Origin of the sequence: Micromonospora sp. NPDC049102 (assembly GCF_043197485.1) — a bacterium.
In the GTDB taxonomy this organism is placed as follows: Bacteria; Actinomycetota; Actinomycetes; order Mycobacteriales; family Micromonosporaceae; genus Micromonospora.
In genome coordinates this window covers 113,606-171,276 of the sequence record NZ_JBICTE010000011.1, presented here as the reverse complement: position 1 = coordinate 171,276, position 57,671 = coordinate 113,606, and the positions used below count along the sequence as shown (strand labels likewise).

Annotated in this window: 43 protein-coding genes (2 of these 43 running past the window's edge); 31 read left to right on the top strand and 12 right to left on the bottom strand. The window is 71.1% G+C overall.

Translation table 11 applies throughout. The features are described from left to right. Positions 1–2,472, top strand: the 3' portion of a protein-coding gene (gene dnaE, locus ACGFH9_RS14375) for a DNA polymerase III subunit alpha (RefSeq protein WP_393218674.1). The gene continues 1,059 nt to the left of window position 1, outside the view; the window shows 2,472 of its 3,531 coding nt (coding positions 1,060–3,531); its start codon lies beyond the left edge, outside the window; the stop codon is at positions 2,470–2,472. Between the two features lie 44 nt (positions 2,473–2,516). On the opposite strand, the gene abc-f is transcribed toward dnaE, so the two are convergent. Further along, positions 2,517–4,154: a ribosomal protection-like ABC-F family protein gene (abc-f, locus tag ACGFH9_RS14370; RefSeq protein ID WP_393218671.1), complete on the bottom strand. Its 1,638-nt coding sequence runs from the start codon at positions 4,152–4,154 to the stop codon at positions 2,517–2,519. Positions 4,155–4,777: 623 nt separating this feature from the next. Between abc-f and ACGFH9_RS14365 the strand changes: the two genes are divergently transcribed. The 3 genes from ACGFH9_RS14365 to ACGFH9_RS14355 all read left to right on the top strand — a co-directional run bounded on the left by ACGFH9_RS14365 (position 4,778) and on the right by ACGFH9_RS14355 (position 10,124). Continuing rightward, positions 4,778–6,595 carry a DUF1800 domain-containing protein gene (locus ACGFH9_RS14365; RefSeq protein ID WP_393218668.1) on the top strand — a complete coding sequence of 606 codons (1,818 nt, stop codon included), beginning with the start codon at positions 4,778–4,780 and terminating at the stop codon, positions 6,593–6,595. Then, positions 6,592–7,968 carry a DUF1501 domain-containing protein gene (locus ACGFH9_RS14360; protein ID WP_393218665.1) on the top strand — a complete coding sequence of 459 codons (1,377 nt, stop codon included), beginning with the start codon at positions 6,592–6,594 and terminating at the stop codon, positions 7,966–7,968. Before ACGFH9_RS14365 ends, ACGFH9_RS14360 begins: the two co-directional genes overlap by 4 nt. A 101-nt stretch (positions 7,969–8,069) precedes the next feature. Next, positions 8,070–10,124: a PQQ-dependent sugar dehydrogenase gene (locus ACGFH9_RS14355; protein WP_393218662.1), complete on the top strand. Its 2,055-nt coding sequence runs from the start codon at positions 8,070–8,072 to the stop codon at positions 10,122–10,124. A gap of 67 nt (positions 10,125–10,191) precedes the next feature. Here ACGFH9_RS14355 and ACGFH9_RS14350 read toward each other — a convergent pair whose 3' ends face one another. Then, positions 10,192–10,887, bottom strand: coding sequence for a response regulator (locus ACGFH9_RS14350; protein WP_393218660.1), 696 nt, complete (start codon positions 10,885–10,887; stop codon positions 10,192–10,194). Continuing rightward, positions 10,884–12,467, bottom strand: coding sequence for an ATP-binding protein (locus ACGFH9_RS14345; protein WP_393218658.1), 1,584 nt, complete (start codon positions 12,465–12,467; stop codon positions 10,884–10,886). Before ACGFH9_RS14345 ends, ACGFH9_RS14350 begins: the two co-directional genes overlap by 4 nt. Before the next feature lie 83 nt (positions 12,468–12,550). Here ACGFH9_RS14345 and ACGFH9_RS14340 point away from each other — a divergent pair, with 83 nt between their 5' ends. The 3 genes from ACGFH9_RS14340 to ACGFH9_RS14330 all read left to right on the top strand — a co-directional run bounded on the left by ACGFH9_RS14340 (position 12,551) and on the right by ACGFH9_RS14330 (position 18,063). Continuing rightward, positions 12,551–13,927: a cation:dicarboxylate symporter family transporter gene (locus ACGFH9_RS14340; RefSeq protein ID WP_393218656.1), complete on the top strand. Its 1,377-nt coding sequence runs from the start codon at positions 12,551–12,553 to the stop codon at positions 13,925–13,927. Between the two features lie 287 nt (positions 13,928–14,214). Beyond that, entirely contained in the window at positions 14,215–16,365 is a 2,151-nt protein-coding gene (locus ACGFH9_RS14335) for a protein kinase (protein WP_393218653.1), read from the top strand. A gap of 279 nt (positions 16,366–16,644) precedes the next feature. Continuing rightward, a complete protein-coding gene (locus ACGFH9_RS14330) occupies positions 16,645–18,063 on the top strand; it encodes an FAD-dependent oxidoreductase (RefSeq protein ID WP_393218651.1) in 1,419 nt (472 codons plus the stop codon). 337 nt (positions 18,064–18,400) lie between these two features. On the opposite strand, the gene ACGFH9_RS14325 is transcribed toward ACGFH9_RS14330, so the two are convergent. Then, on the bottom strand, positions 18,401–21,529 hold the full coding sequence (locus ACGFH9_RS14325) for a COR domain-containing protein (RefSeq protein ID WP_393218648.1): 3,129 nt from the start codon (positions 21,527–21,529) through the stop codon (positions 18,401–18,403). 171 nt (positions 21,530–21,700) lie between these two features. On the opposite strand from ACGFH9_RS14325, the gene ACGFH9_RS14320 reads away from it, so the two are divergent. Further along, complete coding sequence (locus ACGFH9_RS14320) at positions 21,701–22,738, top strand: aminotransferase class V-fold PLP-dependent enzyme (protein ID WP_393218645.1); 1,038 nt, start codon at positions 21,701–21,703, stop codon at positions 22,736–22,738. Between the two features lie 6 nt (positions 22,739–22,744). On the opposite strand, the gene ACGFH9_RS14315 is transcribed toward ACGFH9_RS14320, so the two are convergent. Further along, positions 22,745–23,917 carry an acyl-CoA dehydrogenase family protein gene (locus tag ACGFH9_RS14315; protein ID WP_393218643.1) on the bottom strand — a complete coding sequence of 391 codons (1,173 nt, stop codon included), beginning with the start codon at positions 23,915–23,917 and terminating at the stop codon, positions 22,745–22,747. Positions 23,918–24,016: 99 nt separating this feature from the next. Between ACGFH9_RS14315 and ACGFH9_RS14310 the strand changes: the two genes are divergently transcribed. The 3 genes from ACGFH9_RS14310 (at position 24,017) to ACGFH9_RS14300 (ending at position 27,373) form a co-directional block, all read left to right on the top strand. Then, positions 24,017–24,682, top strand: a complete 666-nt coding sequence (locus ACGFH9_RS14310; RefSeq protein WP_393218640.1) for a TetR/AcrR family transcriptional regulator — start codon at positions 24,017–24,019, stop codon at positions 24,680–24,682. Between the two features lie 100 nt (positions 24,683–24,782). Beyond that, complete coding sequence (locus ACGFH9_RS14305; protein WP_393218637.1) at positions 24,783–26,237, top strand: aldehyde dehydrogenase family protein; 1,455 nt, start codon at positions 24,783–24,785, stop codon at positions 26,235–26,237. Next, positions 26,234–27,373, top strand: a complete 1,140-nt coding sequence (locus ACGFH9_RS14300; protein WP_393218634.1) for an alcohol dehydrogenase catalytic domain-containing protein — start codon at positions 26,234–26,236, stop codon at positions 27,371–27,373. The genes ACGFH9_RS14305 and ACGFH9_RS14300 overlap by 4 nt, the downstream gene beginning before the upstream one ends. Positions 27,374–27,521: 148 nt before the next feature. Here ACGFH9_RS14300 and ACGFH9_RS14295 read toward each other — a convergent pair whose 3' ends face one another. Beyond that, the gene (locus tag ACGFH9_RS14295; RefSeq protein ID WP_355247134.1) at positions 27,522–28,379 is read right to left on the bottom strand and encodes an SPFH domain-containing protein; all 858 of its coding nucleotides are present in this window, start codon (positions 28,377–28,379) and stop codon (positions 27,522–27,524) included. Between the two features lie 151 nt (positions 28,380–28,530). On the opposite strand from ACGFH9_RS14295, the gene ACGFH9_RS14290 reads away from it, so the two are divergent. From ACGFH9_RS14290 to ACGFH9_RS14280, 3 genes are all read left to right on the top strand, one after another. Continuing rightward, positions 28,531–29,184, top strand: a complete 654-nt coding sequence (locus ACGFH9_RS14290) for a transcriptional regulator (RefSeq protein WP_393218631.1) — start codon at positions 28,531–28,533, stop codon at positions 29,182–29,184. Positions 29,185–29,305: 121 nt separating this feature from the next. Further along, positions 29,306–30,874 (top strand): MFS transporter, encoded by a 1,569-nt coding sequence (locus tag ACGFH9_RS14285; RefSeq protein ID WP_393218628.1) that lies wholly within the window; start codon positions 29,306–29,308, stop codon positions 30,872–30,874. A gap of 11 nt (positions 30,875–30,885) precedes the next feature. Next, positions 30,886–31,494, top strand: a complete 609-nt coding sequence (locus tag ACGFH9_RS14280) for a TetR/AcrR family transcriptional regulator (protein ID WP_355247144.1) — start codon at positions 30,886–30,888, stop codon at positions 31,492–31,494. A gap of 15 nt (positions 31,495–31,509) precedes the next feature. Here ACGFH9_RS14280 and ACGFH9_RS14275 read toward each other — a convergent pair whose 3' ends face one another. Next, positions 31,510–33,429: a helix-turn-helix domain-containing protein gene (locus ACGFH9_RS14275; protein WP_393218625.1), complete on the bottom strand. Its 1,920-nt coding sequence runs from the start codon at positions 33,427–33,429 to the stop codon at positions 31,510–31,512. Positions 33,430–33,443: 14 nt separating this feature from the next. Further along, the gene (locus tag ACGFH9_RS14270) at positions 33,444–34,226 is read right to left on the bottom strand and encodes a 3-hydroxybutyrate dehydrogenase (protein ID WP_355625977.1); all 783 of its coding nucleotides are present in this window, start codon (positions 34,224–34,226) and stop codon (positions 33,444–33,446) included. Positions 34,227–34,538: 312 nt separating this feature from the next. Between ACGFH9_RS14270 and ruvC the strand changes: the two genes are divergently transcribed. The 8 genes from ruvC to ACGFH9_RS14230 all read left to right on the top strand — a co-directional run bounded on the left by ruvC (position 34,539) and on the right by ACGFH9_RS14230 (position 43,995). Then, a complete protein-coding gene (ruvC, locus tag ACGFH9_RS14265) occupies positions 34,539–35,066 on the top strand; it encodes a crossover junction endodeoxyribonuclease RuvC (RefSeq protein WP_393218623.1) in 528 nt (175 codons plus the stop codon). Next, positions 35,063–35,665 (top strand): Holliday junction branch migration protein RuvA, encoded by a 603-nt coding sequence (ruvA, locus tag ACGFH9_RS14260; RefSeq protein ID WP_393218620.1) that lies wholly within the window; start codon positions 35,063–35,065, stop codon positions 35,663–35,665. Before ruvC ends, ruvA begins: the two co-directional genes overlap by 4 nt. Further along, the gene (gene ruvB, locus ACGFH9_RS14255; RefSeq protein ID WP_393218617.1) at positions 35,662–36,729 is read left to right on the top strand and encodes a Holliday junction branch migration DNA helicase RuvB; all 1,068 of its coding nucleotides are present in this window, start codon (positions 35,662–35,664) and stop codon (positions 36,727–36,729) included. Before ruvA ends, ruvB begins: the two co-directional genes overlap by 4 nt. Positions 36,730–36,867: 138 nt before the next feature. Next, positions 36,868–37,206 (top strand): preprotein translocase subunit YajC, encoded by a 339-nt coding sequence (yajC, locus tag ACGFH9_RS14250; RefSeq protein ID WP_393218614.1) that lies wholly within the window; start codon positions 36,868–36,870, stop codon positions 37,204–37,206. Positions 37,207–37,484: 278 nt separating this feature from the next. Next, on the top strand, positions 37,485–39,365 hold the full coding sequence (gene secD, locus ACGFH9_RS14245; RefSeq protein ID WP_393218612.1) for a protein translocase subunit SecD: 1,881 nt from the start codon (positions 37,485–37,487) through the stop codon (positions 39,363–39,365). Between the two features lies 1 nt (position 39,366). Further along, the gene (gene secF / locus ACGFH9_RS14240; protein ID WP_393218609.1) at positions 39,367–40,557 is read left to right on the top strand and encodes a protein translocase subunit SecF; all 1,191 of its coding nucleotides are present in this window, start codon (positions 39,367–39,369) and stop codon (positions 40,555–40,557) included. A 102-nt stretch (positions 40,558–40,659) separates the two neighbouring features. Then, entirely contained in the window at positions 40,660–41,226 is a 567-nt protein-coding gene (locus tag ACGFH9_RS14235; RefSeq protein WP_393218607.1) for an adenine phosphoribosyltransferase, read from the top strand. 243 nt (positions 41,227–41,469) lie between these two features. Next, positions 41,470–43,995 carry a RelA/SpoT family protein gene (locus ACGFH9_RS14230; RefSeq protein ID WP_393218604.1) on the top strand — a complete coding sequence of 842 codons (2,526 nt, stop codon included), beginning with the start codon at positions 41,470–41,472 and terminating at the stop codon, positions 43,993–43,995. Positions 43,996–44,061: 66 nt separating this feature from the next. Here the strand turns inward: ACGFH9_RS14230 and ACGFH9_RS14225 are convergent, their stop codons facing one another. After that, entirely contained in the window at positions 44,062–44,901 is an 840-nt protein-coding gene (locus tag ACGFH9_RS14225) for a peptidylprolyl isomerase (protein WP_393218602.1), read from the bottom strand. A 58-nt stretch (positions 44,902–44,959) separates the two neighbouring features. Further along, the gene (locus ACGFH9_RS14220; protein WP_393218599.1) at positions 44,960–45,832 is read right to left on the bottom strand and encodes a peptidylprolyl isomerase; all 873 of its coding nucleotides are present in this window, start codon (positions 45,830–45,832) and stop codon (positions 44,960–44,962) included. A gap of 266 nt (positions 45,833–46,098) precedes the next feature. Here ACGFH9_RS14220 and ACGFH9_RS14215 point away from each other — a divergent pair, with 266 nt between their 5' ends. The 5 genes from ACGFH9_RS14215 (at position 46,099) to ACGFH9_RS14195 (ending at position 51,342) form a co-directional block, all read left to right on the top strand. Then, on the top strand, positions 46,099–46,809 hold the full coding sequence (locus tag ACGFH9_RS14215) for an MBL fold metallo-hydrolase (RefSeq protein WP_393218598.1): 711 nt from the start codon (positions 46,099–46,101) through the stop codon (positions 46,807–46,809). 71 nt (positions 46,810–46,880) lie between these two features. Then, positions 46,881–48,209 (top strand): histidine--tRNA ligase, encoded by a 1,329-nt coding sequence (gene hisS, locus ACGFH9_RS14210; RefSeq protein WP_393218596.1) that lies wholly within the window; start codon positions 46,881–46,883, stop codon positions 48,207–48,209. Between the two features lie 70 nt (positions 48,210–48,279). Then, positions 48,280–49,221 carry an acyl-ACP desaturase gene (locus ACGFH9_RS14205; RefSeq protein ID WP_393218594.1) on the top strand — a complete coding sequence of 314 codons (942 nt, stop codon included), beginning with the start codon at positions 48,280–48,282 and terminating at the stop codon, positions 49,219–49,221. 248 nt (positions 49,222–49,469) lie between these two features. Further along, positions 49,470–49,946 (top strand): winged helix-turn-helix transcriptional regulator, encoded by a 477-nt coding sequence (locus tag ACGFH9_RS14200; RefSeq protein WP_393218591.1) that lies wholly within the window; start codon positions 49,470–49,472, stop codon positions 49,944–49,946. 352 nt (positions 49,947–50,298) lie between these two features. Then, positions 50,299–51,342: a S1 family peptidase gene (locus ACGFH9_RS14195; protein WP_393218588.1), complete on the top strand. Its 1,044-nt coding sequence runs from the start codon at positions 50,299–50,301 to the stop codon at positions 51,340–51,342. Between the two features lie 74 nt (positions 51,343–51,416). On the opposite strand, the gene ACGFH9_RS14190 is transcribed toward ACGFH9_RS14195, so the two are convergent. Beyond that, the gene (locus ACGFH9_RS14190) at positions 51,417–52,133 is read right to left on the bottom strand and encodes a DUF998 domain-containing protein (RefSeq protein ID WP_393218585.1); all 717 of its coding nucleotides are present in this window, start codon (positions 52,131–52,133) and stop codon (positions 51,417–51,419) included. Between the two features lie 156 nt (positions 52,134–52,289). Between ACGFH9_RS14190 and aspS the strand changes: the two genes are divergently transcribed. The 4 genes from aspS (at position 52,290) to ACGFH9_RS14170 (ending at position 57,181) form a co-directional block, all read left to right on the top strand. Then, positions 52,290–54,104, top strand: a complete 1,815-nt coding sequence (gene aspS, locus ACGFH9_RS14185) for an aspartate--tRNA ligase (protein ID WP_393218583.1) — start codon at positions 52,290–52,292, stop codon at positions 54,102–54,104. Between the two features lie 112 nt (positions 54,105–54,216). Then, positions 54,217–55,026, top strand: coding sequence for an SDR family oxidoreductase (locus ACGFH9_RS14180; protein WP_393218580.1), 810 nt, complete (start codon positions 54,217–54,219; stop codon positions 55,024–55,026). 78 nt (positions 55,027–55,104) lie between these two features. Further along, positions 55,105–55,710 (top strand): ArsR/SmtB family transcription factor, encoded by a 606-nt coding sequence (locus ACGFH9_RS14175; protein ID WP_393218578.1) that lies wholly within the window; start codon positions 55,105–55,107, stop codon positions 55,708–55,710. Positions 55,711–55,765: 55 nt separating this feature from the next. Beyond that, positions 55,766–57,181 (top strand): MFS transporter, encoded by a 1,416-nt coding sequence (locus tag ACGFH9_RS14170; RefSeq protein ID WP_393218576.1) that lies wholly within the window; start codon positions 55,766–55,768, stop codon positions 57,179–57,181. Here ACGFH9_RS14170 and ACGFH9_RS14165 read toward each other — a convergent pair. Next, positions 57,178–57,671 carry the 3' portion of a GNAT family N-acetyltransferase gene (locus ACGFH9_RS14165; protein ID WP_393218573.1) on the bottom strand. Its footprint extends 256 nt past the window's final position, so 494 of the gene's 750 nt are visible here — the last part of the coding sequence; its start codon lies off the right edge, out of view — the gene reads right to left on this strand; its stop codon occupies positions 57,178–57,180. The two genes, ACGFH9_RS14170 and ACGFH9_RS14165, sit on opposite strands and share 4 nt — an antisense overlap.

Sequence of the window (57,671 nt, the reverse complement as noted above, 5' to 3'; positions counted from 1 at the left end):
TCGTACTTCCTCGTGGTCGCCGACTTCATCCAGTGGGCGAAGAAGCAGGGCATCGCGGTGGGTCCGGGTCGTGGCTCGGCCGCCGGCTCGCTGGTGGCGTACGCGCTGGGCATCACCGACCTGGACCCGATCCAGCACGGCCTGATCTTCGAGCGGTTCCTCAACCCCGAGCGTGTCTCGATGCCGGATGTCGACATCGACTTCGACGAGCGTCGGCGCGGTGAGGTGATCAAGTACGTCACCGACAAGTGGGGTGAGGACAAGGTCGCCCAGATCGCGACCTTCGGCACGATCAAGGCGAAGGCCGCGATCAAGGACTCGGCCCGGGTGCTGGGTTTCCCGTACGCGGTCGGCGACCGGATCACCAAGGCGATGCCACCGGCCGTGATGGGCAAGGACATCCCGCTGACCGGCATCTTCGACCCGAAGCACCCCCGCTATGCCGAGGCCGGCGAGATCCGGGGCCTGTACGACTCGGACCCGGACGTGCGCAAGGTGATCGACACGGCCAAGGGCATCGAGGGGCTGATCCGCCAGACCGGTGTGCACGCCGCCGGCGTCATCATGTCCGCCGAGCCGATCATCGAGCACATCCCGTTGACGCGCCGTGACGCCGACGGGGCGATCATCACGCAGTTCGACTACCCGACCTGCGAGTCGCTCGGGCTGCTGAAGATGGACTTCCTCGGCCTGCGCAACCTGACGATCATCGACGACGCGGTCAAGAACATCGAGCTGAACCACGGTCTCAAACTCGACCTGCTGGGCCTGCCGCTGGACGACAAGGCCGCGTACGAGCTGCTGGCCCGCGGTGACACGCTGGGCGTGTTCCAGCTCGACGGCGGGCCGATGCGGTCGCTGCTGCGGCTGATGAAGCCGGACAACTTCGAGGACATCTCGGCCGTCCTGGCGCTGTACCGGCCCGGCCCGATGGGTGTCGACTCGCACACCAACTACGCGCTGCGCAAGAACGGCCTCCAGGAGATCACGCCGATCCACCCGGAGCTGGAGGAGCCGCTGCGGGAGATCCTGGCACCGACGCACGGCTTGATCGTCTACCAGGAGCAGGTGCAGCGCGCCGCGCAGATCCTCGCCGGCTACACGCTCGGTCAGGCGGACCTGCTGCGCCGGGCGATGGGTAAGAAGAAGAAGGAGATCCTCGACAAGGAGTTCATCCCGTTCCGGGACGGCTGCCGCGAGCGCGGCTACTCCGACGAGGCGATCCAGGCCGTGTGGGACGTGCTGGTGCCGTTCGCCGGGTACGCCTTCAACAAGGCGCACTCCGCCGCGTACGGCCTGGTGTCCTACTGGACGGCGTACCTCAAGGCGCACTACCCGGCCGAGTACATGGCCGGACTGCTCACGTCCGTGGGTGACGACAAGGACAAGATGGCGCTGTACCTGTCCGAGTGTCGCCGGATGCGCATCCAGGTGCTGCCGCCGGACGTGAACACCTCGGCCGGGCCGTTCACCCCGGTCGGCAAGGACATCCGCTTCGGTCTGGCGGCGGTGCGCAACGTCGGCGCGAACGTGGTCGCCTCGATCATGCGGTGCCGCGACGAGAAGGGCGAGTACGCCGACTTCTACGACTTCCTGTCCAAGGTGGATGCGGTGGTCTGCAACAAGAAGACGATCGAATCGCTGATCAAGGCGGGCGCGTTCGACTCCCTCGACCATCCGCGCAAGGGCCTGCTCACGGTGCACGCCGACGCGATCGACGCGTACGCCGACGTCAAGCGCAAGGAGGCCGTCGGCCAGTACGACCTGTTCGGCGCCGGCTTCGGCGACGCGGACACCGGCAGCACGACGGTGATGCCGATCATCGGCGACAGCGAGTGGGAGAAGCGCGACAAGCTGGCCTTCGAGCGCGAGATGCTCGGGTTGTACGTCTCCGACCACCCGCTGTTCGGCCTGGAACACATCCTGGGCGCGGCGGCCGACACCACCATCGCCTCCCTCGCCGAGGACGGCGCGGTGCCCGACGGGGCGGTCGTCACCCTCGCGGGAATCCTGTCCGGGGTCCAGCGGCGGGTCACCAAGCAGGGACGGGCCTGGGCCTCGGCCACCCTGGAGGACCTGGCCGGCGGCGTGGAGACGCTGTTCTTCCCCAACACCTACGAGGTGATCGGCCAGTACATCGCCGAGGACGCCATCGTGGTGGTCAAGGGCCGGGTGGACCGCCGCGACGACACGCCCCGCATCATGGCGATGGACATGTCCATGCCGGACGTCAGCACCAGCGCCACCAACAAGCCGGTCACCCTCACCATCCCGGTGCACCGCTGCACGCCGCCACTTGTGGAACGCCTCAAGGAAACCCTGGTCCTGCACCCCGGCGACACCGAGGTGCACGTCAAGCTCCTCAACGGCGGGCGTACCACCACCCTGCGGCTGGGTCCGTTCCGGGTGGCGGCGACCACCGCGCTGATGGGTGACCTGAAGAGCGTGCTCGGCCCGGCCAACGTGAGCTGAGCTGGCTCCGGTCCGGCCGGCATGAGCCGGCCGGACCGTTGGATTCAGACCTGGTCGGGGGCGGCGATCTCGCGGAGCCGGCCGTCGGCCAGCCGCAGCCAGCGCTGCACGCCGATCTCGGCGAGGAACCGCTCGTCGTGGCTGACCACGACAAAGGCGCCCTGGTACGCGCTCAGCGCGCTCTCCAACTGGGCGACGCTGACCAGGTCCAGGTTGTTCGTCGGCTCGTCGAGCAGCAGCAGTTGCGGTGCTGGTTCCGCGCAGAGCACACACGCCAGGGTGGCGCGCAGCCGCTCACCGCCGGAGAGCACCCCGACGGGCAGGTTGACCCGGGCGCCCCGGAACAGGAAGCGGGCCAGCAGGTTCATCCGCCTGGCGTCCGGCAGGCTCGGCGCGTACGCGGCGAAGTTCTCCGCCACCGTCCGGTCGAGGTCCAACAGGTCCAGGCGCTGCGACAGGTACGCGATCCGCCCGTCGGCCCGCTTGATCTCACCGCCGGCCGGTTCGAGGTCGCCGTCGACGAGCCGCAGCAGGGTCGACTTGCCGACGCCGTTCGCCCCGGTGAGCGCGATCCGCTCCGGGCCCCGGATCACCAGGTCGGCGCCGTCGCCACCGAACAGATCCCGGTCGTCGAAGCGGGCCCGCAGCCCCGTACCGGAGAAGACCGTCCGTCCGGCCGGGACGGTGGTGTCGGACAGGTCGACGGTGATCGTGTCCTCGTCGCGGACCGCGCGACCGGCCTCGTCGAGTCGGGCCTTGGCCGAGCCGAGCCGGGCGGAGTGGGTCTCCTGCGACTTGCCCGCCGACTCCTGTGCGCTGCGCCTGAGCCCTCCGGCGACGATCCGGGCCAGACCGGCGTTCTTCAGGTTCTTGGCGGCATTGCTGGCCCGCCGGTCGGCCCGCTCACGGGCCTGCTGCATCTCCCGCTTCTCCCGCTTGACCTCCTGCTCGGCGTTGCGCAGGTTGCTCTCGGCCACCTCCCGCGCCGCCTGCACCGCCTCGGTGTACGCGGTGAAGGTGCCCCCATACCAGTTGATCTCGCCGCGTTCCAGCTCGGCGATGCGGTCCATCCGGTCCAGCAGCTCCCGGTCATGGCTGACCAGCAACAGGCAACCGCTGAAGTCGGTGAGCACGTCGTAGAGCTTGTGCCGAGCCGCCACGTCCAGGTTGTTGGTGGGCTCGTCGAGCAGCAGCACGTCCGGGCGGCGGAGTAGCCGCGCAGCCAGGCCGAGGGAGATCACCTGACCGCCGCTGAGTGTGTGCAGCGGCCGGTCGAGCGACAGGCCACCGAGGCCGAGCCGGTCCAGCTCGGACCGGGTGCGCTCCTCGACGTCCCAGTCGTCGCCGATCGTGGCGAAGTGTGCCTCGCTGGCGTCGCCGGCCTCGATGGCGTGCAGCGCCGCGATCCGTTCGGCGATGCCGAGCACCTGTGCCACGGCCAGGTCACCGGCCAGCGGAAGGGTCTGCGGCAGGTATCCGAGCAGCCCGTCGACGGTGATGCTGCCGCCGGTGGGCCGTAGCTCCCCGGCGATCAACCGCAGCAGCGTGCTCTTGCCGGCCCCGTTGGGTGCGACCAGGCCGGTGCGACCGCCGGAGACGGTGAAGGACAGCTCCGAGAAGACCGGGGTGTCGTCCGGCCAGGAGAAGGACAGGTTCGAGCAGACGACGAAGGCGTCAGACATTGCGAGTGACCTCAGAGGGTGGGCTGGGCGTGCGTGAGCCGCCCGACGACGAACGGGACCGGTGGAACGACGACATGGCCACGCCGGCCGCGCTCAGGCACGCCGAACCGATGGCCGAACACCTCCGGTCTCACCCGGAGATGTCGTCGTCACCCGCCATGTCTGGTCTCCCTGGTCGTACCTCTCATCCAACCGGGCCAGTCTAACAACGAATCTGCGGCCCGCCAGCGGGTTCCCGGGTGGCCGCACGCTGCCCCGCGGAACGGCCGGCCAAGTTGAGGAGAGCGTTAAGTTTGTCAGCTCGCGTACCACCGTCGGTGGCCTTCGGTGTGCCGCCCCACCGGTGGTCGTGGGCGGGGTGGTACACCGACGGTGGCCTGCGCCCGAGGGCCGTTCGTCTCCTCGATGCCCGGGCCGTTCCCGGGCCTCCACAGCCCGGCGGGATCACCCTGGGCACGCCGATGGCCGGTGCGAAATCAAGAGGACGTCCAGTGGCCATCCATTGGCCGTTGTCACAGTGCTCGCCGCAGGTGAGGCACGACAATCCACATCGTTGTCGGCCATCCGGAAAAGGCGGATCATCAGCGACCTTTCCCACGGTTTGAGCAGCTCCGGAAGGTTTCATGACCCCCCAACATCGCCCCGAACATCGATCTGCGACGCCGCGCCTCGGTCGCCGGTCCTTCGCCTCCCTCGTCGGCTTCGCCTCGGTCGCGGCCGGCGGCGCGGTCGTCGCCTCCAATTCGGACCGACTACCGTTCTTCGGTGCGGACGGTCCGCCGCCGAGCGACGTGGGGCCACGGACCGAGGCGGTCAGCCTCAACACCTCCGCCAACACGTCCGTCGAACAGAGCTACATGGACGCCAAGTCGGCGACCGAGCTGCGCAAGGCCGCGGAGGCGAGCGCCTCGGACGTCATCCTGTCCCGGCCCTCCGCCGCCGCCGCGCAGGCGAAGGCGTCGGTGCCGGAGGGCTTCCCCAACGATCCGATCCTGCACCTCGCGAACCGGGCCACGTTCGGCGCGACGCCCGCGCTGCTCGCCCGGATCAAGTCCATGGGCATCGACGCCTGGATCGACCAGCAGTTGAAGCCGGACTCGATCCCGTACACGACTGCCGAGGTGAAGATCAAGGAACTGCCCGGGATTCACCTCACCCTGGCGCAGGCCTCCGCCACGATCCACACGAACAAGGTGATGGACAGCCTCGCCGACGAGTACCTGTGGGCGACGACGGCGCGCATGATCTGGTCCGACCGGCAGTTGTTCGAGCGGGTCGTCGACTTCTGCACGGACCGGATCAACGTCCCCATGCACTTCGACTTCGGGTCGGTGAGCGCGCCGTACTTCGGGCGGGACGTCATCCGCAAGCACGCGTTCGGCAAGTACGCCGACATGCTCGTCGCCGCGGTGCAGCACGCCGGCCTGGTCATCTACCTCAACCAGTCCCAGTCGCAGAAGGCCCGGCCCAACGAGAACCTGGCTCGGGAACTCCTCGAACTGCACACCGTCGGGGCCGGCGGTGGCTACACGGAGGAGGACGTCCGCCAGGCAGCTCTGCTGCAGACGGGCCTGGGGGTCATCGGTGGAAAGGTGGTCACGGACGCCGGGCACTACACCTTCGCCTTCCGCCCCAACAACCACTACACCGGGCCCATCAAGATCATGGGCTTCAGCCACCCGAACGCATCGGCGGACAAGGGTCTGGAGGTGATCAAGGCGTACGTGAACCACGTCGTGCGCCTGCCGGCCGCTGCCAAGAGCTTCGCCCGCGAACTGGCCACGAAGTTCGTCTCGGACAAGCCGTCGGACGCCCTGGTCGACAAGCTGGCCAAGGTCTACCTGGACAACGACACCGCGATCGTCCCCGTCGTCCGGGCGATGTTCAGCTCGGTGGAGTTCTGGGCCTCACCGTTCGCGAAGATGCACCGACCGAGCGAGTACCTCGTCTCGATCTACCGGAAGCTGGGGGTGCAGCCGCAGACGGCTCCCGGCTACAAACCGCCGAGCGCCCCCGCGCGGACGCCGTTCGCCGACGGCCTGCGGGGGATGGGCACCGTGCTGAACAACATGGGTCAGGTGCCCGTGCACCGCGGCACGGCGGACGGCTGGTCCGATGTCGCCACCGCCTACCTCGGCATCTCGTGGATGTCCACGGCGTGGACCGAGATCGACTTCGTGTTGCGCGGGGGCCGCCCGGCACTGCGTTTCCCCTCCGCGGCCAACCTGTTGCCGAGCCCGCAGCCCGCTACCGCCGGCGCCTGCGTCGACGCCCTGGCGCAACGACTGGTCGCCCAGAAGCCGACGAGCGCGCAGCGCGCCCTCCTGTTGTCCATTGCCGAGGTCGGTGCCGACAGTCCGGCCAGCGCCACGGCATTCCAGGGTGCGCTCGTCGACATCGCCAAAGCCCTGCTCGCCTCGCCGCAGAGTCTCCTTCGATGATGGGAAGCAACGTGTACCCCAACGGCCGTGGGCAGGCGAAGCTGCCCGACCCCGCAGAGGCGGCGCTGCGTGCCGCGTACGAGGCCACCGCCTCGAACAACGCCGCGATCCGCGACGACTTCCTCCGACTGTCGGATGTGGAGGAAGCTCAGCAGGAGGGTCGTGGCGTGACCCGACGCGCGGTCGTCGGCGGTGCCGTCGGGGCGGCAGCCGCCCTGGCGACCGTCGAGTTCGCGGTCACGAAGGCGGCGTACGCCGCGGCGCCGACGGGATCAGGCAAGACGCTGATCAACATCTTCCTCGTCGGAGCGTGCGACGGGTTGGGGCTTCTCGCGCCGGGCGACGACGCGATACTCAAGGCCGTCCGACCCAACCTGCTGCTGGACCGTACCGCCATCCCCCTCGAACGGGGGTTCGTGCTCAACAGCGCGTTCACTCCGCTGAAGCCGCTGATCGACGCCGGTCGGGTGGCCTTCGTTCCGGCCGTGTCGGACAACAAGCTGCCACGCAGCCACTTCCAGAGCATCGACATCTGCAGTCTGGGTGGGCTGCCCTCGGAGACGAAGGGCACCGGTTGGCTGGACCGTCTGCTGGACAACCTCGGGCCGACCACCGCGTTCCAGGCCGTCAACATCGGGGCGCAGACGTCCCGGACGCTCGTCGGCAACCACGTCCCGCTCTCGATCGCCAGTCTCAAGGCCCTCGGAGTACGAGGTGACGCGCGCTACCACGAGCGGACGTTGAAGGCCATCGAAGGGCTCTTCCACGGGCTCGCCCACCCGGCCGGTGACGTGATCGCCAACGGGATGCAGGCCATTCGGACCGCCGAGAAGCTGACCTCGACCGCGTACAAGCCGGCCAACGGAGCGGTGTACACCGGTGCGGTCGGCACGGGGTTGCAGTCCGTCGCCCAGCTACTGCGGGGTGACGTCCCGGTGGAGGTGATCAACATGACCTTCGGCGGGTACGACACCCACGCCGCCGAGGGCGTCAACTCCGGGGGTCACCTGTACAACCTGCTCTCCGACCTCGCCAAGGGGCTGGCCGCCTTCTTCGCCGACCTGGGTACGAAGGCACAGAACACCACCGTCATCGTCACGACCGAGTTCGGTCGCCGGGTCGCGCAGAACAACGACGGGACCGATCACGGACACGGTGGCGTCGCGATCGTGGTTTCCGGTCGCAAGCTCGCCGGCAAGGTCATTGGCGGGTGGAAGGGGCTGAAGGAACTCGACAACGGCGACGTGCCGGCGACGAACAACATGTTCGGGCTCTACGGCAAGGTCGCCCAGGGCGTCTTCGGCCTCACGGACTCGGCGGTCAAGAAGATCTTCCCCAACAACCCGGCGGTCTCCTTCTCCATCTTCGGCTGACCGCCACTTTCGTCGTGCTGCCCGCGGTCGAGTCGGCCGTGGGCGGCACGACGGCATCGGACCGCACCGGTCGATGCCTCTCGACAGAAGAACGGATACGAATGCCCACTCGGATCAACCCGCGTCGCCTGGTGGCGGCAATGGTCACGGCGGCGCTGCTCGCCGTGGCCTTCGCCGTACCGGCAGCGGCGGCCGGCCCGTCGACAGTGGTCGGCGTGGCCAGTGGCCGTTGCCTGGACGTGGTCGGCAACCTCAAGACCGCCGGCACCGGCATCAACATCTACGACTGCAAGGGCTCGGCGAACCAGGCGTGGACGCTCACCTCGACCGGTGAGCTGCGGGTCTACGACGAGACGATGTGCCTGGACGTCGTCGCCCAGGACACGTCCTCGCCGGCCACGGTGCAGATCTACGGCTGCACCGGCGGCGCGAACCAGCGGTGGCGGATCAACACCGACGGGACCATCGTCGGTACCCAGTCCGGTCTGTGCCTGGATGCCGCCGGTACGGCCAACAGCGCGCTCGTCAGCCTGTTGACCTGCACGGGGCAGGCCAACCAACGGTGGACGACGGCGCTGGGCAGCACGGACACCCAGCCTCCCAGCACGCCGGGCAGTCCGCGGGTGAGCGGCCTGACCTGCAACTCGGTGACGTTCGCCTGGAACGCGTCGACGGACAACGTCGCCGTGGCCTTCTACGACGTCTACCACGACGGTCAGTTGATCAAGTCGGTGAGCGGCTCGACGCTGTCGACCAGCCTGACGGTGGTCGGCGGGGCGACCTGGGGCCTGTACGTCAACGCCCGGGACGCCGCCGGCAACGTGTCGCAGGCCAGCTCCACCGTCTCGATCACCCCACCGCCCTGCCAGGCGGACACCCAGGCGCCCACCGCGCCGCAGCAGCTCACCGGTGTCGCCTCGGGTACGACGGTGACGCTGAGCTGGGTCGCGTCGACGGACAACGTCGGGGTCGCCGCGTACGACGTGTACCGCGGTGGCGTCAAGGTGGGCACGGTCGCCGGTACGCCGCCGGCCACCACCTTCATCGACAGTGGACTCGCGGCGGCCACGGCGTACCAGTACTACGTGGTGGCCCGGGACGCGCAGGCCAACGTCTCGTCGCGCAGCGGCACGGCGACGGTGACCACCGGCGCCGCGTGCGCCAACCCGGTGTGCACCGTCCGACAGGTGACCACCGACACCGACATCCCGTGGGGGTTGGTGACGTTGCCGGACGGCAGCGTCCTCTACAGCCGCCGTGACGCGCAGGACATCGTGCAGCTCAACCCCACGACCGGCGTCAAGACGTCGGTGGGCACGGTGCCGAACGTGCAGAGCACCGATGGTGAGGGTGGTCTGCTGGGTCTGGCGATCTCGTCGAGCTTCGCCAGTGACCGCTGGCTCTACATCATGCACACCTCGCCCAGTGACAACCGGATCGTGCGGATCAAGCTGGAGAACGGTCGGTTGACCACGTCCAGCGAGCAGATCCTGGTCAGCGGGATTCGGCGCAACAAGTTCCACAACGGTGGCCGGCTGCGGTTCGGTCCGGACGGCAAGTTGTACGCCAGCACGGGTGATGCGCAGAACGGCACGTACGCGCAGGACCGCACCGCCCTGGAGGGCAAGGTTCTGCGGTTGAACCCGGACGGAACCGTGCCGTCGGACAACCCGTTCGGCAACTACGTGTGGAGCTACGGTCACCGCAACCCGCAGGGGCTCGCGTTCGACTCGCAGGGCCGCCTGTGGGAGCAGGAGTTCGGCAACTCCATCATGGACGAGACGAACCTGATCACCAAGGGTGGGAACTACGGGTGGCCGGCGTGTGAGGGCACCAGCGGCACCTGCGGCACGGCGGGCTATATCGCGCCAGTGCGCACGTATCCGACGGCCGAGGGTTCCTGCTCGGGCATCGCGGTCGTGCGGGACGCCCTGTACGTCGCCTGCGCTCGTGGTACGCGCCTGTACCGGGGTGTGATCAGTGGTAGCGCTCTGACGAACGTGCAGACCTACTTCAGTGGCACCTACGGCCGGCTGCGCACGGTCGAGCCGGCGCCCGACGGCGGGCTGTGGTTGACGACCACGACCACCGGTGACAAGGACAGCATCCCGAACAACAGCAACGAAAAAATCCTGCACGTCACCCTCGGCAACTGATCCGTTGTGCCCCCGCCGACCCGTCGGCGGGGGCACACGGGCATCCGCCGACGCCACCCCGGCCCGCTCAGCGGGGGCGGTACTCGACCTCGGGGCGGCCGGGGGTGCCGTAGCGGGGGGTGCGGACGGCCCGGTCGATCGTCACCAGGTACTCCAGGTAGCGACGGGCGGTCACCCGGGAGATCCCGGTCGCCGCGCTCACCTCGGTCGCCGACAACCCCGCCTCCGGGCCGGCGCCGCCGGCCAGCGCCGCCCGTACCCGGGTGAGGGTCTGGGCGTCGAGCCCCTTGGGCAGGCTGTGCCCGGCGGTGCCCCGCAGGGTGGCGAACATCCGGTCCACGTCGTGCTGGGCGGCCACCTCGCCGTCGGCGAGCGCCTGGGCGCGGTAGTCCGCGTAGCGTTCCAGCTTGTCGCGGAAGGTCGCGAACGTGAACGGTTTGAGCAGGTAGTGGGTCACCCCGAGGGACACCGCGGTGCGCACCACCGCGAGGTCCCGCGCGGAGGTCACCGCGAGCACGTCGACGCTGCTGCCGGCCGCGCGCAGCGCCCGACAGACGTCCAGGCCGTGCAGGTCGGGGAGCCGAAAATCCAGGAGTACGAGGTCCACGTCGCCGCCGTCGTTGGCGCGCAGGGCCGCCATCGCCGCCCGTGCGGTGTGTGCCACCCCGACCACCGCGAACCCGGGGACCCGCCCGGTGTTCGCGGCGTGCGCCTCGGCCAGCAGCGGCTCGTCCTCGACGACCAGTACCCGGATGTCGGTCATCGCGTGCCGCCGAGCGGTAGTCGGACCGTGAACAGGCTGCCGCCGTCGTCCGAGCGGGTCACCTCGGCGCTGCCGCCGTGGCGGCGCACGACCTGCCCGATCAGCGCCAGACCGAGGCCCCGCCCGGTGCTCTTGGTGGACCAGCCACGTCGGAACGCGTCCGCCACCCGGTCCTTCGCCAGTCCCGGGCCGCTGTCGGCGACCCGGACCACCAACTCGTCGTCGACAGCGCCGACGAAGACCCGCACGGTACGCGGCGGGGGCGTACCGGCGACCGCCTCCAGGGCGTTGTCGACGAGGTTGCCGACGACGGTGAGCAGGTCGTTCGTCGGCAGCGGGCTGTCGTCGAGGCGGCAGTCCGGCTCGATCACCAGGTCCACGCCGCGCTCGCCGGCCTGTGCGGACTTGCCGAGCAGCAGCGCGGCGAGGGCCGGCTCGGTGACCGCGTCGACCACCCGGTCGGTGAGCTGCTGGGCGAGGGCCAGGTCGCGGGTGCCGAGCCGGACCGCCTCGTCGGCGCGGCCCAGCTCCACGAGCGTGAGCACGGTGTGCAGACGGTTGGCCGACTCGTGGGTCTGCGCCTGCAACGCCTCGGTCAGCGCGCGGACCGAGTCCAGCTCGCTGGCGAGGGCTCGCAGCTCGGTCTGGTCGCGCAGGGTCAGCACGGTGCCGAGCGCCGAGCCCTCGAAGCGGGCGGTCCGCTGGTTGGCCACCAGCACCCGGTCACCGGCCAGCATGGGTTCGTCGAGGGCGTCGCGGCCGGAGCCGAGCAGCTCGGCCACCGCGGGTGGTAGGTCCACGCCGGCCACCGGCTGGTCGGTGACCGGCTCGTCCGCGTCCAGCCCGAGCAGCCGTCGGCCCTCGTCGTTGATCAACGCCACCCGCCGGTCGGTGGTCAGCACGACGAGACCCTCGCGCACCGAGTGCAGGACCGCGTCGTAGTACTCGTACATCCGGGTCATCTGCGTCGGTCCGAGGCCGTGGGTCTGGCGGCGCAGGCGGCGGCTGAGCAACCATGAACCGGTCGCGGCGAGCGCGAGCGCCGGCGCGGTGACGCCGAGGAGCACGGGAAGCTGGCGCAGCAGCTTGCGGTTGATCGCCCGGGTGGTGATGCCCACCGAGACCAGACCGATGATGCGCTGCTGCTCGTCGTACACCGGAACGACCGCGCGCACCGACTCGCCGAGCGTCCCGACGTTGGTGGTGGTGAACGGATGGCCCGCCAGGGCGGGCCCGATCTCGCCGACGAACGGCTCGCCGATCTGCCTGCGGGTGGGATGGGAGAAGCGGGTGCGGTCAGGGGCCATCACGACCACGAAGTCGGTGCCCGTGGCGTGCCGGGTCGACTCGGCGTACGGCTGGAGGGTGCGGGCGGGGTCGGCGGTCGTGAGGGCGGCGCGGACGTCGGGGGAGTTGGCCACGGTCTGCGCCACCGCGAGCACCTCCTCCTGCGCGGCCTGGCGGGAGTCCGTGCGGGCCAGCCAGACGGCACCCGCCGCGCCGGCCAGCACGAGCAGCGTGACCACCACCGCCTGGAGCGCGAAGAGCTGCCCGGCGATGCTCCACTGGCGTCGGGCCACCTCCAACACCTCCCTGAGGTTTTCGCGGTGAACAGAATGACCGCAAGGCTGTCAACGGGTGAGACGCGCTTCACATTGTCGACATGGACACCACCGCACCTACCACCACTGCGGAGCCGCCGGCCCGCCGGGACCGTACCCGCTTTTTGTATCTGGCCGTCATCGCGGCCGTGCTCGCCGGCATCGTGGTCGGCCTGGTCGCTCCCGATTTCGGCAAGGAACTCAAGCCGATCGGCACCGGCTTCGTCAACCTGATCAAGATGATGATCAGCCCGGTCATCTTCTGCACCATCGTGCTCGGGGTCGGGTCGGTCCGGCAGGCCGCGAAGGTCGGCAAGGTCGGCGGCCTCGCCCTCGGCTACTTCCTCACCATGTCGACGGTCGCGCTCGCCATCGGCCTGGTCGTCGGCAACCTCATCCACCCCGGCTCCGGCCTGAACCTGGGCCCGGACCTCGCGGGCGCGGGCAAGGCCGCCGCCGGTGGCGAGGCCGCCGATACGACGGAGTTCCTGCTCGGGATCATCCCGACCACGATGCTCTCCGCGCTCACCGAGGGCGAGGTGCTCCAGACGCTGCTGGTGGCGCTGCTCGTCGGCTTCGCCGTGCAGGCGATGGGTCGGCGTGGTGAACCGGTGCTCGGCGCGATCGCCGTCATCCAGCGGGTGGTGTTCAAGGTTCTTGCCATGATCATGTGGTTGGCACCGATCGGCGCGTTCGGGGCCATGGCCGCCGTGGTCGGCGCGACCGGCGTGGACGCCCTCAAGAGCCTCGCCCAGATCATGCTCGGCTTCTACGCCACCTGTCTGATCTTCGTGCTGGTGGTCCTGGGCGCGCTGCTCTGGTTCATCGCCCGGATCTCGATCTTCTCGCTGCTGCGCTACCTGGGCCGGGAGTTCCTGCTGATCCTCTCGACGTCGTCGTCGGAGTCGGCACTGCCCCGGCTGATCGCCAAGATGGAGCACTTCGGCGTCAGCAAGCCGGTCGTCGGCATCACGGTGCCGACCGGCTACTCGTTCAACCTGGACGGCACGGCCATCTACCTGACGATGGCGTCGCTGTTCATCGCCGACGCGCTGGGCAATCCGCTCTCCATCGGCGAGCAGGTGTCGCTGCTGCTGTTCATGATCATCGCGTCGAAGGGTGCGGCGGGCGTGACCGGCGCCGGCATCGCCACGCTGGCCGGTGGCCTCCAGTCGCACCGTCCGGACCTCGTCGACGGGGTCGGGCTGATCGTCGGCATCGACCGGTTCATGTCGGAGGCCCGCGCGCTGACGAACTTCGCCGGCAACGCGGTGGCGACCGTGCTGGTGGGCACCTGGACCGGCGAGTTCGACCGGGAACGGGCGACCGCGGTGCTGCGCGGCGACGACCCGTTCGACGAGGCCACCATGCTCGACGACCACGACGACGAGCCGGTGCGGCGTCGGTCCGACGACGAGAAGGTGACCACCCCGGCCTGACTCCGGGTCGGCGGCGAGATCGGGGTGTCCGCGTTCCAGGGAGCCCCCGTCGTCGCCGCACTCGTGTCGATCACCATGAGTCCGTAGCGGGGTGGCGAGCCCTGCACATTGGCAGCCGCATATTTCGTTCATGCGTGGTGGTAATGTCGCTCTAGGCGACGATAGTGAAATTGCGTCAAGGTGACATGTTTGGTTACACGCCGACGATATTTGTGACTTACCTAACTGTTGTCTTCTCTATTGCGTCACGAATTGGGTGCGTAAACAGCGCCCGGTATCTTCCCTGAGTGCCTGACGCCTCTCGACAGTTGATTGCCGACCGTTACCGGCTGGTCCGTCCACTCGGCCAGGGTGGGATGGGCCGCGTGTGGCTCGCCCGGGACGAGATGCTCCACCGGGACGTCGCCATCAAGGAGCTGGTGGCGTCGCCCGGTCTGCCGGACGGCGAGCGCCGGGAGATGCGGGAACGGTCTATGCGCGAGGCGCGGGCGGTCGCCCGGCTGGGCCACGTCAACGTGGTACGGGTCTTCGACGTCCTGCACTCGGGCGACGACCCGTGGATCGTCATGGAACTGGTCCCGTCCCGGTCACTGCAGGAGGTGCTCACGGCCGAGGGGCCGATGTCGGCGTCCCGTGCCGCGAGGATCGGGTTGGGCGTGCTGGCCGCGTTGCGCGCCGCGCACCGGGCCGGCGTTCTGCACCGGGACGTCAAGCCGGCCAATGTGCTGCTCGCCCACGACGGCAGAGTGGTGTTGACCGACTTCGGCCTGGCAACGCTCCCCGGCGACCCACGGATGACCCAGACCGGGATGGTGCTCGGCTCGCCGGCGTTCCTCGCCCCGGAGCGAGCCACCGACGGTACGGTGGGCCCAGCCGCGGACCTCTGGTCGCTCGGTGCCACCCTCTATGCGGCGGTCGAGGGTCGCACCCCCTACCAGCGGTCGTCATCGATCGCCACACTGGCGGCGCTCGTGACCGAGCCGCCGCCGCAAGCCCAGCGGGCCGGTCAGCTGACCCCACTGCTTGAAGGGCTACTGCGCCGGGAGCCGAACCAGCGGATCAGTGGCGAGGAGGCTGAGCGGCTGCTCCGCCAGGCCGTCAGCCTGAGCGAGCAGGACGCTCCGGAGGGCAGCAACGTCGACGACCCGGTCGCTGCGGGGGATGGCGACGGCGACGGTTCGATCGCCGGGGCGGACGACATCCGTAGGGCGCTCCGGCCGGAGATCGTGCCCGGGCTGGTCACCGCCGAAGTCAGCCCGCCCGCGCCGGAAGGTGCTACCGACGTGCCCGTATCGACGAAAGGGCGCATGCGTCGGGCCCGGCTGAGCGGCGCACTGGCCGCCGGCCTACTGCTGGTGGTGCTGGTGACCGCGACGGTGCTCAACGGTGGGCTGCGCGGCGACGTGAGCGACAAGTCGGCTGCGGCACCGACCGCGAACCCGTCGACGAGCGGCTTGTCGGAGATCAGGGCGCTGCCGCCTGCGGGTTGGCACTACTACCGCGATGATCCCCGCTTCAGCCTGCCGTTGCCGGACGGCTGGCAGGCGCAGCGTGACGGTGGGCGGGTCGAGTTCCGTGAGCCGGACGGCAGGCGGCTGCTCGTCGTCGACGAACTCCGGCCCATCCCCGGGGACCTTCCTGCCGACCTGCGGACGAGGGAAGCGGCCGAACGCGAGCGGTACGCCGACTACCGGCAGGTGCGGCTCACTGCGCTACGTCTTCAGGTGCGGGCCGCAGAATGGGAGTGGACGTACACCGACGAGGACGGCACGCCGATGCGGGCGGTGAGTCGGGCGTTCGTCGCTCAGAACGGGCACGGCTATTCGATCCGCTGGACCACCCCGGCCGCCGAATGGTCCGCGAGCACGGACCTCTATGCGCTCATCACGGATGGCTTTGGAGGCTTGCCGGTGGTGGGCGCCCCCCGGTCTGGACCCGCCGTGGGGCCGTTCTCGACCGCGTCCGGGAAGTCCGCGCCGGAAAGCGGCCCCGGCGCGACGGTCCCGAGAGATCCGGCCCAGCAGTCGGCTGCCCCGTCGCAGGGCGCCACCGACCCAGGGAAGCAGATCCTCGGGTTCGCGAGCAGTCGTTGCATCGAGATTCCGGGCGGCAACGCCACGGCTGGTGTCCGACTGCAGATCGGGGACTGTAGTCGGACGGCGAAGCAGCTGTGGACTTTTCCCGGTGACGGTACGGTCCGCTCGATGGGCAAGTGCCTGGACGTCGCCGGTGGCTCCACCGCAGAGGGTGCCGCCGTTCAACTGGCCGACTGCTCTGGTGCCAGTTCGCAGAGGTTCAACCTGAACAAGGCCCACGACCTGGTCAACATCCAAGCGGCCAAGTGCGTTGACGTGCTCGACGCGAACATGGACAACGGTGCCCGGCTGCAGATCTGGCAGTGCAATGGCAGAGCCAACCAGAAATGGCGGACCAGTTGAGCGCACGCGCCGTCGGCGACGGATCGGTTCTGCCCCGCTGTCGGTGACGGAGGTTTCAGCTGACCAGCGGTCATCGAACGCACAGTCCATTATGGAGCAGCAACTTTATTTTTGGTTTATTCCCAGCTGGGGGCCCGTGCTCGGCCGCGATCGAGGGAAAGTGTTGACAGGCGGCTTTCCCGAATCGAATAATTTCCCTGCCTTGCTGCGAGCCGCACTTGGCATCCCACTGTGCTCGACTGTTGATACCTAGTCTTTCCGGAAGGGGAGGATCGGTAGATGACCAACTACCGCAGTTCACCGCAGCTTTCAAGGCGGGGTGTTCTTGCGTCGGCGGGTGCCGGTGCGGCGGCGGCGCTGCTGGGCGCCGCTGGTCGGCCGGGGGCCGCCGAAGCAGCCTTGCCCGGTCGTGCCGGGACGCGGGTCGTGGTGATCGGCGGTGGGATCGCCGGGGTCGCCGCCGCTTGGCTGATGGATGGGTATTGCAATGTGACGCTGCTGGAGGCGGCGTCCACGCTGGGCGGTCACAACGCCACCGTCCAGCTCGACGTCGACGGCCGTCAGGTGGCCGTCGATCTCGGTGCGCAATTCTTCGGGCCAGCCTCACACCCGATCTATCACAAACTCGTGACGTCGGTTCTGCAGTTGCCGACCGTACCGAACGCCTTGTACAACACCGTCGCGCAGTATGGGGTGCAAACCCCGGTGATGGTCTCACCCTCGGCCGGGCGTCCGATCACCGACGTGCTGCCCTACCTGCCCGGGCTGCAGGCTATCGGCGCGGTCATGGCCGGGGCAAAGGACCTGGAGACTCGCCAAGACTGGGATACCACCGTCGGCGAGTTCGTCGAGGCATTGGCCGTCGATGAAACTCTGAAACAGAGTCTTGTCTATCCGTTCGTTGCGTCCGTGAATGGCGCTTCGATCCCTCAGGCCAAGGCTTTCTCGGCGCGCGCCGCGTTGGCGCTCGGAGTTCGGCCGCTCGTCGGCGACGGTGCCGAGCAACGGACGGAGTACGTCAACGCACGGGACGGTCTGCAAGCCGTCATCGCGGCTCTCGCCGGTGAGTTCACCACCGTGACCGCGCTGACCAACTCGGCTGCCACTGGGCTTTCTCGGAACGGTGCGCTGTACCGGGTCGTCGATGCCGCGGGTCGGGTGCACGTCGCGGAGCACGTGGTGCTGGCGCTACCACCGGAGCCGGCGACGACGCTGGTCGCTCAACTACCCGGTGCCGATCCGCTCGTTCGAGCCTACCGCCGCTTCGGGTACATGCCGGCGCGGATCGTCGTGCACCGGGACCCCGTCTACATGCCGGCTGCGTCCACGGACTGGTCGTCGTTCAACATCCTGCGAGACGGCGACCACGCAGAGGCGTCGATCGCCTTCCAGCAACTGCGCGGCGACGTCACCCTCTACAAGAGTTGGGCCCTGAACCGCCGGCAGGAGCCGGAGCAACTGCTGGCGGAGACGACCTTCCGCCACCCCGTGATCACGCCGGACTTCATCCGGGCGCAGTCCGTGCTGCACAGCAGAAACGGCTGCGATGGGCTCTGGTTCGCTGGCAGTCACGTTCTCGACGTGGACAGCCAGGAGAGCGCCCTCGTCACCGCTATCCGGGTGGCCGCCAAGCTGTCTCCGCTCTCACCGAACCGCCGCCGGCTGGGCACGTTGCCGCCGTCACCGGTGATCCCCTGACCATCCGCCGAACCTCGCGTCCTGGCCGGGCAGTATGACCCTGAGGGGCTGCGGCGCGTGCGTGGCCGCGGCCCCTCAACGCGACAACCCTCTCCGGAGGCCACTCCGAGTGCCACGAATCGCCTGCCGTCGTGGATCTGGAGCATCCGGTGCGACGACCAGGCTGGCCCTCGCGGTCAGCTCGTCGCCACGACGGCCGTCGCACAGAACTCCTGCGGGCGATCACGACCCGCCCATTGATCTCCCTGGCATCGTCACCGATGTCCCGGACGTGGAGTTCGCAGTAGTGGTGCCACGCGTCTGGCGCACCCACGCCGAGGACCGTGCGTCGGTCCGGTCAGGGGATGACAGGTAGGCCGCTGTGGTAGCGGTGCTCGAACTGACGGTGGACCCAGAGGATGCGGCCGTCCGGGCGGACGACCTTGCGGAGGTCGGCGATGGTGACGTCCTGGGCGCGCAACGCGACGTGCAGCGTCCGCAGGGTGGCGCCCTCGGCGATGATCGGTGACGTCGGTGCGCCGGGGACCCGCTGCGCCAGACCGGCGCTGTGGTCGCCGGCGGTGAGCTGGTTCGTGGCCTCCGCAGCGGCGTTCAACGTCTCGTTCGCCATCGCGACCTGCTCCTCGACGGCCTTCCACTGATCGTCGTTGAACTCGAGTTTGAGTTCGGCCATACCCACGCCGAGCAGAGGCTTGAGGAGCATGGTGGTGGCCCTCAGGAGCGGTACGGCCCGGACCCACCACTCCCGTGAGACGTCGATGGTGTAGACGCCGGCGTCGCGCCGATCGGGCTCGAGGACGTGGACGGGCTGGAGCGAGTGCTCGCAGTACAGCGTCAGCCGCATCCGGATGGACGTCCACTGCGGATTGCGCAGGGACGCCCCGACGGGAGTGAGGGTGAACAGCCGGGGGCCGTCCGCGGCCTCGTCGTTGAGTTGCCACATCAACGCGGTCAGCTGTGCGTTCACGCTGGCGAGGTTGGCCTTGACGGTGTCGCTGAGGTCGGTGAGTCGCTTACTGAGCCCGCGGACATGGCTGTCCACCAGCGCCACGCCGTCCTGTAGGAGGGCCAGCGCGTCGTCGCTGGCGCGCGAACCGCCCAACAGCGAGTCGATGGCGGGGAAGGCGTCGCACCCGGAGATGGGACACTGCGCGACGGTCTGGCCGTGCGCGTCGCGCAACTTGATGAGCTTGTCGACGTCGAACAGGCCCGCGCCCGGCGCGGCCAGGCCGCAGTCGTCACGGCAGCCGACGAGGGCGACGGTGGTCAGGCCCGGCCAGAACCGCTCGATGCAGTAGCGGATCTCGTCGGTGACCTGTCGCAGGTAGGTGACGGCGTCCGGGCCGCGCACCTGGACCTGGACACCGACATCGGTACGCACCGTGAGAAGTGCGCGGGCACCGTACCGGCTCTGCAGGACCATGCCCTGCTGCCAGTGCAGGCCCTGCAGGGAGTCGGGTTCCGTGTAGCGCTGGTGATGCAGGCGGACGATGAGCCGGTACATCAGGGAGTCGGGAATGACCACGCGGCCCGCGGGCCCCTCCGAGATCCGGCACACCTCCAGGTACTCGCGGTCGCCGGGGCGGAAGTCGACCCACGCCCTGCGCAGGTCCGGCTGTGCGACGGGAACGAGTTGCGCGATGAGGCTCACCGGCTGGGGAGAGGCGTCGAGGGAGACCTGGTACGTCAGCTCGAAGCGCCCCATGAGCGCCAGGAACAGTCGCTGCTGTTCCCTCGTGTAGACCGTGCCGTCGGGCGCCTGCGCGGCGCTCCACAGCCTACCGAGCGTGCGGTGTTCGACGAGACCGAGGGCGTCGACAGCGTCCCGGCTGTCGAGGACGGCGGCGATCGCGACGTTGAGCCAGTCCGGTTGGAGGATCACGAACGCGGCCAGTGCGTCGTCGTCCGCGTAGTAGATCCACTTACCCAGGTGGTGGGCATTGCTGGCCAGTGTGCGGGCCTGGAAGGCGTTCAGTCCCTGCGTGGCGGCCGCCGCCTCGTAGCCGTGGTAGTCGATCACCTGCTGGCCACCGGCGCTGACCGCCTCGATCGTCCGCTGCCAGCTCGCCGGGTAGTTGCGGTGCACGTGTGGGAGCGTGCCGGCGGCCACGGCGATCGCCTCCCGTAACGCCTCCAGCCGGTCGTCCGGGACGGCACTGTCGACCTCGTGGAAACCGACGATCAGATCGCCGAAGCGCTGCCGCAGGTGCTGTCCGTCGATGGAGTCCGCCCGCGAGGACGGGCCGCCGTGGGACGCGACCACGAGGACCCGGGCGTCCGGTGCCCGGTGCGCGATCATGGCGATCCAGGATTCCACCATGCCGGCCACGACACCCGGACGTGGTTTCCAGACGACGACGTAGACCGCTGCGGCGCTGAAGAACACCTGGTGGGCCGGCTGGTACGCCTGTTGGCCGCCGAAATCCCACCCGTTCAGGGTGATCTCGCGGCCGGCGTGGCTGACCACCAGCGGTTTGATGTCCATGCCCTGCGTCTGGTGACGATCTCGCCAGGGTTCGCCTCGCAACGCGCCGAGCAGGGAACTCTTCCCGGCCTCGCCGGCACCCACGAACAGGAGCTTGGCCTCGGAGATCGAGATCCCGTCGGTGCCGACGTCCCGCAGGAACGCCAGCAGCGCTTCCGTGCCCTCCATCTCGGCGGCCAGGACCTCGGGCGCGAGCGGATTACCGCTCACGACGAGGGTCTGCAGCTTGGCGAGCCCGCCGATCGCGTCCGGCAGGGCCGTGAGCCGGTTGCCGTCCAGGTACAGCTCGACAAGGGAGGTCCAGTGCGCGACTGCGTCGGGCAGGGCCGTGAGCTGGTTGCCTTCGAGGGTCAGGTGGGTGAGTGAGGTCCAGGTGGCGACGGCGTCGGGCAGGGTGGTGAGCCGGTTGCCGTCCAGGTGCAGCACGGTGAGGGAGGTCCAGTGCGCGACGGCGTCGGGCAGGGCGGCGAGCTGGTTGTCGGCCAGCCGCAGCGCGGTGAGGGAGGTCCAGGAGGCGGACGTGGCGGGCAGGGTGGTGAGGTGGTTGCCGTCCAGGCCCAGCGCGGTGAGGGAGGTCCAGTGCGCGACGGCGTCGGGCAGGGCCGTGAGCCGGTTGCCGGCCAGCCGCAGCACGACGAGGGACGTCCAGCCGGCGACCGCCTCGGGCAGGGCGGTGAGCCGGTTGCGGTCCAGGCCCAGCGCGGTGAGGGAGGTCCAGGCGGCCACGGCGTCCGGTAGCCCGCTGAGCCTGTTGTCACTCAGGTCGAGGGATCTGAGGGAGGTCCAGGCGGCGACCGCGTCCGGCAGGGTGTCCAGGCTGTTGTCGGACAGATCGAGGACTGTCACGTGAGCGAGAGCCGGACTGTCGCGGAGCAGCTCGGCCAGGTCGCCACTGGAGAGGCCGAGACCGCCGAGCTTGACATGCCCGTCGGTGGCGGCAGCTATGCGGTGCCGGGCCTCGACAATCGCACCGTCGTCCATGTCGAAAAGCGTAGTCCCTTGTGCACAATCGGTGTCCATGGCCACGTCTGCCGGCGCCGCCGCCTCCGCGCCGGGCTGTCTGCCCGACCACGGCCGGGCAGACCCACCGACAGGCCGCCGATCGCCGATTGGCCGTCGCTCACCTGCGGTAACCCGCCTAGCGTCGGTGCCATGGAGATCGCGCAGGCGCAGCAGTTGTGGAAGCCGGAGCCCGGCTGGTTGAACACCGCCTCCTACGGGCTGCCGCCCGAGCCGGCCTGGACGGCGTTGCAGGACTCCCTCGCCCAGTGGCGGGTCGGCAGCACGTCCTGGGAGGGCTGGGGCGAGTCGGTGCAGCGGGCCCGGACGGCGTTCGCCGGCCTGATCGGGGTGCCCGACGCCGACGTGGCCGTCGGGGCGACGGTCTCCCAGATGCTCGCGCCGGTGGCGGCGTCCCTGCCGGCCGGCGCCACCGTTGTCGTTCCGGAGATCGAGTTCACCTCGAACCTGTTCCCCTGGCTGGTGCAGCAGGAGCGGGGCGTGACGGTCCGCACGGTGCCGGCGGACCGGCTGGCCGACGCTGTCGACGCCGACACGGACGTGGTCGCGTTCAGCCTGGTGCAGTCGTCCGACGGCGCCGTCGCCGCGTACGACGAGATCGTGGCCGCGGCCCGGGCGCACGGCGCGCTGGTGGTGGTGGACGCGACCCAGGCGTGCGGGTGGCTGCCGTTCGACGGCAGCCGGGCCGACGTGGTGGCCGTGGGCGGCTACAAGTGGCTGATGAACCCGCGCGGCACCGCGTACGCCTATCTCGCCCCCGCGCTGCGCGAGCGCCTGCGCCCCGACGCGGCGGGCTGGTACGCGGGCGGCGACCCGCACGCCTCCTACTACGGGCCGCCGCTACGGCTGGCCGACGACGCCCGCCGGTTCGACATCTCACCGGCCTGGTTCAGCTGGGTGGGCGCCGCCCCCGCCATGGAACTGGTCGCCGAGATCGGCGTGCCGGCGATCCAGACGCACGACGTGGCGCTGGCCAACCGGTTCCTGACCGGCCTGGGCCGGCAGCCGGGGGACAGCGCCATCGTCGCCGTCGACGTGCCGGACGCCCAGCAGCGCCTCGCGGCGGCCGGCATCCGCGCGGCGGTCCGGGCCGGCCGGGTCCGCGCCTCGTTCCACCTCTACTCGACCGAGGCGGACGTGGACGCCGCCCTGGAGGCGCTGGCGGGGTGACGCGGCTCAGGCCAGGTGACCGCCGATCTTCGTGTACCCGCGCAGCAGGTCACGGGAGATGATCAGCCGCTGCATCTCGTCGGTGCCCTCGAAGATGCGGTAGAGCCGGACCTGCCGGTACCAGCGCTCGATGGGCAGCTCCCGGGTGTAGCCCATGCCGCCGTGGATCTGGAGCACCCGGTCGACGACCCGGTTGACCATTCCGGCGCCGTAGAGCTTGCCCATCGACGACGCGTGCCGGGGGTCGAGGCCCTGGTCGACGGTCCACGCCGAGCGCAGCACCAGCCAGCGGGCCGCCTCCAACTCGGTCTCCGAGTCGGCGATCATCCACTGGATGGCCTGGTTGGTGCCGATCTTCGCGCCGAACGTCTCCCGGGTGTTGGCGTACTCGATGGCCATCTGCAACACCCGCTCGGCAATGCCGATGGCGTGCGACGGGATGGTGTAGCGGCCCTTGCCGATCCACTCCATGCCGAGGGTGAAGCCCTGCCCGATCTCGCCGAGGATGTTGCGGTGCGGCACGCGTACGCCGTCGAAGATCAGTGACGCCGGCCCGCCCTCGCCCATGGTCTGGATGAACTCGGAGCGCCAGCCCATCGCCCGGTCCACCAGGAACGCGGTCGCGCCGCCGTTGCGGGCGCCCTTCTCCCGGTCGGTCACCGCGACGACGATGGCGAAGTCGGCGTCGTGACCGCCGGTGATGAAGGTCTTCTCGCCGTCGAGGATCCAGTCGTCGCCGTCGCGGCGGGCGGAGAGCCGGATGTTGGCGGCGTCCGAGCCGGCCCCCGGCTCGGTGATCGCGAAGCAGGAACGGCGCTCGCCCTCGATCGTCGGGATGAGGAACTCCCGCTTCTGCTCCTCGGTGGCGTGGAACAGGATGTTGTCGGCCTCGCCGCCGAAGCGGAACGGCACGAACGTGTGGCCCAGCTCCGTCCAGATCAGTGACTGGAGGACGGCCGGCAGGTTCATCCCGCCGTACTCCTCGGGGGTCGCGAGGCCCCAGAAGCCGAACTTGCGCGCCTTGAGTTGCAGCTCGCGCACCTCGGAGTGGTCCAGGCTCGGCTGGTGCGCCCGCTCCCGGCGGAGAACCTCCGTTTCCAGCGGCATCACCTCGCGTTGGATGAACGACCGGGCGGTGTCCCGCACCGCCCGCTCCTCGTCGCTGAGCGAAAAGTCCACGATCGTCCTCCTGGCGTCGGCGTGGCCGGTCACCATTAAACTAGCGGTGTAAGTTTTGATGCGTCCAGACCCCATCGCCCAGACCCGACGAGGAGCGCAGTGCCCCGACCCCGCCAGCCCCGGCTCACCCGGCAGCTGATCGTCGAGACAGCCACCGCGCTGATCGACGCCGAGGGCCTGCCCGCCTTCTCCACCCGCCGGCTCGCCGCCGCGCTCGGAGTGCAGGGGCCCTCGCTCTACAACCACTTCGCCACCAAGGACGAGATCCTCGACGCGGTCGCCGACGGGGTCACCGGCACCGTCGACACCAGCGGATTCGTCAGCCGCGACTGGGTCGCCGCTTCGCGTGACTGGGCGTGGTCGTACCGGCGGGCGCTCACCGCGCACCCGAACATCGTGCCGTACCTGGCGCAGGGTCCGGGTCGACGACCGGCCGCCCTCGCCATGGCCGACGCGGTCTACGGTGGCCTCGTCCGCGCCGGCTGGCCGCCGGCCCGGGCCACCCACATCGGCGCGGCGCTGCGCTACTTCGTGGCCGGGTCGGCGCTCAACTCGTTCGCCCGCGGATTCGTCGAGGACCCGGAGCTGTACGCCGCGCACTACCCGCACCTGCGCCAGGCGCACCGGCTCGCCGAGCACCAGCAGAGCGTGGACGAGGGTGCCTTCGCTCTCGGCCTGGACGCGCTGCTGCACGGCCTGGCGGCCGAGTACGACCGCACCGTCGGCCCCCTCGGCACTGTGGAGTCTGGCCAGCCCAGCGGGTAGCGTCCAAACTCCCAGCGCTAGTTTCGCCGCCACCGCCCGCCGCACATCCCACCACCGATCCCGGTCGCCATCGCCCGTCGCCCACCCTCGAAGGGACGCCATGGACCTCGCCGCCCCGCCGTCACCGCTGCCCGACCTCCTGCGCCTCCGGCGCCACGTGCACATCGGCGGCGAGTGGACGCCTCCCGCCGGCACCGACGTGATCGAGGTGGAGAGCCCGAGCACCGGCGACACCGTCGGGCAGGTGCCCGCCGGCACGGCGGCCGACGTGGACGCCGCCGTCGCCGCCGCCCGCGCCGCCTTCGCGGGCTGGGCGGCCACCGCGCCCGCCGAACGCTCCGCTCACCTCGACCGGCTGCACACCGCACTCGCCGCCCGCGCCGACGACCTCGCCCACGCCATCGCCGTGGAGCAGGGCTCGCCGCTCAAGCTCGCCACCCGCGTGCAGGTCGGACTCCCGCTGACCGTGCTGCGCGACCACGTGGCGCTCGCCGCCCACCCTCCGGTCGAGGAGACCATCGGCAACTCCCTCGTCGTCCGCGAGCCGATCGGCGTGGTGGGCGCGATCACCCCCTGGAACTACCCCCTGCACCAGGTGATGGCGAAGGTGGCGCCCGCGCTCGCCGCCGGATGCACGGTCGTGCTCAAGCCCAGCGAGCTGACCCCGCTGACCGCGTACCTGCTCTTCGACGCGGTCAGCGAGGCCGGCCTGCCACCCGGTGTGCTCAACCTGGTCCCCGGCACCGGCGCGGTCGTCGGCGAGGCCCTGGCCGGACACCCCGACGTCGACCTCGTCTCGTTCACCGGCAGCACCGCCACCGGCACCCGGATCATGCGCAGCGCCGCCGACCGGATCGCCCGCGTCGCGCTGGAGCTGGGCGGCAAGTCCGCCAACGTGATCCTCGGTGACGCCGACCTGGCCACCGCGGTCAAGGTGGGCGTCGGCAACGCCCTGCTCAACTCCGGTCAGACCTGCACGGCGTGGACCAGGATGCTGGTGCACCGCGACCGGTACGACGAGGCGCTCGACCTGATCGCGAAAGCGGTGGCCGGCTACCGGCTCGGCGACCCGTTCGACCCGGCCACCCGGCTCGGCCCGCTGGTCTCCGCCGCCCAGGCGAAGCGGGTACGCGACCACGTCGAGCAGGCGCTCGCCGACGGCGCGCGGCTGGTCGTCGGTGGCCCGGACGCCCCGGTCCCGGCGCGCGGTCACTTCGTCGCCCCGACCGTCTTCGCCGACGTGCACCCGGACAGCGCGCTCGCCCAGGAGGAGGTCTTCGGTCCCGTCCTCGCCGTCATCCCCTTCGACGACACCGACGAGGCCGTGGCCATCGCCAACAACTCGCGCTACGGGCTGGCCGGCGCGGTCTGGTCCGCCGACACCGAGGCGGCGCTCGCGGTGGCGCGACGCCTGCGTACCGGGGCCGTCGACATCAACGGCGCGCCGTTCAACCCGCTCGCCCCCTTCGGCGGCTACAAGCAGTCCGGCCTCGGCCGGGAGCTGGGCACGCACGGGCTCGCCGAGTTCTGCGAACTGAAGGCGATCCAGCGATGACCGGTCCCGAGCTGTCCCCGGCCGCGCCGGGAGGTGTCGAGTCGGCGTCCGCGCCGGTCGTCGTTCGCGCGCTGGTCGCGCGCGGGCCCGGCGCCGAGCTTCGGGTCGAGCGGGTACGTCTGCCCGCCCCCGGCCCCGGACAGGTGCGGGTGACGATCCGGGCGGCCGGTGTCTGCCACTCCGACCTGTCCATGGTCAACGGCACCATCGCCGCGAGGTTTCCGCTGGCCCTCGGGCACGAGGCGACCGGGGTGGTGGCCGAGGTCGGGCCGGGCAGCCGGCTCGCGATCGGCACACCGGTGGTGCTGAACTGGGCGCCGGCCTGCCGGGCCTGCTGGTGGTGTCAGCGCGGCGAGCCGTGGCTCTGCGCCGACACGACGGCCCCGACCGTGCCGCGTGGCGAGACCGAGGACGGGGTCCCGCTGCACCTGACGCTCGGTCTCGGCGCGCTCGCCGAGGCGGTGGTGGTGCCGGAGAGCGCCGTCGTCCCGATCCCCGCCGGGTTGCCGCCCGAGCAGGCCGCGCTGCTCGGCTGCGCGGTGCTCACCGGCCTCGGCGCGGTCCGGACCACCGCCCGGGTCGCGCCCGGCGAGTCGGTAGCTGTCGTCGGGCTCGGCGGGGTCGGCCTGGCCGTCCTGGCCGCGGCTCGCCGGGCCGGTGCCACGACGATCCTGGCCATCGACGTCGCCGAGGCGAAACGGGACCTGGCCCTCGCGGCCGGGGCGACCGACTTCCTGCTCTCCGACGACCGGCTCTCCAAGGAGGTACGGGCGCGCACCGAGAGCCGAGGCGTCGACCACGCCTTCGAGTGCGTCGGTCGGGCCGCCACCATCCGGGCGGCCTGGCGACTCACCCGTCGTGGGGGCGGGGTAACCGTGGTCGGCATGGGCGCCAAGGATGACATGGTCAGCCTCGGCGCGCTCGACATCTTCCACTCCGCCCGTACGCTGCGCTCCTCGGTGTACGGCTCGTCCGACCCGGACCGGGAGGTGCCGGTGCTGGCCGGCGAGCTGGCCGACGGCACGCTGGACCTGGGTGTGCTGGTCAGCGGCACGATGTCGCTGGACGAGGCACCGGTCGCGTTCGAGAAGTTGGCGCGGGGCGAGGGCGCCCGCTGGGTCGTCACGCTGGACTGACTCGTCATGTGATCACGATGTCGACCCTGAGGAGGCGAACTGTGTCCGCCTGGAGCAGACCGGTTACCTGCCGGTGTACGCGGCCTGGGCCTGGATCGTGGTCCTCGTCTTCTCGCCGCATCCGCCCCCGGCCGGCCCGGCGGCCGCGTCACTTACCGGTGACGATGCCGGGGTTGATGCACAGGCCCGGGTTGGCGCCGTTCTTCTCGGCGATCTCCAGGCAGCGGGTCACCTTGTCGACCTTCGCGTTGGTCTCGGTGATCTGCTTGGAGATCTCGGCGTTCTTGCGGTCCTGCTCCAGGTTGCGGGTCTGTGCCAGCTTGTCCTGGAACGCCTTGATGTTGCCCTCGGTCTTGTCGTCGTGGTTAACCCGCGTGATGGTCACCGACAGGATGTCGACGTCGGTGGCGAGGCGGTTCTCGCCGCTGGTCTTGATGTTCGCCGCGAACGGCTTGAGGTCCACGTTCAGGTCACCGGTCCGCGCGTCGATCTTCTCCAACGGGTTGTACGCGGCGAACGCGTCGTTGACCGCGCTGTCGAGCTGCACGCCCACCCGCTGTCCCCGGAAGCTGTCGAAGTCGCCCTTGTAGTCCATGAACTGCTTGGGCGCGTTCTCCGGCTTGACCTGCCACTCGATGAGCACCTCGACGCAGGCGTCGGCGAGTGTCCCCGTGCGTACCCGGACGCAGTTGTCGCCGCCGATGTGGTCATACTTCTGTCGGCCCGCGTCCCACTCGCCGACCTTCTGCCAGGGCGCCACCCACTTCAGGCCGGAGCCGGTCACCTCGCCGGTGGGCTTGCCGAAGCTGGTCACGATGCCGACCGAGCGGATGGGCACCGAGTGGGCGCTGGAGGCGAGGCCGACCAGCAGGGTGAGGGCGACGAAGCCGAGCGCGGCGAGAGCGGCCACCCGCTTGAGTGACCGCGCGGGAGCGACGAGTGCCAGGACGGCGCAGACGGCCAGGGCGACGGCGAAGACGATCGCCATGGTGAAGCCGACAGGCATGGGGTGGAGAGCCTTCCGCTGGGCTGTGTGGATCATCAATCTAGGAGGTCGGGTCAAGTCGGGCCGCGCCGGTAAATTCCGCGCCGGGCGCATCCGCCGCGCCCACTCGCGGCGAACCCCGGATAAAGAACACCTATCCGGGGGTACGCCTGTGCTGACCGATCCGATGCCGGCCGACGCCGTGCAGACCGCGCTCAAGCAGGTCTCGCTGGCGGCCGAGGACCTGGACGGTAACCGTGTCGCCTCGCTGATGCTGGAGTTGGCCGCCGAGTGGGGCGTGCCGGCGCTCTGGGAGCAGGTCTGCCAGCCACTGCTGGCGCGCCTGCCGGGGCGCGACGCCGCCGAGATCGCCGTGGAACACGCCCTGTCCGAGGGCGTCCGGGTGGGGCTGGACGTCCACCGCCGGGAACCCGGGCGGTCCCTGCCGACCGGTGGGGTGCTGCTCGCCGGCGCCGACCGGGAGGCGCACTCGCTCGGCCTGCACGCCCTTGCCGCAGCCCTGCGGGAGCGGGGGCGCGGCTGCCTGCACCTGGGGTCCGCGCTGCCGTGGCCCGCGCTGACGAGCGCCGTGCGCCGGGCGCGTCCGTACACCGTCGTGCTGTGGTCGCAGACGCCGGTGACCGGCCGCGCGTACCGTCTGGTGCGCTTCGCCCGGGATTTCTCCCACCTGCGGGTGTACGGCGCCGGACCGGGCTGGATCGAACCCCTCGCCGCGCCCGCAGGCCACCTGGGCGCGCTGCCGGCAGCCGTCGACGTCTGCCTGGCCGAGCCGGAGCCGAGGGAGTGGCGGCGCGCGGAGACGTGACGCGGACCACTTGCGATACGAAACAGTTCCGTATCGTTAATGGCGGTCGTACTCTGGTCGCCGTTACGAGTCTGGCCCGTATCGTATTGCGGAGCGGGTGCAACCGGGGGGAGAACCGGGCATGGAGCTGCACGACAACACAGGACACCCGAGGAGGTGGGCGATCCTGGGGGTGCTGGTGATCAGCCTCCTCGTCGTCGTCCTCGACAACACGATCCTCAACGTCGCCCTACGCACGCTGGCCGACCCGGTGCACGGCCTCGGGGCCAGCCAGGGCGAGCTGGAATGGGCCATCAACTCCTACACGCTGGTCTTCGCCGGCCTGCTGTTCACCTTCGGCGTGCTCGGCGACCGCGCCGGCCGCAAGCGCTTCCTCATGATCGGGCTGGCGCTGTTCGGCCTGGCGTCGCTGCTCTCCGCGTACGCCGACAGCCCCGCGCAGCTCATCGCGGCCCGCGCCCTGATGGGGGTCGGCGGCGCGGCCATCATGCCGGTGACGCTCTCGATCATCTCCAACGTCTTCGACCCGCGTGAGCGAGGCCGGGCCATCGGCGTCTGGGCCGGCGCGGTCGGCCTGGCGGTGGCGATCGGCCCGATCCTCGGCGGCACGCTGCTGGAGCACTTCTGGTGGGGCTCGGTCTTCCTGATCAACGTCCCGGTGGTCGTCGCCGGCGTGATCCTGGTGGCGCTGCTCGTCCCCGAGTCGCGTGACCCCCGTCCCGGCCGCGTCGACCTGCTCGGCGTGCTGCTCTCCGTGGTCGGCCTGGTCGCCCTCTCCTACGGCATCATCGACGGCGGCGAGCACGGCTTCGACCGCCCGGTGGCCTGGGGTTCGATCGTGGTGGGTCTCGCCGTGCTGGCCTGGTTCGTGCGGCACGAGCTCCGCTCCGACCACCCGTCGCTGGACGTCCGGCTGTTCAAGGTGCCGCGCTTCGCCGCGCCGGTGGCCATCGTCGGCCTGGTGTTCTTCGCCGCGATGGGCGTGATGTTCTTCAGCTCGTTCTACCTGCAGCTGGTCCGCGACTACAGCCCGTTGCAGACCGGTCTGCTCTTCCTGCCCTTCGCCGGCGCCCAGCTGGTCTTCGCACCGCGCAGCGCCGCGATGGTCCGCCGCTACGGCGGCCGGGCGGTCGCCGCCGTGGGGCTGGGGCTGACCGTGGTGGCGCTGGCCGCGTTCGCCTTCATCGACGCGTCCACCCCGATCTGGGTCGTGCTGGTCGTGTTCTTCATCCAGGGCGTCGGGATGGCCAACATCATGCCGCCGGCCACCGAGTCCATCATGTCGGCGCTGCCCCGTGAGAAGGCCGGCGTGGGCTCCGCGGTGAGCAACACCGTCCGTCAGGTGGCCGGCGCGCTCGGCGTGGCGGTCCTCGGCTCGGTGCTCAGCGCGGTCTACCGCAGCGACGTGGGCGACGCGCTGACCGGCCTGCCCGCGCAGGCGCAGGACGCGGCCAACGAGTCGATCTCCGGGGCGTACGCGGCCGCCGGACGACTCGGACCGGCGGCTCCCACGCTGATCTCGGCAGCCAACGACGCCTTCGTCACCGCCATGCACTGGGCGGCGGCACTGTCCGCGATCGTCGCCGCCCTCGGCATGCTGGTGGTGCTGCGCTGGATGCCGGGTCGCGACGCGCTTGCTCCGGCGTCGGCGGCTCCCGCCGCCGAGCCCGAGTTGGCCGGGACGGCCTAGGTTCCGGGACAATGTCCGACATGACGTCCACCGCCGATGCTCCGCGGTCGCCCGGGCGACCGCGGAGCCTCCGCGCCGACGAGGCGATCGTCGAGGCCACTCTCGACCTGCTCGCCGAGGGCAGCACCATCGAGGCGCTCTCGATCGAGGCGATCGCCACCCGCGCTGGCGTCGGCAAGGCCACCATCTACCGCCGCTGGGCGGGCAAGGACGCGCTGCTGATCGACGCGCTGCGCCGGCTCAAGGGCATCATGCCGCAGCCGACCGGCAACTCCGTCCGCGACGACCTGCTCGTGCTGGTCGGCGCGGTCGGGCAGAACGTCGACCCCCGCGCGGCGAAGATCATGCCGTGCCTGGTGCCGGCGGTGAACCGCAGTCCGGACCAGTTCCAGCTCTACCAGAACATCATCGAGCCCCGGCGGCAGCTCATGCGCGAGGTGCTGCGGCGCGGCATCGACGAAGGGCTGCTACGACCCGACATCGACGTCGAAGTGACCATGGCGCTGCTCACCGGGCCGATGCTGATCCAACGCGTACTCCAGTGGAACCCGGAGTTGGACGACCGCAACCTGCCGACGCAGGTCGTCGACGCCGTCCTCGAGGGCATCCGCGCCCGCTGACCCGAGTGTGTCGGGTCAGCCCGCCGGGGCGCGCAGCCGGTGCAGGCGCAGCGCCAACTGCACCTCCAACGCCCGCTCGGGTCGCTGCCAGTCCGCGCCCAGCAACTGTCCGACCCGCTCCAGCCGCTGCGTCACCGTGTTGACGTGCACGTGCAGCTGCTCGGCGGCCCGGGCCAGGCTGCCGCCCACCCCGAAGTACGCCTCCAGCGTCTTCACCAGCGCCGTCCCGCGCCGGGCGTCGTAGTCGACCACCGGGCCGACCGTGGCGGTGAGGAACTGGGCCACGTCCCTCTCGCCCCGGTCACCGACCGTGCCCAACAACAGCCCGACGAAGCCCAGCTCCGCGGTGCTGGCCCCCTGACCCGCGCGGCCCAGCGCGCCCAGCGCCGTCAGGTAGCGGTCCGCCTCGTGGAACGTCCCCGCCAGCGTCCCCGGCCCGGTCGACGGGCCGCTCGCCCCGGCGGTCACCGGCCGGCCCGTCACCCGCGACAGGTCCCGTGCCACCGCGCGGGCGCTGCCGCCGGCGTCCTGGCCCGGCAGCATCAGGACCACCCGACCGTCGCGCGCCGCGGCCAGGCCGCCCCGCGCCGAGGCGTACGTGGTCGCCCAGGAGAGCACCCGCTGCCGAGCCGACCCGGTCGCCGCGATGGCGTCGTCGCCCACCGCCACCAGCACGTGCGGCGCGTCCAGGTCCACCCCGAGCCGGCGGGCCCGGCTGCGCAGCGCGTCGGTGTCGCGCAACGGGCGGGCGATCAGGTCGTCCAGCAGCTCGCCACGCACCCGCCCCTCCGCCTCCGCGACCGTCCGGCGGAACAGCAACAGCAGGGCGGTCACCAGAGCGGCCCGCTCCAGGATGCGCTGGTCGGCGTCGACCAACTCGTCGTCGGGGCGCAGCACCAGCGCGCCCAGGTTCTCCGTACCGGCCACCACCGCCGCGTACCACAGTGGACCACGGCGTACGCTGCGGCCCTCGGTGCGGGAAGCGGCCACCGCCTCCACGATGTCCGCCCGCTCGGGCCCGTCGATCTCGCCGACCCGGGCCAGCAGGCGGCCCTCGGCGTCCAACGCCAACAGCGCCCCGCCCAGCACGTCCGTCACCGCGGCGGCCACGTCTTCCACGCCGCCACCACGCAGCACCAGCGCGGTCATCCGGTCGTGCGCCGCGGCGGCCCGCTCCACCGAACTGCTGTGCGCCCGGATGGTGGTGTTCGCCGCCGACAACTCGGCCAGCGCCGCACGCGTCTCGGCCAGCAGCCGGGCCGTGTCGATCGCCACCGCGGCGTGCGCGGCGAGGGAGACCAGCAACGCCACCTCCTCCCGGGCGAACGGCCGGGCCGAGCGGTTGGCCGAGTAGAGCACCCCGATCGAGGTGGAGCCGAGCCGCAGCGGCACACCGAGGATCGCCACCAGGCCCTCCTCGCCCACGCCGGCATCGATCTCCCCGGTGTGGTGGAAGCGCGCGTCCTCGCCGTAGTTGGCGGTCACGTACGGAGCGCCGGACTGGGCCACCAGACCACCCAGGCCGGCGCCCATCGGCAGCCGCAGCCGCTGGAAGCGTGCCGAGACGGACCCGTCGGTCACCCGCATGTAGGTGTCGCCGCGCTCGTCGTCGTTGAGCGTCATGTACGCCACGTCGGCGCCCAGCAGGTTGCGCGCCCGGTGCACGATCGCCCGCAGCACGTCGTCCAGGTCACGCAGCCCGGCCAGGTCGCTGACCGTGTCGTACAGGCCGGACAACTCGGTCTCCCGGCGGCGGCGGCGCTCCAGCAGCGCGCGGACCCGCAACGCCACTGTCTTGGCCTGCTCCAGCTCGGCCAGTCGGTCCGCGGGCACCCCGGCGGCGCGCGCGGCCACCAACGGGCCCTCGAACTCCACCGCGGCGGCCTCGCGAGCGAGCAGTTCGAGGAACTCCACCGGCGACGACATGGTCGACATTGTGCTCAGGCCCACTAGTTGGCCGTCCAGCCCCCGTCGAGCGCGATCGACGCGCCCGTGATGAAGGACGCCGGAGGCGAGCACAGGTACGCCAGCAACTCGGCCACCTCCTCCGGCTCGATCAGCCGCTTGACGGCCGCCCGGGCCAGCATGATCTTCTCGACGACCTCGGCCTCGTCGATGCCGTGGCTGGCCGCCTGGTCGGCGATCTGGCTCTCCACCAGCGCGGTCCGCACGTACGCCGGGTTGATGCAGTTGGCCGTCACCCCGTGCGCGGCGCCCTCCAGCGCCACCACCTTCGACAGCCCTTCGAGGGCGTGCTTCGCCGAGACGTACGCCGCCTTGTACGGCGAGGCACGCAGGCCGTGCACCGAGGAGATGTTGACGATCCGGCCCCAGTTCCGGGCGTACATGTGTGGCAGCGCCCGGCGGATCAGCAGGAACGGCGCCTCCACCATCACCCGCTGGATGTACTCGAAGCGCTCGACGGGGAAGTCCTGCAACGGCGCCACGTGCTGGAGACCCGCGTTGTTCACCACGATGTCCACGTCCACGTCGAGGGATTCCACGGCCGCCGTGTCGGCCAGGTCCACACCCTCGGCGCGCCCCCCGGCCTCCGCGGCCACGGCCTTGGCCGCCTCCAGGTTGCGGTCCACCACGAGCACCTTCGCCCCGGCCGCGGCCAGGCGCAGGGCGCACGCCCGCCCGATGCCACCGCCGCCTCCGGTGACCAGGGCGGTCCGGCCGGCGAGGTCGACCTGTACGACGTGGGGGACCGCCACGGGTTCTGCCGTCATGGCGCAAGAAGTTACGAGGTGTGTCTCCGCCGGCACATGGGCCGAAGCCACATACTCCTGGGCAAATCTGTGTGCCCGCCAGGTGGTCATCCTGGGTCGCCGTGTGGTCAAGACCCGCGCAACTTCCCCGATGGTGCTGTCTCCGGCGAGCGGGATGCAGCAACTTCCCCGATGTCGTGAGGATCTTGGGCGCGGGGCGCGGGGCGCGGGGCGCGGGGCGCGGGGCGCGGGGCGCGGGGCGCGTGTCCCGTGGGGCCGGTGGGAAGGGCGGGGGTTAGGGTGTCGAACACACGTACTGGGGGAGGGGGCGGCGTGCGGGTGCTGGGGGTCGACCCGGGGTTGACGCGCTGTGGGGTGGGCGTCGTCGAGGGCGTGCCCGGCCGGCCCTGCACGCTCATCGCCTACTACGTGGTCTACACCGATCCGGCCGACGACCTGGCGCTGCGGCTGCTGCACCTGGACCGGTCGCTGAACGAGCTGGTGGCCAAGCACGAACCGGAGAGTGTCGCTGTCGAGCGGGTGTTCAGCCAGCACAACGTCCGTACGGTGATGGGCACCGCCCAGGCCAGCGGGATCGCGGTGCTGGCCGGGGCGCGGGCCGGGTTGCCGGTGCAGACGTACACCCCGAGTGAGGTGAAGGCGGCCGTGACCGGCTCCGGTCAGGCCGACAAGGCGCAGATGACCGCGATGGTGACCCGGCTGCTGCGGTTGGCCGAGCCGCCGAAACCGGCGGACGCCGCGGACGCGCTCGCCCTGGCCATCTGCCACGTCTGGCGCGGCGGCACCCGTTCCAAGCTGGCCGTCGCGGCCGACCGGGCACGACGAGGAGGAGCACGATGATCGCCAGCGTGCGCGGCACGGTGACCGCGACGGGTCCGGATCTGGCCGTGATCGAGGTCGGCGGGGTCGGTCTGGCCGTGCACTGCGCCCCCGGGACGCTCGCGGAGCTGCGGGTGGGGCAGCCGGCGCGGCTGGCGACCAGCCTGATCGTCCGGGAGGACTCGCTGACCCTCTACGGGTTCGCCGACGACGACGCCAGGGCGCTGTTCGAGCTGTTGCAGACCGCGAGTGGGGTCGGCCCACGGCTGGCCCAGGCGGTATTGGCCGTGCACACGCCGGACGCGGTGCGCAAGGCCATCGCCAACGCCGACACGGCCGCGCTGACCCGGGTGCCCGGGATCGGCAAGAAGGGCGCCGAGCGCCTGGTGCTGGAGTTGCGCGACCGCATCGGCCCGGTGGCGATCGGCGCCGACGGGGCCGGTGGCGTGACCGGCGGCGCGTGGCCCGACCAGGTCCGGCAGGCGCTTGTCGGTCTGGGCTGGACGGCGGGGCAGGCCGACCAGGCGGTGGCCGCCGTGGCGGAGACGATCGACGGGCCGACCCCGCCCGTGCCGGTCCTGCTCAAGCAGGCCATCCGGCTGCTGGGCCGTACCCGATGAGCGACACCGACGGGCTCGTCTCGGCGTACGTCACCGATGCCGAACTGGACGCGGAGGCGACCGTACGGCCCCGGCGGCTGGCGGAGTTCATCGCCCAGGACCGGGTACGCGACCAGCTCGACCTGCTGTTGCAGGGCGCCATGCGGCGGGGCTCGCCACCGGACCACATCCTGCTCTCCGGGCCACCCGGGCTGGGCAAGACGAGCCTGGCCAACATCGTCGCCGCCGAGCTGGGCGCGGGCATCCGGGTGACCAGCGGCCCGGCGATCGAACGGTCGGGTGACCTGGCGGCGATCCTGACCAGCCTCGCCGAGGGCGACGTCCTCTTCATCGACGAGATCCACCGGATCGCCCGGCCGGCGGAGGAACTGCTCTACAGCGCGATGGAGGACTTCCGGGTCGACGTGGTGGTCGGCAAGGGGCCGGGCGCGACCGCGATCCCGCTGGACGTCGAGCCGTTCACCCTGGTCGGGGCGACGACCCGCTCGGGTCTCTTGACCGGGCCCATGCGGGACCGGTTCGGCTTCGTCGCGCACCTCGACTTCTACGCCCCGGCGGATCTGGAGACGTTGCTGCACCGCTCGGCGCGCATCCTCGGGGTGCCGATCACGCCGGACGGCGCGGCGGAGATCGCCGGCCGGTCCCGGGGCACTCCGCGGATCGCCAACCGGCTGCTGCGGCGGGTCCGCGACTACGCGGAGGTCCGCGCCGACGGTGTGGTCACCCTGGGCACCGCCCGCAAGGCCCTGACGGTGTACGACGTCGACGCGCTGGGTCTGGACCGGCTGGACCGGGCGGTGCTGACCGCTCTGGTGGAGTCGTTCCGGGGTGGCCCGGTCGGCCTGTCCACCCTCGCGGTGGCGGTGGGGGAGCAGCCGGACACGGTCGAGGAGGTCTGTGAGCCGTTCCTGGTGCGCGCCGGCCTGTTGGCGCGTACGCCTCGGGGGCGGGTGGCCACGGAGGCCGCCTGGCTGCATCTGGGGCGTACTCCACCGAATGGTACATTTGGGGCAGATGTCGCGCCAGCACCCGATCTGTTCTCGGTCGATACCGATCAGCCGTAATGTGAACGTGATCTGTGCCGCATTCGGTGTTCTCAGGTGCAGGGATTAGACTTCGCCGCGGTCTGTACAGGATGTGAGAATCCGCCTCCGCTCCGGCACTCCCCGTGCCGGACAGGGGCCAATGGGAAGGCAGTAACCGTGCAATACCTTGCAGCGGGTGGTGGGGCCGGCGGCTTCACGCCGATCCTGATGATCGTCCTGCTCTTCGGCGTCATGTACTTCATGATGATCCGTCCCCAGCAGAAGCGTCGCCGCGACGCCGAGGCCATGCAGTCGGCGCTCGGTCCGGGCGACGAGGTCGTCACCATCGGCGGGCTCTACGGCACGGTCACCGGCGTCGAGGACGACGCCGTCCTGCTCGAGATCGCTCCGGGCGTCCAGACCCGCTACGCCCGGCCGGCCATCGCCCGGGTGGTCACCCGCGCGGAGCTCCCGAGCGAGCCGGTCACCGAGGACGCGGACAGCGTCAAGGAGTGACCTTCCCGCAGGGGGTCGGCGGTTTCGGCGTACGGCTGGCCGACCGGCCCCCGGGTCACCGCGCCCGACGGGGCAGCGGACGTGACGTGAAAACTGGATAGTTGGGTCGACGCCGGGCGTCGGCACGTTCCCGTGGCCGTCGGCGTCCCCCGTCCGGCGTGTCCGGCCACTGTGTCGGCACCCCGTCGGCTCAGGTCAGACCGTTGGCCGGGACCCCCGGCCCGACACTCGCCGCCGCCGCGCGCAGCGGCGCGACCGTACAGGGAGACAGGACAACCGTGGCACCACCTCAGGGACAGATGCGACCCGGCCGGCAACTCGCCGTGCTCGGGTTCATCTTCGTGGTCCTCTACCTTCTGGTGTTCTTCGCGGGCGGTGCCAGCGGCAGCTTCAAGGACCGGCTCGAGCCCAAGCTCGGTCTGGACCTGATCGGCGGCACCCGGATGACGCTGGAGGCGACCAACAACGTCGACGGCAAGCCTCCGACGGCGGAGAACCTCGAAGAGGCCCGCCAGATCATCGAGAGCCGGGTCAACGCGTTCGGCGTGGCCGAGGCCGAGGTGGTCACCGAGGGCAACCGGAACATCGTCATCTCCCTGCCCGGTGAGAACCGGGACCTGACGGACGTGGGCAGCGCCGCCGAACTGCGCTTCCGCAAGGTGCTCAAGGCAGCCGACGGCAGCGGTACGGCCGTCGCGCCGCCGGCAGCCACGCCGGCCCCCGGCAGCGTCACGCCGTCCGGCGCCGCGACGCCGCCGGCCTCGTCGGGCAGTGCCGCGCCGAAGGCGACCCCCTCGGCCAGCGGCGGACAGGGCGGGATGGCACCCGCGCCGAGCGCCAGTGCCACGCCGACCCCGTCGGCCTCGGCGAGTGCCGGCGCCGAGCCGGTGCCGGCGAGCATCGAGCAGCAGCGCAAGGCCGTCGAGCAGAAGGTCGGTGCTGCCGCCTGGCAGGCCGCCAGCGCGTTGCAGGCTCCCGCCGACCTGAGCACCGACCCGTCGTTGGGTGACAAGCTCAAGCCGTTCAGCACGCTGACCCCGCAAGAGGTCGCCGTACTGCCGGCGCAGATGCAGTTCAACGTGCCGACGATCGGCTGCGCCCAGCTCGACAAGCGCCCGCCGGCGTCGATCTCCGACCCCAAGCAGCAGGTCGTGTCCTGCGAGGACGGGGCCTCGAAGTACCTGCTCGACCAGGCCAAGGTTGAGGGCACCGACGTGGACGACGCCGACGCGGTGCTCGACCAGTCCAACTCCTGGGTGGTCAGCCTCGACTTCACGGGCGACGGCCAGGGCAAGTGGACGGCGCTGACCCGCGAGTCGTTCAACAACGAGGGTCAGGCGTGCGACGCCACGGCGCTCGGCCAGGACGGCAAGTGCCGGGTCGCCGTCGTGCTGGACAACGAGATCGTGTCGTCCCCGGAGATCCAGGGTGTGCTCACCGGCAACTCGCAGATCACCGGCCAGTTCACCCAGAAGGACGCCAGCACCCTCGCCAGCCAGCTCCGCTACGGCGCGCTGCCGGTGACCTTCGAGCAGCAGGAAGCGCAGAACGTCACCGCGACCCTGGGCGCCAGCCACCTGCGCGCCGGTCTGCTCGCGGCCGGCATCGGCATGCTGCTGGTCATCATCTACGCGTTCTTCTACTACCGGCTGCTCGGCTCGGTCATCTTCCTGAGCCTCATCCTCTCCGCGCTGCTCGTCTTCGGCGCGCTGGTGGTGCTCGGCCGGCAGATCGGCTTCACGCTCACCCTCGCCGGCATCGCCGGCATGATCGTCTCGCTCGGTGTGGCGGCGGACTCGTTCGTCATCTACTTCGAACGACTCAAGGACGAGATCAGAGAGGGGCGCAGCCCACGAAGCGCGGTGCCCCGCGCCTGGATCCGCGCCCGCCGGACCATCATCTCGGCCAACGCGATCACGCTGCTCTCCGCAGTAGTGCTCTACGTGGTCTCGGTCGGCACGGTCAAGGGCTTCGCGTTCGCGCTCGGCCTGGCCACGGTGCTGGACCTGGTCGTGGTCTTCCTCTTCCGACACCCGATCATGACGATGTTCGCCCGGACCCGGGCGTTCCTGTCCCCGCGGGTCAGCGGCCTGGGCCGGGCGCTTCCGGCCCGGAACCAGCAGACTCAGCCCCGCAACCCGCGCGCCAAGGAGGCCTGAGATGGCTGAAAACGGTCTGGCGAGCCGCCTCTACAACGGCGAGGCCGGTCTCAACATCGTCGGTCGTCGCAAGCTGTGGTTCGGCGTCGCCGGGGCCCTGATCCTGGTCGCGATCCTCAGCTTCGCGTTCCAGCGTTTCAGCCTCGGCATCGAGTTCGCCGGCGGCAACTCGTTCCAGGTGCCGGCCAGCGTCGGCACCCTGGACGACGCCGAGCGTGAGGTCAACTCGGCCCTCGCGGCCGAGAACACCGGCGTCAAGGTGGCCACCACCCAGAAGGTGGGCGGCCCGGGCGGCGACTCGTACGAGCTGCGGACGCCGCAGCTCACCGTCGAGCAGGCCAACGCGGTCAAGGCCCAGGTGGCCCAGGACCTTAACATCAACGTCGACGAGATCAGCGGCAACCAGGTCAGCGAGGCGTGGGGCAGCCAGGTGACCGAGCGGGCCGTGCTCGGCCTGGTCATCTTCATCGCGCTGGTGATGGTCTACCTGATCCTGCGCTTCGAGTGGCGGATGGCCGTCGCCGCGGTCTCGTCGCTGTTCATGAACCTGATCCTCACCGCCGGCATCTACTCGCTTGTCGGCTTCGAGGTCACCCCGTCGACGATCATCGGCTTCCTCACGATCCTGGGCTTCGCGCTCTACGACGTCGTGGTGGTCTTCGACAAGGTGCAGGAGAACACGCGGGGCATCACGGCCAACAACAACATGACGTACGGCGAGGCGGCCAACCTGGCCGTCAACCAGAGCCTCATGCGGTCGCTGAACACCTCCGTCGTGGCGCTGCTGCCCGTCGGTGGTCTGCTCTTCATCGGTGCCGGCCTGCTCGGCGCGGGCACCCTGAAGGACCTCGGCCTGGTGCTGTTCGTGGGTATGGCGGTGGCGTTCCTGACCTCCATCCTGGTGGCGACGCCGCTGCTGGCGCTGCTGAAGGACTACGACCCGCGTATCCAGGCGCACAACAAGCGGGTGCAGGCCCGCCGGGGTGCGTTGGGCCGTGGCGAGGCCACCGGCAAGATCGCCCCGCCCCCGGTCGGCGGCCCCGCGGCAGACGTGATCGACCCGGACTCCGCGGCGCTGGCCGGCGCGGCTCCCAAGGTGGGTTCGCGGCCGGCGGGCAAGCGGTCGACCGGCGTGCGGGGCGGTCGCCCCGGCGGCGGCGGTAACCGGCCCGGTGGCACCAAGCGCCGCTGACCGCCCTGGGGCTGACCCGCGAGGAAACGCCTGAACGGCGTCCGGCATGCTGTGCGAGCAGCAAGCCGGACGCCGTCGTCGTCGGAAGGGAACGCAACAGCCGTGACGGAGACCCACAGCACCGCCGCGCGCGGGGACAGCGGCCCGGAGGCCGCCCGACTGGTGGCCAGCCGGGTGCTGGACGTGCCGGACTTCCCCAAGCCCGGTGTCCTGTTCAAGGACCTGATGCCGCTGTTCGCCGACGGGAAGGCGTTCCGCGAGGTTGTCGACGGGATCGTCGCGTACCACGGGCGGGACGCGTTCGACGTGGTGGTCGGCATCGAGGCTCGGGGGTTCGTCGTCGCGGCGGCCGTCGCGTACGCGGCCGGGGTGGGTGTCGTGCCGGTGCGCAAGGCCGGCAAGCTGCCCCGCCCGGCGCACTCGGTCTCGTACGCCCTGGAGTACGGCGAGGCCACTCTCGAGGTGCACGAGGATGCCTTCACCGCTGGCCACCGGGTGCTCGTCGTCGACGACGTGCTGGCCACCGGCGGTACGGCCGAGGCGACGTTGGACCTGGTCGAGCGCGCCGGCGGTACGGTGACGGGTTTCACCGTGCTGTTGGAGCTCGCCTTTCTGGGCGCGCGGGAGCGACTGACGCCCCGTCCTGTCCATGCCCTGCTGACCGTTTGATCCCTGCCCTGCCGAGGTCGCGACGCCCTGCGCAGGGGTGTGCGCGCGCTCCGGGGTCACCAGGCGCGGCGGCGGCCCGCTCCGGGCCGGTCGCCCGGGCGTCGACCGTCCGGCGGAGCGGCAGGGGACCGTCCGTGCGGGTAGCATTGCCCATTGCTGACGCCGGCGGTACGCCGTCGGCGACGCGAGACCAGGCCGGCCGACACACGGCCGGCGTGTTTCCGGCGAGCGGTGAGGAGGCCGGTGTCCCACGATGTCGTCCCTCCGGCGGAGGGCACGGTGCATCCCACAGGCGACGCTGACGGCTTGGTGACCGACCGGGACGGCGACGCGCCGGCACGGGTGACGGGCACCGACAACGGCTCCGGCAGGGCTCCTGCCGACGGCGCGACGGCTCCGACCGGGGTCCCGGCGAGCGCCGTCGAGGCACCGCCCGGCGCAGACGGGGTCGTGGTTCCGTTCCCGGGCGACGCCGGTGTCGATCCGTCGCCGAGCGGTGGTTTCGGGCTCTCCAGTGCCCCCACCGGCCGGCGGGTGCGCGCCCGGCTGGCCCGGTTCAACGCGCCCTGGCAGACCTCGCAGGTCAGCGAGGTGCTGGAGCCGCTCATCGCGAGCCATCGGGAGAACCACCCGAAGGCCGACGCCCGGCTGCTCCAACGCGCCTTCGACACGGCCGCGCGGTGGCACTCCGGGCAGTACCGCAAGTCCGGCGACCCGTACATCACCCACCCCCTTGCCGTGGCGACGATCCTCGGCAACCTGGGGATGGACACCACCACGCTTGTCGCGGCGCTGCTGCACGACACGATCGAGGACACCGAGTACACCCTCGACGCGATGCGCGCCGACTTCGGCGGCGAGGTCGCCCTGCTGGTCGACGGCGTCACCAAGCTGGACAAGGTCAAGCTGGGCGACGCGGCAAAGGCTGAGACGATCCGCAAGATGGTCGTGGCGATGGCCAAGGACCCGCGGGTGCTGGTCATCAAGCTGGCCGACCGGCTGCACAACATGCGTACCCTGTCCTTCCTGCCGGCGCCCAAGCGCGAGCAGAAGGCGAAGGAGACCCTGGAGATCCTGGCGCCGCTGGCCCACCGCCTCGGTATGAACACGATCAAGTGGGAGCTGGAGGATCTGGCCTTCGGCACGCTCTTCCCGAAGCGGTTCGAGGAGATCAACCGGCTGATCGGTGAGCACCAGCCGCAGCGCGAGTCGCTGCTGCGGCAGGTCACCCAGAAGGTCGGCACCGACCTGAAGGCCGCCAAGATCAAGGCGGAGACGACCGGACGGCCGAAGCACCTCTACTCGATCTACCAGAAGATGATCGTGCGGGGTCGCGACTTCAACGACATCTACGACCTGGTGGGTGTGCGGATCCTGGTCGACACGGTGCGGGACTGCTACGCGGCGCTGGGCGTCATCCACGCCAACTGGCAGCCGGTGCCGGGCCGGTTCAAGGACTACATCGCCATGCCCAAGTTCAACATGTACCAGTCGTTGCACACGACGGTCATCGGGCCCACCGGCAAGCCGGTGGAGATGCAGATCCGCACGTACGCGATGCACCGCACCGCCGAGTTCGGCATCGCCGCGCACTGGAAGTACAAGGAGCACAAGGGCACCCAGGTGGTCGGCCCGCCGGCGCACATCGACGAGATGACCTGGCTGCGGCAGCTGCTGGACTGGCAGCGCGAGGCGGCCGACCCGAGCGAGTTCCTGGACGCGCTGCGCTTCGACCTGTCCAGCCAGGAGGTGTACGTCTTCACCCCCAAGGGTGACGTCATCCCGCTGCCGACCGGGTCGACGCCTGTGGACTTCGCCTACGCGGTGCACACCGAGGTCGGGCACAAGTGCATCGGCGCACGGGTCAACGGCAAGCTCGTGCCGCTGGAGTCGACGCTCTCCAACGGCGACGTGATCGAGATCTTCACGTCGAAGTCCGAGACGGCCGGCCCGACGCAGGACTGGCTGGGCTTCGTCAAGAGCCCCCGCGCCCGCACCAAGATCCGCCAGTACTTCAACAAGGAGCGGCGCGAGGAGGCGATCGAGGCCGGCAAGGACGCGATCGTCAAGGCGATGCGCAAGCAGGGCATGCCGTTGCAGCGGATGCTCACCTCGGACGCGCTGATGTCGATCGCCCGGGACCTGCACCTCGCCGACGTGGCGTCGCTGTACGCGGCGGTCGGCGACAGTCAGGTCTCCGCGCAGTCGGTGGTGCAGAAGCTGATGGCTGCGTACGGGGGCGAGGAGGGCGCGGCGGAGGACATCGCCGAGACCGCCGTCGCCACCCGACCGCCGCGCAGCCGGCAGAGCAGCGCCGATCCCGGTGTCGTGGTCCGGGGCGTCAGCGACGTCTGGATCAAGTTGGCGCGCTGCTGCACCCCGGTCCCGCCCGACTCGGTGTTCGGTTTCGTCACCCGTTCCGGCGGGGTGAGCGTGCACCGTGACGACTGCGCCAACGCGGAGGACCTGCGGGCGCAGCCCGAGCGTGTGGTCGAGGTGAGCTGGAAGCTCACGTCCGCGTCCACGTTCCTGGTGGCGATCCAGGTCGAGGCGTTGGACCGGCACAAGCTGCTCGCCGACGTCACCCGGGTGCTCTCCGACGAGCGGGTCAACATCCTGTCCGCGACCGTCACCACCACCCGCGACCGGGTTGCGGTGAGCCGGTTCAGCTTCGAGATGGCCGACCCGAAGCACCTGGGCCACCTGCTGGCCACCGTCCGCAAGGTCGACGGTGTGTTCGACGCGTACCGGGTCACCTCCGGCGCCTGACGCGTACCCCACACACGAGAGCGCCCGCCGGCTCAGCCGGCGGGCGCTTCGTCATCCTGGTGGGCGTCAGCCCTGCGGCGCGCTCATCGTGAGGGTCTTGATGACGACCTCCTTCTTCGGGTGGCCGCCACCGGCCTGCTGGGCGAACGCCCCGTCGTCGCCGGCCTTGGCCACGTCCTTGACGATGTCCATGCCGCCGGTGACGGTGCCCAGCACGGTGTACGCGGGGTCGAGCGGCGAGTCGCCGTACACGATGAAGAACTGGCTGCCGGTGCTGCCCGGCTGACCGGAGTTGGCCATCGCGATGACACCCTCCGGGTACGGCGGGCGCTTGTCGGTGGGCAGGTTCTCCTCCGGCAGCCGGAAGCTCGGACCACCCGTGCCGTCGGTGTCCCGCCAGCCCTTGCCGGTGGCGCTCGGGTCACCGCACTGCAGCACCTTGATGCCCTCGGTCACCAGGCGGTGGCACTTGGTGTTGTCGAAGAACTTCTTCTCCGCGAGGAGGCTGAACGCCCCCGCCGTGCACGGCACCTGCGACCGGTCGACCTTGGCCGTGATCGGGCCCAGGTTGGTGTCGATCGTCATGGTCTGCACACCGGTGGCGGACTGCTGGTTGCTCGGCACCCCGACGTCCTTGATCTGCGGGGACCGCTGGTCGGCCGGCATCGCGTTGTAGACGCACTCGGACGCCCCGGGCGCCGACGCGGCGTCCTTGCCCTTGTCGTCGTCGCCGCCGAGGGTCGTGGCCAGCCAGACGGTGCCGGCGACCACGAGCACCAGCACGGCGGCCGCGCCGACGATCGCCTGCGTCTGGCGGCGCTTGCGGGCCTTGGCCGATCGCTCGGCCATCTCCTTCTCGAGTCGGGCGCGTGCCGCCGCGCGCTGCCGCTCTCTGGTGGACGTCACGCCTGGATCCTCCTGGCTGTCTGCTGCGGGGTGCCGCTCGGTTGGGTGGGGCGACCGGTCAGCCGGCGCTCGGGCTGCTGGCCGGGGCGCCGGACGGCGGCGGTGCCGCGCCGGTGACCGGCTCGCCGACCGTGAGGCTCTGGATCACCACGTCGGTCTTGGGCTTCACCTTCGCCCCGGTCCCATTGTCCACGGTCGGCTGGGCGCCGATCTTCTCCACCACGTCCAGCCCGCCGGTGACCTTGCCGATCACCGGGTACTTCGGGTCCGCCGTGGTGAAGTCCTTGAAGAAGATCAGGAACTGGCTGCCGTTGGCGCCCGGCGGGTTGGAGATCATCGCCACGGTGCCCTTGGGGTACGTCGGCGGCTGTCCGGGCGCGGGGCTGGCCGACGGTGACGGCGCGGTCGGCACGTCCTCGTCGTAGAACGAGTAGGTGGGCCCACCGAGGCCGGTTCCGCTGGGGTCACCGCAGCGCAGCGCGCCGTCGGCGGTGATCTCGTGGCACTTGGTGTTGTCGTAGAACGACCGGCTCGCCAGGTGGGCGATGCTCGCGGCGGCGCACGGGGAACTCGTCAGGTTCAGCTCGGCGGTGATCGGCGCGCCCTGGTTGGTGGTGACGGTCATCGCCCGGGTGCCGTCGGTCGGCAGACCCTTGGTCTCCGGCGTACCGACGTCCTTGAGGTTGGTGTTCGCCGTCGCGTCCTGCGGCGTCCAGAGGCAGGTGTCCTCCGCGGCCGTGTTCTGCTTCGGGTCGGAGTCGAACGCCCCGAGCGCCCAGGCCGAGCCGGCCACGATCACCGCGAGGACCAGGAAGGCGCCGACACCGGCCTGGATCTGCCGACGCCGCCGCGTGGCTGCCGCCCGGCGTGCCATCTGCCGGTCGAGCTTGGCCCGCGCCAGTTTGCGCTGCCGGTCCCTGCTGGAAGCCACAGGTGCTCCCCTTTCTTCGCCTGATCGTCACCGGCGGCCGGCTCTCCCGGCCCGTCCGGGCGTCGCGTGTGCCGCGCCACACGCCCGCCAGAGTGTACGGCTAGTGACTGGGAATGTGGTGTACGAGGTCCACCCGGTCGCGAGCAGCGCTTATCGGAGGTTGTCACTGTGCCTGTCGGGGCGTGAGGGACGGACGTGGCAAACCCGCTCGTCCCGCCGGATAGGCTGCTGGGCAGGACGACAGCTCGACGGAGAGGACAGCGCCCGTGCTCGTGGCCGGCTTTCCCGCGGACGCCTTCGGCACCAACTGCTACGTGGTCGCCACCGCGCCGGGGGAGCAGTGCGTGGTGGTCGACCCCGGCATCGGGGTGCTCGACCAGCTCGACGCGCTGCTCGCCGAGCACCGCCTGCATCCGGCCGCCGTGCTGCTCACCCACGGCCACCTGGACCACACGTTCTCGGTGGCCCCGGTCTGCGGCGCGCGCGGGATCACCGCGTACGTGCACCCCGGCGACCGGGAGATGCTCGCCGACCCGGCCAAGGGTCTTTCGGCCGACCTGACCTCGCTCTTCGGCGGCCGGCTGAGCTACAGCGAGCCGGACGACGTGGCCGAGCTGACCGACGGCGCCACCCTCACGCTGGCCGGCCTGGAGATCGCCGTCGACCACGCCCCGGGCCATACCGGCGGGTCGGTGCTGTTCCGGCTGCCCGGCGCCGGGTCGGGCTGGGAGGCGGACGAGATCTGCCTCTCCGGCGACGTCCTCTTCGCCGGCTCGATCGGCCGCACCGACCTGCCCGGCGGCAGCATGCCGGCCATGCTCGCCAGCCTGCGCGACAAGATCCTTCCGCTGGCCGACGACACCGTCGTGCTGCCCGGCCACGGCCCCAGCACCACCATCGGCCGTGAGCGCGCCAGCAACCCGTACCTCGTCGAGGTCTCCGGCACGGCGCCGGCCGCGCCCACCCGGGGCCTCTAGCTCTCGTCCGCGCCGCGCGCGGACCCACGACACCACCGCGCCGTGGGCGCGGAACCGCAAGGAGTACGCCGATGAGCAAGCCCACGCCCATCTCCGGGTTCCCGGAGTGGACCCCCGGCCAGCGGATGATCGAGCAGTTCGTGCTCGACAGGATCCGGGCCACGTTCGAGCTGTACGGGTTCGCCCCGCTGGAGACCCGCGCGGTGGAGCCGCTGGACCAGCTCCTGCGCAAGGGGGAGACCTCCAAGGAGGTCTACGTGATCCGGCGGCTGCACGCCGACGGCGACAGCGGAGGCGGTGACGACCAGCTCGGCCTGCACTTCGACCTGACCGTGCCGTTCGCGCGGTACGTGGTGGAGAACGCCGGCAAGCTGGCCTTCCCGTTCCGCCGCTACCAGATCCAGAAGGTGTGGCGGGGGGAGCGGCCGCAGGAGGGGCGCTACCGGGAGTTCGTCCAGGCCGACATCGACATCGTCGACCGGGACACCCTGGCGCCACACCACGAGGCGGAGATGCCGCTGGTCATCGGGGACGCGCTGCGGGCCCTGCCCATCCCGCCGGTGACCATCCAGGTCAACAACCGCAAGATCTGGGAGGGCTTCTTCCGGGGCATCGGGGTGACCGACTCCGAGGCGGCGCTGCGCAGCATCGACAAGCTCGACAAGATCGGCCCGGCGAAGGTGGCCGAGCTGCTGGCCGAGACCGCCGGGGCGAGCGAGGCGCAGGCCAAGGCGTGTCTCGCGTTGGCCGAGATCTCCGCACCGGATGCCTCCTTCGCCGACGCCGTCCGCGCGCTCGGGGTCACCGACCCGCTGCTCGACGAGGGTGTCGAGGAGTTGGTCCGGGTGGTCCAGACCGCCGCCGACCACTCGCCCGGCCTCTGCGTGGCCGACCTGCGCATCGCCCGTGGCCTGGACTACTACACCGGCACGGTGTACGAGACGCAGCTCCGCGGCTACGAGCGGTTCGGGTCGATCTGCTCCGGCGGCCGGTACGACAACCTGGCGACCGCGGGCGCCACCTCGTACCCCGGTGTGGGCATCTCGATCGGGGTGACCCGGCTGCTCGGGCTGCTCTTCGGGGCGGGGGAGCTGTCCGTCTCCCGTCCGGTGCCCACCTGTGTGCTGGTGGCGCTGGCCGACGAGGAGCACCGTGCGACAAGCGGCCGGATCGCGGCGGCGCTGCGTCGTCGGGGTATCGCCACCGAGGTGTCGCCGAGCGCGGCCAAGTTCGGCAAGCAGATCCGCTACGCCGAGCGGCGGGGCATCCCGTACGTCTGGTTCCCCGGGGCCGACGGCACGTCGGACGAGGTGAAGGACATCCGCTCCGGTGCGCAGGTCACGGCCGACGCGCAGGCCTGGACGCCCCCGGCGGGTGACCTGAAACCGGCGGTGGTTTGACGGCTCCACTGGCGCTAACGGTCGCGGGGACCTACGGTAGCGTAAGTTACGCCACCGTAGGGAGTTACTCGTGACCGTGAGCACCGCACTGAGCCAGACCGCCCTGCTCGTCGAGCTGGAGCCGGTCGTCGCGCGAAACCTGGACCGCCATCTCTCGCTGGCGAAGGAGTGGTTTCCGCACGAGTACGTGCCGTGGAGCGACGGTCGTACCTTCGACGGTCCGCTCGGCGGTGAGGCGTGGTCGCCCACCGACTCGGCGATCCCGGACGTGGCTCGCACGGCGCTGATCGTGAACCTGCTGACCGAGGACAACCTGCCCTCGTACCACCACGAGATCGCCACCCTGTTCGGTCGGGACGGCGCGTGGGGCACGTGGGTGCACCGGTGGACCGCCGAGGAGGGGCGGCACGGCGTCGCGATCCGCGACTACCTGACCGTGAGCCGTGCCGTCGACCCGGTGGCGTTGGAGCGGGCTCGGATGACGCACATGTCGGAGGGCTACACCAACGCCCACGGCGACGAGGTGCTGCACTCGCTGGCGTACGTCTCGTTCCAGGAACTGGCCACCCGGATCTCGCACCGCAACACCGGCAAGGCCACCGGCGATCCGGTCTGCGAGGCGCTGCTGGCCCGGGTCGCCGCCGACGAGAACCTGCACATGGTCTTCTACCGCAACCTGCTCGCCGCGGCGTTCGAGCTGGCCCCGAGTCAGGCCATGCGGGCCGTCGCCGACGTGGTCGCCGACTTCCAGATGCCCGGCAACGGCATCGAGGGCTTCGGTCGCAAGTCGGTGGCGATCGCCCTCGCCGGCATCTACGACCTGCGCCAGCACCGTGACGAGGTGTTGCAGCCGGTCCTGCGCCAGTGGGACGTCTTCAACGTGACCGGCCTCAACGCCGACGGCGAAGCCGCCCGCGAGCAGCTAGCGGCCCAGCTCGACGTGCTGGAGAACGCAGCAGCCCGCTTCGAAGAAAAGCGCGACGCAAGAGCAGCCCGCCTCGCCTCCCGCTAAACCCAACCCGCCCCCACCCCCGCCCCGCCGATCTTGCACTTTCTGTCGTCACAAATCAGGGCACAGCCCTCGTGTCGACCACTGAAACTGCAAGATCGGCGGCGAGAGGGCGGGGGTGGGGTGCGGGAGGGGGAGGGGGCTGGGGGTCAGGGGAGGAGGTACGGCTTCGCGCCGGCTCCTGAGCCTGTGTCATGGACGCAGCCTGGCAGGGCGTTGCTGAGTCTGTCAACGAGACCTAGGCTGGTCGGATGAGGCCCGCGGCACTGGACTGGTCGGTGGAGAACTGCACCGTCTCCCGCGCGATGGAGATTCTCGGCGAGCGGTGGACCATGGTGGTGCTGCGGGAGGTCTTCAGCGGCGTACGACGCTTCGACGACATGCGTGTCCGCACCGGCGTGCCGAGGCAGGTTCTCACCAACCGTCTGGCCCTGCTCGTCGAGCGGGGCGTCCTGCGTCGCGAGCCGTACCGGGAGCCCGGCAGTCGACTGCGCCACGAGTACCGGCTGACCGCGATGGGCATGGCCCTCTGGCCGGTGCTGGTCGCCGTGCTCGGGTGGGGGGACCGCTACCTGGCCGACGCCGAGGGTCCGCCGTTGAGCGTGGAGCACCGTGACTGCGGCGCGCCGGTACGCGTCGAGCTGCGCTGCGCTGACGGGCACGCGGTCGTCGACGCCCGCGACGCACTGCCCCGCCCGGGCCCCGGGGCGCGCCGCCTTACCGCCTGACGTCGCCCGCCCGTCTCGGGGCGGCTCGGCGTCGCACGCCTTCACCCATGGGGGTGAATCGGCGTCGTACCCGTCGCCCGTTGTGGCATGGACGGCCTCCGTCGGCGGATGGTGTCCGAAAGAGACCCGCTGGTTCCCGGAGTGTGACGCCAGGTGCCCGCGAGCGTGTCCGTGGTGTTGCGGCGGCTCCATCGATGGGGGTCGACGAATTCGGGCGAAACCTGGTCTTGTCAATGATCTTAAGTATGTGAATACTTCAGTTCACTCGACCGGTTTTCGCAGATCGGCCGGGTTGCCCTCGGGTCAGCCACCCCCGGCCAGACCCGCCTCTCCCGCCCAGGAGGTTTGTTACATGCGACCCACGAGGTCCTCCTTCCGCGTTGCGGCAACCGTCGCCGTGAGCGGAACCCTGGTCGTCGGCTCGCTCATCGGCGCACCCGCCCAGGCCGCCCCCGCCGCCTCGCCCGACGCCGGCGCGGCCCTGTCCGCTCAGCTCGGCGACCGCTCCGCCGGCTCGTACATCGACGCCAGCGGCAAGACCGTCGTCACGGTGACCGACGCCGCCGCCGCCCGCACGGCCAGCAAGGCCGGAGCGAGCGTCAAGTACGTCACCCGTGGCGCCGCCGAGCTCAACCGGGCGACCGCCGAGCTGGAGCGCTCGGCGAAGATCCCGGGCACCGCCTGGTGGAGCGACCCGATCACCAACCAGGTGGTCGTTTCCGTCGACAGCACCGTCACCGGCGCCAAGCTGGAGCAGGTCAAGGCCGCCGCCGCGCGCGCCAACGGCGCGGTGCGGGTCGAGGCGGAGGCCGGCGTGCTCAGCACCCGGATCTCCGGTGGCCAGGCCATCTACACCGGCGGCTACCGCTGCTCGCTCGGCTTCAACGTGCGCAGCGGCAGCACCTACTACTTCCTGACCGCCGGGCACTGCACCAACCTCGGCACCAACTGGTACTCGAACTCCAGCCAGACGACCCTGCTGGGCACCCGTACCGGCACCAGCTTCCCGGGCAACGACTACGGCATCGTGCGGCACAGCAACTCCGCGAACGCCGCCGGTAACGTCTACCTCTACAACGGCAGCTACCGGGACATCACCGGCTCCGGCAACGCGTCTGTCGGCCTGTCGGTGCAGCGCTCCGGCAGCACCACCGGCCTGCGCAGCGGTTCGGTGAGCGCGACCAACGCCACGGTGAACTACGCCGAGGGCTCGGTCTCCGGCCTGATCCGCACCAACGTCTGCGCCGAGGGCGGCGACAGCGGTGGCTCGCTCTTCTCCGGTGGCACCGCGCTCGGCCTCACCTCCGGCGGCAGCGGCAACTGCAGCAGCGGTGGCACGACCTACTTCCAGCCGGTCACCGAGGCCCTGAGCCGCTACGGCGTCAGCGTCTTCTGATCGACGTACCGCACGCGGGCCGGCGGAGCACTCCGGCGGCCCGCGTCGCGCGTCCGGGCTCGCCGGGGGTCGCCCTACGCGATGCGATCCGGTCCGTCGGTCGGCAGCAGCGGATCCGGGGGTACGACACCGGTCGCCGGCACTGCCGGCCCGAGCGACGTGGTGCCGGCGGCCCAGTCGAGGTGCGCCCGGCGCGCCGAGAGCACCGCCAGCAGCGGCCAGAGTGAGACGCCCACCGCCGTCACCCGCTCGGCCAGGCCGGTCCGGGACCCGCTGGTCACCTCGAACGCGAACCAGCCGAACAGGGCGAGCAGCACGAGCGTCGCGCTCAACGCCACGCCGCGACGGAACGCCCAGGGCGGTTGCGACGCCAGTGGGTGCGCGGTGTCCGGGCCGTGCGGTAGCCGAAGCGCCGATCCGGCGGGCCAGAGTGCCAGCGCCAGGACGGCGACGGTCGCCGCGATGCCGTGGCTGAGTGAGCCGCCGACCGTCGGCCGGGGAAAGGCGACGAGCGCGATTGTCGCCACGCCGCCGACGGCCAGCAGGAAGCGGCTGGGCAGACCGGCCGCGTGCAGCACGGCGGCGATCGCCAGGTAACAGCAGCCGAGCAGCACCAGCGCGGTGATCATGATCCAGGCGTCGGTGGCGTCGTGCCCGGCCAGTTCGCTGATGGTGTCCCGGACCGGGTCGTACCCGGCGGGTTGCCGGGCGCCGGCGACCGTCCAGCCGCCCACCAGCAGCACCGGCGCGGCGACCGCCGTGGCGACGCCCCAGATCGGTACGGCGCGCATCTGGCCACGGTAACCGGCGTGCGGGGCCCGAAGAGCCGGGTTCGCCGGCTCGCCCACCAGCGAATCACGCCGGCCTGACGGGTGCCCCGGAGCGCAGCGGGTCACCCCTGACAGAATGCGGGGTGAGGACTGTTCCACGATGAGGAGTTGCCAGCCGTGATCCGTACCCACAATGCCGGAAGCCTGCGCGCCGCGGACGCCGGCTCGACGGTGACGCTCGCCGGGTGGGTGGCCCGCCGACGCGACCACGGCGGCGTCATCTTCGTCGACCTGCGCGACGGCTCCGGCGTTGTCCAGGTGGTGTTCCGCGAGGAGGACGCGCACGCGCTGCGCAACGAGTTCTGCGTGAAGGTCGTCGGCGAGGTGACCCGCCGCCCGGCCGGCAACGAGAACCCCGACCTGCCCACCGGTGAGGTCGAGGTGACCGTCACCGAGCTGGAGGTGCTCTCCGAGGCCGCGCCGCTGCCGCTGCCGGTGGACGACCAGGTCGAGGCCGGCGACGACATCCGGCTCAAGTACCGCTACCTGGACCTGCGCCGCAGCGGCCCGGCGAACGCGCTGCGGCTGCGCTCGCGTGCCAGCCACCTCGCCCGGGACGTGCTGCACGAGCGGGACTTCCTGGAGATCGAGACGCCGACGCTGACCCGCTCGACGCCCGAGGGCGCCCGCGACTTCCTGGTGCCGGTGCGGTTGCAGCCCGGCAGCTGGTACGCGCTGCCGCAGTCGCCGCAGCTATTCAAGCAGCTCCTGATGGTCGGCGGCATGGAGCGGTACTACCAGATCGCCCGCTGCTACCGCGACGAGGACTTCCGCGCCGACCGGCAGCCGGAGTTCACCCAGCTCGACATCGAGATGTCCTTCGTGACCGAGGACGACGTGATCGACCTCGGCGAGGCGATCGTCTCGGCGCTGTGGAAGGACCTGGCCGGGCACGAGATCACCCGGCCGATTCCGCGGATCACCTGGCACGACGCCATGGCCCGGTACGGCTCGGACAAGCCGGACCTGCGCTACGGCGTCGAGCTGACCGAGCTGACCGACTACCTGCGCGGCACCGAGTTCCGGGTGTTCGCCGGCGCGATCGACGCGGGCGGCTACGTCGGCGCGGTCGTGATGCCGGGCGGCGCGAGCCAGACCCGCAAGGAGCTGGACGGCTGGCAGGACTGGGCGAAGGCGCGCGGCGCGCGGGGCCTGGCGTACGTGGTGCTGGACGCCGAGACCGGCGAGGCACGTGGCCCGGTGGCGAAGAACCTCTCCGCCGAGCACCTGGGCGGGCTCGCCGACGCGGTCGGCGCCAAGCCGGGCGACGCGGTGTTCTTCGCGGCGAGCGCGACCGCGCGGGAGGCGCAGGAGCTGCTCGGCGCGGCACGTATCGAGATCGCCAAGCGCTCCGGCCTGATCGACGAGAGCGCCTGGGCGTTCTGCTGGGTGGTCGACGCGCCGATGTTCGAGACCACGGACGAGGGTGGCTGGACGGCCGTGCACCACCCGTTCACCTCGCCGAACTCGGAGTGGGTGGACCGGTTCGAGGAGGCGCCGGACCGCGCCCTGGCGTACGCGTACGACATCGTCTGCAACGGCAACGAGATCGGTGGCGGCTCGATCCGTATCCACCGGGGCGACGTGCAGCAGCGGGTCTTCGACCTGCTGGGCATCACCCCCGAGGAGGCGCAGGACAAGTTCGGCTTCCTGCTGGAGGCGTTCAAGTACGGCGCCCCGCCGCACGGCGGCATCGCGTTCGGCTGGGACCGGGTGTGCATGCTGCTGGCCGGCGCGGACTCCATCCGTGAGGTCATCGCGTTCCCGAAGACCCGTGGTGGCTTCGACCCGCTGACCGGCGCGCCCACCCCGATCACCGGCCAGCAGCGCACCGAGGCCGGCATCGACGCCAAGCCCAAGCCGGCCGCCACCGCCCACACCGCCCACACCGGCACCGCCGGCCCCGCAGCCCCGGTAGCCGACCCGGTCTGACCCCGACCCCCCCCGCACCCCGGCCCCTGCTTGGTTGATCAAGAGGTTTGCGTCATCATCGCCCCGCGAGATGACGCAAACCTCTTGATCGTCGATGGGGGAGTGGGCTGGAATGCGGGTTCTTGTTGTCGGGGGCAGCGGGTTTCTGGGTCGGGAGGTCTGTCGGCGGGGGGTCAGCGCCGGGTTCTCGGTGGTGGGGACGTACCACTCCGGGTCCGTCGGGGTGGCCGGCGTTGTCGGGCGGCGGCTGGACGTGACCGACCGTGCCGCCGTGCGCGCGCTGGTCGCCGAGGTGCGGCCGGACACCGTGGTCGCCACCCCCTACCGGTACGACGACTGGACGGTCACCGCCGACGGGGCCGCGCACGTCGCCCTCGCCGCCGCCGAGGCGGGGGCGCGGCTGGTGCACCTGTCCAGCGACGCGCTGCACGGTGGCCGTCCCACGCCGTACGCCGACGACGACCCGCCCAGCCCGGTCAACGCGTACGGGGCCGCGAAGGCGGCGGCCGAGACCGCCGTGCGGGCGATCGACCCGGGCGCGGCGCTGGTGCGTACCTCGCTGATCCTCGGGGAGGGCAGCAAGCAGATCGAGCTCTGCCGCGACGCGCTGGCCGGCCGGGCCGTCCTGTTCACCGACGAGTTCCGCTGCCCGGTCGACGTCGGCGACCTGGCCGACGCCGTGCTGGAGTTGGCCGGCTCGTCGTACGCCGGGCTGCTCAACGTGGCCGGCGCGGACGCGATCAGCCGGGCCGAGCTGGGTCTGCTGGTCGCCGAGCGGTCCGGTCTGGACGCGACGGGCCTGAAGACCACCACGGCCGCCGCCGCTGGCGTGGTCCGCCCCAGCGACGTACGCCTCGACTCCGCCCGCGCCGCCGGTCTGCTGCGGACGCGGCTGCGCGGGGTGCGCGAACTGCTGGCCTGACCGCCCTGCGCGTTCCATCTGCACACTTCCTGTGCATACCTCTTGTGCACAGGAAGTGTGCAGAGATAATGTGCTCGCATGGATGCCGCTCCCACACCGCCGAACGGCTCGCCACGCGCTCCCCGGCAGGTCCACCTCGACAGCCGGCAGGTCCGCACCCTGGCCCACCCACTGCGCATGCGACTGCTGGGCTCGCTGCGCGTCGACGGTCCTGCGACGGCGACCGCGCTGGCCGAGAAGCTGGGCACGAACACCGGCGCGACCAGCTACCACCTCCGGCAGCTCGCCGAGGTGGGGTTGGTGGCCGAGGACCCGGACCGGGGCAGCGGGCGGCAGCGCTGGTGGCAGGCCGCACACGACATCAGCAACTTCGAGCCCACCGACTTCGACGACGACCCCGACGCCCGGGCCGCCGTGCAGTGGATTCAGGGCGACCAGGTGCGGCTGATGGCCGACCTGGCCGAGCGCTGGATGGGCGTCGAGCACCATCAGTCCCGCGAGTGGCGCGACGCCGCCGGCATGGGTGACCTGGTGTTGCCGCTCGATCCGGCCCGGTTGCGGGCCCTCAACGACGAGCTGTGGGCGGTGCTGATGCGCTACCGCGACCAACCCGCCCCGGACGGCGACGTCAAGCCGGTGCACATGTTCGTCGCCGGCTTCCCGCGGTTGGAGGAGCGCTGGTGAGCGCGAGGAGTGAGCCGGGTTTGCGAGCCCCGCAGTCGCGAATGGAGGTGGCGTCGTGAGTGCGCTGACCGTACGCCAGGTCCGGCGTCGCTACCTGACGCTGTACGGCCTGCGCTGGCTGCCCACGGGGTTGATGATCCCGGTGATGATCCTGCTGATGCAGGAGCGCGGCCTGTCGCTGCCGCAGATCGGCCTGGTCAGCACCGCGCAGGGCCTCCTGGTGCTGGCGCTGGAGCTGCCCACCGGTGGGTTCGCCGACGCCCTCGGCCGCAAGCCGGTCCTGCTCGCCGCCGGAGCCCTCAACCTCGCCTCCCTCGCGGTGTTCGCGGTGGCCGACTCGTTCGCCCTGTTCTTCCTGGTCTGGGCCCTGCAGGGCGTCTACCGCGCGCTGGACAGCGGCCCCCTGGAGTCCTGGTACGTCGACGCGACACTGGCCGCCGACCCGCAGGCCGAGTACGAGAAGGGCCTCGGGTACGCCGGTACCGTCGTCGGTGTGGCCATCGGCGGCGGCGCGCTGCTCAGCGGTGGCCTGGTCGCGCTCGGGCCGGTCGGTCCGGTCAGCGCGCTCACCGTGCCGGTGCTGGCCGCGATCGTCGCCCAGGCGGCCGCGCTCGTCGCGCTGCTCGTCCTGCTCGTCGAGGAGCGGCCGGCCACCGGGGTCGCGGCGGTGCGGGCGTCGGTGGTCCAGGCGCCCCGGATGATCGGCGAGGCGGTCGGGCTGCTGCGCCGGTCCCGGGTGCTGCTGGCCCTGGTGGCGGTGGAGCTGTTCTGGGGCTTCGGCATGGTCACGTTCGAGTCGTTGCTGCCGGTCCGGCTCGCCGAGGTGATCGGCAACCCGGACCGGGCCGCCGCGCTCCTCGGGCCGGCCAGCTCGGCCGCCTGGATCGCCAGCGCGGCCGGCGCGGCACTGACCCCGCTGCTGCTGCGCTGGTTCGGGGCGGCTCCGGGCGCGGCCCTGCTGCGCATCCTGCAGGGCGTCACGGTGGTCGGGATGGGGCTGTTCGCCGGGCCGGTCGGCGTGCTGGTGGCCTACCTGGCCTGCTACGCCGTGCACGGCGCGTCGAACCCCCTGCACAGCGGTCTGCTGCACCGCCAGGTCGACGGCCCGTACCGGACCAGCGTGCTCTCGCTGAACTCGATGATGGGACAGCCGGCCGCCGCGCTCGGCGGGGTGGTGCTGACCGCGCTCGCGGCCGCCACCAGCGTGGGTACGGCGATGGTGGTCGGCGCGGTCGTGCTGGCCGTCGCCGCCCCGCTCTACCTGCCCGCCTGGCGGGCCGGCCGGCGGGCCGCCTCCGACCTGGCCGGCGTTCGGCCCGCGTCGGAGCCGGCTGTCCCTCGGCCCGCGTCGGACCCTGCCGGCGAACAGGTCGCGGCGAACCCGGCCGGCCCTCGGACCGCCGACGCCCTGCCCGGCCCGCGCCGCGACGGCACGGACCCCACCGCCGCCGTTCCGGTCGAGCGGCGTTAGCGCTCGGGGCCGAGGCGGATCGAGGTACGGGACAGGGTGCTGGTGAAGCCGAGGCGACGGTAGAGACGGACCGCCCCGACGTTGTCCGGGTAGACGCCCAGCGCGACGGTGTCGTGCCGGGACAGCAGCGCCCGGGTCATGCCGGCGGTCAGCGCCGCGCCCAGCCCCCGACCGCGCTGGTCGGGGGCGACCGTCAGGCCGGCCAGGAACCCGATGTCACCCCGGCTGCGGTCCGCGCCGCACGCCACCACACGGTCGCCGGCCCGGATGCCGTACCAGTCGACGACGGTCGGGTCGCCCGGACGCGTGGTGGTGCTCGGGAACGCCTCGTCGACGAGCGCCTCCAGCGCAGGGCGATCGGCGACGGTCAGCCGTACGACCCGCTGCTCGTCCGGCTGGCGTGGGGGAGCGACGGTGGTCCAATGGAAGTCCCAGTCGACGTGGTGGGCCACCGCCACCCGCCCGACCGCCAGAGCGGGGTCGAATCGGG

Excerpts from the sequence above, each read along its gene's own strand:
- abc-f (WP_393218671.1), bottom strand. The coding sequence starts at position 4,154 with ATGTCTGACGCCTTCGTCGTCTGCTCGAACCTGTCCTTCTCCTGGCCG.
- ACGFH9_RS14365 (WP_393218668.1), top strand. The coding sequence starts at position 4,778 with ATGACCCCCCAACATCGCCCCGAACATCGATCTGCGACGCCGCGCCTC.
- ACGFH9_RS14360 (WP_393218665.1), top strand. The coding sequence starts at position 6,592 with ATGATGGGAAGCAACGTGTACCCCAACGGCCGTGGGCAGGCGAAGCTG.
- ACGFH9_RS14355 (WP_393218662.1), top strand. The coding sequence starts at position 8,070 with ATGCCCACTCGGATCAACCCGCGTCGCCTGGTGGCGGCAATGGTCACG.
- ACGFH9_RS14350 (WP_393218660.1), bottom strand. The coding sequence starts at position 10,887 with ATGACCGACATCCGGGTACTGGTCGTCGAGGACGAGCCGCTGCTGGCC.
- ACGFH9_RS14340 (WP_393218656.1), top strand. The coding sequence starts at position 12,551 with ATGGACACCACCGCACCTACCACCACTGCGGAGCCGCCGGCCCGCCGG.
- ACGFH9_RS14330 (WP_393218651.1), top strand. The coding sequence starts at position 16,645 with ATGACCAACTACCGCAGTTCACCGCAGCTTTCAAGGCGGGGTGTTCTT.
- ACGFH9_RS14325 (WP_393218648.1), bottom strand. The coding sequence starts at position 21,529 with ATGGACGACGGTGCGATTGTCGAGGCCCGGCACCGCATAGCTGCCGCC.
- ACGFH9_RS14320 (WP_393218645.1), top strand. The coding sequence starts at position 21,701 with ATGGAGATCGCGCAGGCGCAGCAGTTGTGGAAGCCGGAGCCCGGCTGG.
- ACGFH9_RS14305 (WP_393218637.1), top strand. The coding sequence starts at position 24,783 with ATGGACCTCGCCGCCCCGCCGTCACCGCTGCCCGACCTCCTGCGCCTC.
- ACGFH9_RS14300 (WP_393218634.1), top strand. The coding sequence starts at position 26,234 with ATGACCGGTCCCGAGCTGTCCCCGGCCGCGCCGGGAGGTGTCGAGTCG.
- ACGFH9_RS14295 (WP_355247134.1), bottom strand. The coding sequence starts at position 28,379 with ATGCCTGTCGGCTTCACCATGGCGATCGTCTTCGCCGTCGCCCTGGCC.
- ACGFH9_RS14285 (WP_393218628.1), top strand. The coding sequence starts at position 29,306 with ATGGAGCTGCACGACAACACAGGACACCCGAGGAGGTGGGCGATCCTG.
- ACGFH9_RS14280 (WP_355247144.1), top strand. The coding sequence starts at position 30,886 with ATGTCCGACATGACGTCCACCGCCGATGCTCCGCGGTCGCCCGGGCGA.
- ACGFH9_RS14275 (WP_393218625.1), bottom strand. The coding sequence starts at position 33,429 with ATGTCGACCATGTCGTCGCCGGTGGAGTTCCTCGAACTGCTCGCTCGC.
- ACGFH9_RS14270 (WP_355625977.1), bottom strand. The coding sequence starts at position 34,226 with ATGACGGCAGAACCCGTGGCGGTCCCCCACGTCGTACAGGTCGACCTC.
- ruvA (WP_393218620.1), top strand. The coding sequence starts at position 35,063 with ATGATCGCCAGCGTGCGCGGCACGGTGACCGCGACGGGTCCGGATCTG.
- ruvB (WP_393218617.1), top strand. The coding sequence starts at position 35,662 with ATGAGCGACACCGACGGGCTCGTCTCGGCGTACGTCACCGATGCCGAA.
- secF (WP_393218609.1), top strand. The coding sequence starts at position 39,367 with ATGGCTGAAAACGGTCTGGCGAGCCGCCTCTACAACGGCGAGGCCGGT.
- hisS (WP_393218596.1), top strand. The coding sequence starts at position 46,881 with ATGAGCAAGCCCACGCCCATCTCCGGGTTCCCGGAGTGGACCCCCGGC.
- ACGFH9_RS14200 (WP_393218591.1), top strand. The coding sequence starts at position 49,470 with ATGAGGCCCGCGGCACTGGACTGGTCGGTGGAGAACTGCACCGTCTCC.
- ACGFH9_RS14195 (WP_393218588.1), top strand. The coding sequence starts at position 50,299 with ATGCGACCCACGAGGTCCTCCTTCCGCGTTGCGGCAACCGTCGCCGTG.
- ACGFH9_RS14190 (WP_393218585.1), bottom strand. The coding sequence starts at position 52,133 with ATGCGCGCCGTACCGATCTGGGGCGTCGCCACGGCGGTCGCCGCGCCG.
- ACGFH9_RS14180 (WP_393218580.1), top strand. The coding sequence starts at position 54,217 with ATGCGGGTTCTTGTTGTCGGGGGCAGCGGGTTTCTGGGTCGGGAGGTC.
- ACGFH9_RS14175 (WP_393218578.1), top strand. The coding sequence starts at position 55,105 with ATGGATGCCGCTCCCACACCGCCGAACGGCTCGCCACGCGCTCCCCGG.